This window comes from Nostoc sp. FACHB-152, from assembly GCF_014697475.1.
GTDB lineage: Bacteria > Cyanobacteriota > Cyanobacteriia > Cyanobacteriales > Nostocaceae > Nostoc_B.
The window spans coordinates 1-57671 of record NZ_JACJRV010000021.1; the positions used below are offsets into that span (position 1 = coordinate 1).

50 protein-coding genes (1 of these 50 running past the window's edge) are annotated in these 57671 nt (G+C 40.0%); 24 read left to right on the forward strand and 26 right to left on the reverse strand.

Translation table 11 applies throughout. From position 1 onward, the window contains the following. Positions 1–66: 66 nt before the first annotated feature. From H6G76_RS16665 to leuB, 4 genes are all read right to left on the reverse strand, one after another. Entirely contained in the window at positions 67–2055 is a 1989-nt protein-coding gene (locus H6G76_RS16665; protein WP_190702650.1) for a hypothetical protein, read from the reverse strand. 75 nt (positions 2056–2130) lie between these two features. Continuing rightward, positions 2131–2952 (reverse strand): A24 family peptidase, encoded by an 822-nt coding sequence (locus H6G76_RS16670; protein WP_190702652.1) that lies wholly within the window; start codon positions 2950–2952, stop codon positions 2131–2133. Positions 2953–3041: 89 nt separating this feature from the next. Continuing rightward, positions 3042–3302 (reverse strand): hypothetical protein, encoded by a 261-nt coding sequence (locus H6G76_RS16675; protein ID WP_190702654.1) that lies wholly within the window; start codon positions 3300–3302, stop codon positions 3042–3044. 93 nt (positions 3303–3395) lie between these two features. Beyond that, positions 3396–4481 (reverse strand): 3-isopropylmalate dehydrogenase, encoded by a 1086-nt coding sequence (gene leuB / locus H6G76_RS16680; protein WP_190702656.1) that lies wholly within the window; start codon positions 4479–4481, stop codon positions 3396–3398. 127 nt (positions 4482–4608) lie between these two features. On the opposite strand from leuB, the gene H6G76_RS16685 reads away from it, so the two are divergent. Together H6G76_RS16685 and H6G76_RS16690 are read left to right on the forward strand one after the other, a co-directional pair. Continuing rightward, positions 4609–4872 carry a hypothetical protein gene (locus H6G76_RS16685; RefSeq protein WP_199337410.1) on the forward strand — a complete coding sequence of 88 codons (264 nt, stop codon included), beginning with the start codon at positions 4609–4611 and terminating at the stop codon, positions 4870–4872. After that, positions 4856–5098 (forward strand): hypothetical protein, encoded by a 243-nt coding sequence (locus H6G76_RS16690; protein ID WP_190702659.1) that lies wholly within the window; start codon positions 4856–4858, stop codon positions 5096–5098. The genes H6G76_RS16685 and H6G76_RS16690 overlap by 17 nt, the downstream gene beginning before the upstream one ends. Before the next feature lie 107 nt (positions 5099–5205). Here the strand turns inward: H6G76_RS16690 and H6G76_RS16695 are convergent, their stop codons facing one another. The 3 genes from H6G76_RS16695 to H6G76_RS16705 are packed head-to-tail and all read right to left on the reverse strand — an operon-like array spanning position 5206 to position 7389. Beyond that, positions 5206–5895, reverse strand: coding sequence for a YdcF family protein (locus H6G76_RS16695; RefSeq protein WP_190702661.1), 690 nt, complete (start codon positions 5893–5895; stop codon positions 5206–5208). Continuing rightward, positions 5895–6548, reverse strand: coding sequence for a DUF2301 domain-containing membrane protein (locus H6G76_RS16700; protein ID WP_190702663.1), 654 nt, complete (start codon positions 6546–6548; stop codon positions 5895–5897). The genes H6G76_RS16695 and H6G76_RS16700 overlap by 1 nt, the downstream gene beginning before the upstream one ends. 37 nt (positions 6549–6585) lie before the next feature. Next, positions 6586–7389 (reverse strand): S-adenosyl-l-methionine hydroxide adenosyltransferase family protein, encoded by an 804-nt coding sequence (locus H6G76_RS16705; protein WP_190702666.1) that lies wholly within the window; start codon positions 7387–7389, stop codon positions 6586–6588. A gap of 111 nt (positions 7390–7500) precedes the next feature. Here H6G76_RS16705 and H6G76_RS16710 point away from each other — a divergent pair, with 111 nt between their 5' ends. After that, positions 7501–7656, forward strand: a complete 156-nt coding sequence (locus H6G76_RS16710; RefSeq protein WP_190702668.1) for a hypothetical protein — start codon at positions 7501–7503, stop codon at positions 7654–7656. Positions 7657–7678: 22 nt separating this feature from the next. Here H6G76_RS16710 and H6G76_RS16715 read toward each other — a convergent pair whose 3' ends face one another. The 4 genes from H6G76_RS16715 to H6G76_RS16730 all read right to left on the reverse strand — a co-directional run bounded on the left by H6G76_RS16715 (position 7679) and on the right by H6G76_RS16730 (position 11763). Continuing rightward, entirely contained in the window at positions 7679–7900 is a 222-nt protein-coding gene (locus H6G76_RS16715; protein ID WP_190702671.1) for a hypothetical protein, read from the reverse strand. A gap of 64 nt (positions 7901–7964) precedes the next feature. Continuing rightward, a complete protein-coding gene (aspS, locus tag H6G76_RS16720) occupies positions 7965–9752 on the reverse strand; it encodes an aspartate--tRNA ligase (protein ID WP_190702674.1) in 1788 nt (595 codons plus the stop codon). A gap of 142 nt (positions 9753–9894) precedes the next feature. Beyond that, positions 9895–10935, reverse strand: a complete 1041-nt coding sequence (gene cobW / locus H6G76_RS16725) for a cobalamin biosynthesis protein CobW (protein WP_190702677.1) — start codon at positions 10933–10935, stop codon at positions 9895–9897. Between the two features lie 111 nt (positions 10936–11046). Next, a complete protein-coding gene (locus tag H6G76_RS16730; protein WP_190702680.1) occupies positions 11047–11763 on the reverse strand; it encodes a heme oxygenase (biliverdin-producing) in 717 nt (238 codons plus the stop codon). 415 nt (positions 11764–12178) lie between these two features. Here H6G76_RS16730 and glmM point away from each other — a divergent pair, with 415 nt between their 5' ends. The 9 genes from glmM (at position 12179) to H6G76_RS16775 (ending at position 22897) form a co-directional block, all read left to right on the forward strand. Further along, positions 12179–13648: a phosphoglucosamine mutase gene (gene glmM / locus H6G76_RS16735; RefSeq protein ID WP_190702682.1), complete on the forward strand. Its 1470-nt coding sequence runs from the start codon at positions 12179–12181 to the stop codon at positions 13646–13648. A 192-nt stretch (positions 13649–13840) separates the two neighbouring features. Next, on the forward strand, positions 13841–14488 hold the full coding sequence (locus H6G76_RS16740; protein WP_190702685.1) for a hypothetical protein: 648 nt from the start codon (positions 13841–13843) through the stop codon (positions 14486–14488). A 111-nt stretch (positions 14489–14599) separates the two neighbouring features. Beyond that, complete coding sequence (locus H6G76_RS16745; protein ID WP_190702688.1) at positions 14600–15031, forward strand: hypothetical protein; 432 nt, start codon at positions 14600–14602, stop codon at positions 15029–15031. Between the two features lie 77 nt (positions 15032–15108). Beyond that, on the forward strand, positions 15109–15267 hold the full coding sequence (locus tag H6G76_RS16750) for a hypothetical protein (RefSeq protein ID WP_190702693.1): 159 nt from the start codon (positions 15109–15111) through the stop codon (positions 15265–15267). A gap of 240 nt (positions 15268–15507) precedes the next feature. Continuing rightward, positions 15508–16833 (forward strand): FADH(2)-oxidizing methylenetetrahydrofolate--tRNA-(uracil(54)-C(5))-methyltransferase TrmFO, encoded by a 1326-nt coding sequence (gene trmFO, locus H6G76_RS16755; protein WP_190702695.1) that lies wholly within the window; start codon positions 15508–15510, stop codon positions 16831–16833. A gap of 312 nt (positions 16834–17145) precedes the next feature. Further along, positions 17146–18603 (forward strand): asparagine synthase-related protein, encoded by a 1458-nt coding sequence (locus H6G76_RS16760; protein ID WP_190702698.1) that lies wholly within the window; start codon positions 17146–17148, stop codon positions 18601–18603. A gap of 239 nt (positions 18604–18842) precedes the next feature. Beyond that, positions 18843–20306 (forward strand): MOP flippase family protein, encoded by a 1464-nt coding sequence (locus tag H6G76_RS16765; protein WP_190702701.1) that lies wholly within the window; start codon positions 18843–18845, stop codon positions 20304–20306. A 59-nt stretch (positions 20307–20365) separates the two neighbouring features. Then, complete coding sequence (locus tag H6G76_RS16770; RefSeq protein WP_190702704.1) at positions 20366–21520, forward strand: polysaccharide pyruvyl transferase family protein; 1155 nt, start codon at positions 20366–20368, stop codon at positions 21518–21520. Between the two features lie 246 nt (positions 21521–21766). Continuing rightward, complete coding sequence (locus H6G76_RS16775) at positions 21767–22897, forward strand: glycosyltransferase (protein WP_199337411.1); 1131 nt, start codon at positions 21767–21769, stop codon at positions 22895–22897. Positions 22898–22919: 22 nt separating this feature from the next. Here H6G76_RS16775 and H6G76_RS16780 read toward each other — a convergent pair whose 3' ends face one another. Both H6G76_RS16780 and H6G76_RS16785 read right to left on the reverse strand, forming a co-directional pair. After that, a complete protein-coding gene (locus H6G76_RS16780; RefSeq protein WP_190702709.1) occupies positions 22920–23459 on the reverse strand; it encodes a GAF domain-containing protein in 540 nt (179 codons plus the stop codon). 787 nt (positions 23460–24246) lie between these two features. Beyond that, positions 24247–25431 carry an NAD(P)H-quinone oxidoreductase subunit H gene (locus tag H6G76_RS16785; protein ID WP_190702712.1) on the reverse strand — a complete coding sequence of 395 codons (1185 nt, stop codon included), beginning with the start codon at positions 25429–25431 and terminating at the stop codon, positions 24247–24249. A 446-nt stretch (positions 25432–25877) separates the two neighbouring features. On the opposite strand from H6G76_RS16785, the gene H6G76_RS16790 reads away from it, so the two are divergent. The 4 genes from H6G76_RS16790 (at position 25878) to H6G76_RS16805 (ending at position 30008) form a co-directional block, all read left to right on the forward strand. Further along, a complete protein-coding gene (locus tag H6G76_RS16790) occupies positions 25878–27782 on the forward strand; it encodes a M48 family metallopeptidase (protein ID WP_190702716.1) in 1905 nt (634 codons plus the stop codon). 71 nt (positions 27783–27853) lie between these two features. Beyond that, positions 27854–28753, forward strand: a complete 900-nt coding sequence (rsmH, locus tag H6G76_RS16795) for a 16S rRNA (cytosine(1402)-N(4))-methyltransferase RsmH (protein WP_190702719.1) — start codon at positions 27854–27856, stop codon at positions 28751–28753. Positions 28754–28833: 80 nt separating this feature from the next. Continuing rightward, entirely contained in the window at positions 28834–29472 is a 639-nt protein-coding gene (locus H6G76_RS16800; protein ID WP_190702721.1) for a glutathione S-transferase family protein, read from the forward strand. Between the two features lie 146 nt (positions 29473–29618). Beyond that, entirely contained in the window at positions 29619–30008 is a 390-nt protein-coding gene (locus H6G76_RS16805; RefSeq protein WP_190702724.1) for a hypothetical protein, read from the forward strand. A 71-nt stretch (positions 30009–30079) separates the two neighbouring features. Here H6G76_RS16805 and H6G76_RS16810 read toward each other — a convergent pair whose 3' ends face one another. Beyond that, the gene (locus tag H6G76_RS16810) at positions 30080–31690 is read right to left on the reverse strand and encodes a GAF domain-containing hybrid sensor histidine kinase/response regulator (RefSeq protein WP_190702727.1); all 1611 of its coding nucleotides are present in this window, start codon (positions 31688–31690) and stop codon (positions 30080–30082) included. Between the two features lie 544 nt (positions 31691–32234). Beyond that, positions 32235–34574 carry a PAS domain S-box protein gene (locus H6G76_RS16815; protein ID WP_190702730.1) on the reverse strand — a complete coding sequence of 780 codons (2340 nt, stop codon included), beginning with the start codon at positions 34572–34574 and terminating at the stop codon, positions 32235–32237. A 1041-nt stretch (positions 34575–35615) separates the two neighbouring features. Between H6G76_RS16815 and H6G76_RS16820 the strand changes: the two genes are divergently transcribed. From H6G76_RS16820 to H6G76_RS16830, 3 genes are all read left to right on the forward strand, one after another. Beyond that, entirely contained in the window at positions 35616–35987 is a 372-nt protein-coding gene (locus H6G76_RS16820; RefSeq protein WP_190702732.1) for a hypothetical protein, read from the forward strand. 260 nt (positions 35988–36247) lie between these two features. Further along, a complete protein-coding gene (locus H6G76_RS16825; RefSeq protein ID WP_190702735.1) occupies positions 36248–37405 on the forward strand; it encodes an FIST signal transduction protein in 1158 nt (385 codons plus the stop codon). 3 nt (positions 37406–37408) lie between these two features. Then, entirely contained in the window at positions 37409–38479 is a 1071-nt protein-coding gene (locus H6G76_RS16830; RefSeq protein WP_190702738.1) for an ATP-binding protein, read from the forward strand. Between the two features lie 134 nt (positions 38480–38613). On the opposite strand, the gene H6G76_RS16835 is transcribed toward H6G76_RS16830, so the two are convergent. Both H6G76_RS16835 and H6G76_RS16840 read right to left on the reverse strand, forming a co-directional pair. Continuing rightward, positions 38614–39375, reverse strand: a complete 762-nt coding sequence (locus H6G76_RS16835) for a DNA polymerase beta superfamily protein (protein ID WP_190702741.1) — start codon at positions 39373–39375, stop codon at positions 38614–38616. Between the two features lie 81 nt (positions 39376–39456). Continuing rightward, positions 39457–40050, reverse strand: a complete 594-nt coding sequence (locus tag H6G76_RS16840) for a MarC family protein (RefSeq protein WP_190702744.1) — start codon at positions 40048–40050, stop codon at positions 39457–39459. 214 nt (positions 40051–40264) lie between these two features. Between H6G76_RS16840 and H6G76_RS16845 the strand changes: the two genes are divergently transcribed. Further along, a complete protein-coding gene (locus tag H6G76_RS16845) occupies positions 40265–41080 on the forward strand; it encodes a carbon-nitrogen hydrolase family protein (protein WP_190702747.1) in 816 nt (271 codons plus the stop codon). A 198-nt stretch (positions 41081–41278) separates the two neighbouring features. Here the strand turns inward: H6G76_RS16845 and dhaL are convergent, their stop codons facing one another. After that, on the reverse strand, positions 41279–41914 hold the full coding sequence (dhaL, locus tag H6G76_RS16850; protein ID WP_190702750.1) for a dihydroxyacetone kinase subunit DhaL: 636 nt from the start codon (positions 41912–41914) through the stop codon (positions 41279–41281). Position 41915: 1 nt separating this feature from the next. Next, positions 41916–42989: a dihydroxyacetone kinase subunit DhaK gene (dhaK, locus tag H6G76_RS16855; protein WP_190702754.1), complete on the reverse strand. Its 1074-nt coding sequence runs from the start codon at positions 42987–42989 to the stop codon at positions 41916–41918. 618 nt (positions 42990–43607) lie between these two features. Here dhaK and bchE point away from each other — a divergent pair. After that, positions 43608–45203, forward strand: coding sequence for a magnesium-protoporphyrin IX monomethyl ester anaerobic oxidative cyclase (gene bchE, locus H6G76_RS16860; protein WP_190702757.1), 1596 nt, complete (start codon positions 43608–43610; stop codon positions 45201–45203). Positions 45204–45425: 222 nt separating this feature from the next. On the opposite strand, the gene H6G76_RS16865 is transcribed toward bchE, so the two are convergent. From H6G76_RS16865 to H6G76_RS16895, 7 genes are all read right to left on the reverse strand, one after another. After that, the gene (locus H6G76_RS16865; protein WP_190702760.1) at positions 45426–46019 is read right to left on the reverse strand and encodes an HMA2 domain-containing protein; all 594 of its coding nucleotides are present in this window, start codon (positions 46017–46019) and stop codon (positions 45426–45428) included. 254 nt (positions 46020–46273) lie between these two features. After that, positions 46274–46576: a DUF5132 domain-containing protein gene (locus tag H6G76_RS16870; protein WP_190702763.1), complete on the reverse strand. Its 303-nt coding sequence runs from the start codon at positions 46574–46576 to the stop codon at positions 46274–46276. A gap of 75 nt (positions 46577–46651) precedes the next feature. Continuing rightward, positions 46652–48973, reverse strand: coding sequence for a heavy metal translocating P-type ATPase (locus H6G76_RS16875; protein ID WP_190702766.1), 2322 nt, complete (start codon positions 48971–48973; stop codon positions 46652–46654). Between the two features lie 130 nt (positions 48974–49103). Further along, positions 49104–49409 carry a hypothetical protein gene (locus tag H6G76_RS16880; protein ID WP_190702769.1) on the reverse strand — a complete coding sequence of 102 codons (306 nt, stop codon included), beginning with the start codon at positions 49407–49409 and terminating at the stop codon, positions 49104–49106. Positions 49410–49441: 32 nt separating this feature from the next. After that, positions 49442–50611: an HMA2 domain-containing protein gene (locus H6G76_RS16885; protein ID WP_190702771.1), complete on the reverse strand. Its 1170-nt coding sequence runs from the start codon at positions 50609–50611 to the stop codon at positions 49442–49444. A 96-nt stretch (positions 50612–50707) separates the two neighbouring features. Beyond that, the gene (gene def / locus H6G76_RS16890) at positions 50708–51241 is read right to left on the reverse strand and encodes a peptide deformylase (RefSeq protein ID WP_190702772.1); all 534 of its coding nucleotides are present in this window, start codon (positions 51239–51241) and stop codon (positions 50708–50710) included. A 272-nt stretch (positions 51242–51513) separates the two neighbouring features. Further along, positions 51514–52773 (reverse strand): HhoA/HhoB/HtrA family serine endopeptidase, encoded by a 1260-nt coding sequence (locus H6G76_RS16895; protein ID WP_190702774.1) that lies wholly within the window; start codon positions 52771–52773, stop codon positions 51514–51516. Positions 52774–52939: 166 nt separating this feature from the next. On the opposite strand from H6G76_RS16895, the gene dnaA reads away from it, so the two are divergent. The 3 genes from dnaA to H6G76_RS16910 form a co-directional block, all read left to right on the forward strand. Next, positions 52940–54328, forward strand: a complete 1389-nt coding sequence (dnaA, locus tag H6G76_RS16900; protein ID WP_190702777.1) for a chromosomal replication initiator protein DnaA — start codon at positions 52940–52942, stop codon at positions 54326–54328. Positions 54329–54800: 472 nt separating this feature from the next. Continuing rightward, entirely contained in the window at positions 54801–55064 is a 264-nt protein-coding gene (locus tag H6G76_RS16905; protein ID WP_190702779.1) for a DNA-binding transcriptional regulator, read from the forward strand. 19 nt (positions 55065–55083) lie between these two features. Then, a protein-coding gene (locus H6G76_RS16910; protein ID WP_190702781.1) for a PAS domain S-box protein crosses the window boundary here: on the forward strand, positions 55084–57671 show its 5' portion. It continues 1645 nt past the right edge of the window; 2588 of the gene's 4233 nt are visible here — the first part of the coding sequence; its start codon is at positions 55084–55086; the stop codon falls past the right edge of the window.

The following is a 57671-nucleotide window of genomic DNA, read 5'->3' on the forward strand; positions in this document are numbered from 1 at the left end:
ATTCGGTTTATAGCTTGGGTTTTCTCTATTAACCAATCTAAATTATCTAAGTTTTATTTAATTTTCTTATATTATTTTACCATAGTTACTCTGGGAGAGCCTTGTTGTTTTTCCTGAACCTGTAGGAGTACAAAGTGCAAATGATTCTGCTGTTGCTAGTTTTTCAATTCCACAGATTTGAGAACGCCATGCTAAAGCTTTACGGTTTTGATAACTTTGGCGTAAATACCGCTCCAGAAAATTTCTGCCATTTTGAGTGATCATCTGAGAAAGCCCTTCTAGATGATGTCGTAGAGAAGTTTCTACATATACAGAAGTAACTTCAGCACACAATTTACCTAAAAGCCAAGAATAAGTGTCGTGTCCGTGAAGAAGTACTTTAGCAATATCAGAGAGTTTTTCAATAGCTCTATCTAATCTAGATTCACTGCCCCAGCGCATTTTTGCACATAAAATGCCTAGAGAACTAGCAGTTTCCCTAACAATCCACTCATTAAATCTATTAGACGCTTTATCAGGATCATCCCAAAGTAAGCTTGTTTCTGCTTGGGAAGTGGATGATGCTGTTGCCCAATATTCTGTCAATCGTTGCAACAGGCTAGGAAAATCAGCTTTCAGTAAAGAACGAAGAATTTCAGACTCAATTCCCTCATTTGTCTCTTCATTGAGTAAACCTGTAGACCTAGCAGGATAACCAGCAAGTTCATAGACAGCAGCCGCAAGTAAACGAATTGGTAACAGATCCGGGTTAAGTTGGGGATGAGATAGCCATTCAAGTAACTCACCAGCCCGTAGCATACCATTACGCCAATTATCATCTCCAACTTCTCGCTGTATAAATGCAGCTTCAATAAGACGGACAGCATCATTTAATCTTTCACCAGCTTCATCTTCTCTCCACCCAATTAATCCCTCTTGACCTGCACGAAGTCTGGTATGTTGGCTGTAGAGTTTTGCAATAGCAGGTGTCAGTTTTCTACCCGCCAGACTATTTTGTAGTTCTGCCGCTAGAGCAATAACCTCTTCACTTGGTTGAGACATCTCATTTTGGAGACTTTCTCCCTTTACTATGACATCAGACTTTGCCTGTGCTACCTCTGAACCATTTGCTTGTTTAACTATCTGGGGAGTAATATTTGTGGAAAGATGAGAACTTTTCTGTTGGCTATAGACAGTTTTAACAAGATTTTCTACTTCATTGAGATGAATTTCAACTGCTTCCAGCTTTCTTCCCACTATATATTTTTCGTGTACTTTGTCAGGAGATAACCAAGTATTTTTTCTAACAGGATGTTGACCACATATATAACTAACTAAATCATAACGTTCATAATTTTGCTCAACTTTATTTAACTTGATATTTAACTGAAAAAGCTGTAGTTCATTTCTCCATTTAGAAGCCAAGTCATCGTTGTAGTCTTGTAATATTTCGATAATTTGTGGAAGGTCAACTGGATATTTATTTGGTGCATTTGCTTTTATGTGTGCTTCAGCTAACATCGTGCTATCATGACTAGCTGTACATTTAGCTTCACAAATTAAAGAGGCAAGAATTTCTCCTTGACTGTTACGCCTAAAAGCAAGACAGTCATCACCTGTACGTCCAGGTCGTTTTTTTGCAATTTCTCCAGTTTGATTTAGAAATTCTAACTGTTGAAACTCAACTAGATGGAATCGAAAAAGGAAAACAGGAACTTCCCAGTCATCAAGTCCAAAAGGAGCCAAATTTTCAGCAATAATTCCTGCAAATATCTCTCCAAAGTAACCTTTAAGTGTCTGAATATGAAGAAGCTCTGGATAACCGTCTGATGGGTCTATAGTAGGGACACTTTCAAATGGATCAAGAGAATTTCCTGATAATTTACGAAGCCGATATCGAGCATCATCATGAGCTTTTTGAACAATTAAAATTAACTCATGGATAATTAGCTCTCTTTGGTCTATATTTTCCTTAAGTAATCGATGTATGTATCGTTTATCTCCAGATTCACTAATTGAGTCACATAACCAACATGATATACTTTGAAAATAAGTAATTTTTTGTCTTTTGTTCACTTTCAATATTCTCTTTGATCACATAGTAGTGCGTAGGGTAGGAAAACTTTGCCCACCCTACTTTACAGATATTATTTAGCTGGAAGGAAATGCAAATTTCAAATAAGCCGATAAGATAGCTGGGCCGGTAAATAAAGTGATGATTGCGCCTAGAGCTAAAAAAGGTCCGAAGGGAATTTTAACTGAGGTTTTTTGCTGCGATCGCACAATTACTAATCCACCTATTAATACTCCCACAGCACAGGCAATTAAACTAGCCAAAAGTAAATACCGCCAACCTAGCCAAGCACCCATCATGGCTGCTAGTTTGGCATCTCCTGCGCCCATTGCAGTTTTACCTAAAGCTATTGAACCACCAAGAGCGATCGCTTCAAATAGCCATAAACCGATGACAGCACCGACTATCCCCATCATCAGCTGTCTGATTAATCCCACACCGTTGGCTTCAGTGACAAAACCGCTAACCATTTGAAACCCTAAGCCTATCACTAACCCCGATTGAGTTAAGGCATTAGGGAGAGTCATCGTATCTAAATCAATTAGTGCTAATGCCAATAACCAACTACAAAAAGCCCAATATCCTAAGGTGGCGATCGAAACTTGAAATACTAAAAAAATCGTAACAAAAAGTAAACCTGTTATCGCTTCTACAATTGGATAACGAACAGCAATTTTATTTTTACAATAACGGCATTTTCCTCGTAACCACAACCATCCCAGCACGGGTACATTGTCATAAGCTTTTAGCTGGTTTAAGCAATGGGGGCAACGAGAAGGCGGCCAAAGAATCGATAACCCCGCAGGGATTCGATAAACGACAACGTTGATAAAGCTACCTATAGATGCACCCAAGGCGAAAACAACAATAATCGCCGGAAAGTTTATTAAAAAATCCATATAGTTATTTGTCAATTGTCCTGTGTCATTTGTCTTTTGTTATTTGTTGTTTGTCAAATAACTAATGACCAATGACTAATGACCATTGACTAATACATATGTGATTCAATTTGATTTAAAGGTACAAAACATTCTTGAGGTAAAAGGACGGGTTGGTGAGTGAAAATCACTTTACCCCGATGGGTAACACGATTAATTGCTACCCCTGAAGGCTGCCCAGCGATTTCAGGATGTACTTCACAATAAGTGTAGTAAATCTTGCCAGCCGCTCTAATGATAGCGGGATCAATTAGAGGTGGCTGAATTCTAGACGCGCTGAAATTAGCTGTTTCTTGTCGTAAAGCGTACACTATGTTACTGCTATCTACTTACTAGATTTTGTCTATAGTGTACCCGAAACTTTCTGTAAAGATTGCCAATTTGGCGAGTTTTTACTCAAACAATTATTTATTTAAAGCTTGAATGAGTGAATTTCCCATTGCCTGACAACCTAAAAGATTCATTCCAGGTGACATGATATCGCCTGTGCGATCGCCTTGTTCTAAAACTTGCAACACAGCTTTTTCTATACTATCTGCGGCTTGCGGCTGATTTAAGCCATAGCGTAGCATCATTGCTGCACTCAAAACCTGCGCCAGAGGGTTGGCTTTATCTTGTCCGGCAATATCTGGTGCAGAACCGTGAACGGGTTCATATACGCCAGGGCCAGAAGCACCCAAACTAGCAGAGGGTAGCATCCCAATACTGCCAGTCAACATGGCGGCAGCATCGGAAAGAATATCACCAAATAAGTTACCTGTCACAATCGTATCGAATTGCTTGGGAGCGCGGACTAATTGCATTGCTGCATTATCGACGTACAGGTGAGAGAGTTCCACATCGGGATATTCGGCGGCAAGTTTGGTAATGCGATCGCGCCACAACTGCGATACTTCTAATACGTTAGATTTATCCACAGAACAGAGTTTACCGCGTCGTTTTCGGGCTGTTTCAAACGCGACTCTACCAATGCGGTCAATTTCTGACTCGCTGTAAACCATTGTATTGACACCGCGTTTCTCGCCTGTTTCTGTTTCAAAAATGCCTCTAGGTTTACCAAAGTAAATTCCACCTGTGAGTTCTCGCACCACCATAATATCTACGCCTTCTACAACTTCTCGTTTCAAAGTCGAAGCCTCAATTAACTGGGGCAGAATTTGGGCTGGGCGTAAATTAGCAAATAACCCCAAACCTGCACGTAGCCCTAACAAACCAGCTTCTGGGCGTTGGTTGGAAGGCAGAGTATCCCATTTATAACCACCAATAGCGGCAAGTAAAACAGCATCACTGTTGCGACAAGTGTCTAAGGTAGCGGCTGGCAAAGGTTCACCTGTAGCATCAATAGCTGCGCCACCAATTAAAGCCTCTTGGAATTCAAACCCAAGATCAAATTTTTTCCCTACAACTTTCAGCACATCTACCGCCACTGCCATAATTTCAGGGCCAATGCCATCGCCGGGAAGTAAGGTAATGCGGTAGTTCTGAGTCATAGTTGGTTTCTTTGAGGTAAGTGCTTGCAGATTAAATATCATACCGAGCAAGATGTACCTATGGAAGCTTTAATTTATTTAGATGTGTGTTGTCTGCGACCCTTTGAATTCCTATAGAAAACAGCAAATGATGGCTTGGGTTGCCATAGCCAGCACTACAATTCTTGGCAATCAACAGGTTAAAGCTCGTGCTAAAGAACTTGTTAATCTTGGATTTAAGGCTTTTGATGCCTCCTACATAGCTTGTGCAGAAACTAGGAATGCTGATGTTTTGCTCACAACTGATGACAGGATGCTACGTTTAGCAGCTAGACACAGCACCATGCTAAAAGTGAGAATAGAAAACCCTTTGCGGTGGGTATTGGAGGTAATAAATGCTAGACGTGACTAAGCTTACTCAAGCTGAGATTAGAAGGTTGGGAATAGAAGCTTTGACAAAAGCTCTTGGCCATGCGGGAATGGCAAGATTTATGCAGCAATTTGAAAGAGGTAGCGGAGATTACACACGAGATAGGGAGCAAATTTTAGGAAATCCAACTATCGATGAAATCTTTGAGCGAATTGAGGAACATCGCCAACAGCAAGAGAAGGGCGAACAAGAAACAAATATTGACTAAATTTTGTTCCTACAAACTTTATTGGTATCTACCCGCAGCAGGTGTAGCAAAATGATTATTACTGGCAAGTTTATTTGCAAGTTTATTTTGTTGTAACGAATGCTATATTACATCTTCCAACTTATAAACAGTGCATAAATATATGCGATCGCCTCACTCATAACTGTACGCACTCCTTCGCTAGAATTCCACCATTTGTGAGAGTTATAAGTCCCTGGATTGATAGCAATAATTCCTACTTCAATGGTAGGAGCCAAGGTATTTTTAAATATTAGCCAGCTTCTTCGGGCGTGAGCATCACTTGTCAATAAATTGATTGAGTCTATTTGTAAATTTTTGTCTTTAACATACTGTTTTAATGCTCTCGCCGAGGCAATAGTTCGATTTATTGTTACCTCAGGAACAGGAATCGCTCGCAGTTTTTCTTTTGGGATACCCATTTTATGTAATGTAGCTGCGGAAATTTCGGCAAAATTATTATATTCAGCCAAATAAAACCCTTGGTCTACTGGTACTCCTACAGTTAATATTTGGCTATAGGAACCTTGTTTAAATTCATCTACTGCTTTTTTTAGTGCATAGTCGGATATCCATCCTTCAACAACTAATACATCTGCTGATTTTATAGGATCGTTGACTGCCAGAAATGGGTATAACTTAGCAATGATGAAAAATATAGAAATGCCAAATGTAATTAGGAATATTAACCATCCCTGAAGTGTCAACGTCCATATTTCCTGACGCTTGAGAAGCCTAAATTTGAACAACTTGATATCCTGAGATTTTTTTCTTTGCATTACACCTTAGCTGTACGTTGGGCTTTTAAATAAGCAAATACAGATTTATCGCCAATATCTGCGGGAATTGCTTGGAATGTTTTACGCACAGCAAATACTAAGAATAAAGTTGCCCAAATTCCTAAGAGAATCTGTTCTACATGAATTGGTAAAAATCCTAGAAGATGTCCTAACAAAAGTCCGGGAACTGTGAAAGTTAAGGCTTTAGTTTCTAGGCGGTTAAAGCAAAATGCTTCTTTAAAATAAATGCCTGTCAATGCCGCAAAAGTAAAACCTATTCCCAAAATAGTCAGTGGGTTTGTGTAAACAGTCACAGCAAAGGGTTGGCTGTCAACATGGGCAAAGATAAATGCAGAAATACTCCCAATTAGCCAAAAAACTTGTAAAAGTCGGTGCAGAGGAGCCATGTATATATGGATAGTCAGCAAGCTGACACCCAGGGCTAAACTAAAACAGGTGTAGAAAGGGGTAATTGCTTGGATGGTAGTCGGGTTATAGTTGAATGCTAAGGCAGTACCTATCGCAAAGCTAAGTGCAGCTACCATTAATGCAGTGCGATAGATGATTACGCCAGTGCGATCGCTCTGATCAATGGTGAATTCGCCAAACTGTCCTTGATAAACTTGTGATGGAGATACGGTTTGCGTGGTCATAAAACAAGAGTGATGAGTCAGCAGTCCAATTAATAGTCTAATAATTAATGACTTTTAACGCATCTTGCCAGTTGATATGCAACTTTGAATGGGCATCACCTCCATTGATGGCAATTTCTACCCAGCCATGACTACCAACTAAGGCTACAACCTCGCCAACTTCGACATCACTGTAAGTTTCACACCCTGGGATTGTCAACCCAGCAATTTGCACGTGCCACGTTTTACCTTCCACGTAACTTTGAGGAATATTGCTGATTAAGTTGCCAAAGTGATCTATATATTGAATACGACCTAAAACACCATCTCTGGTTTCTTGGCATTGACCTATATCTAGCTGTACCAAACTTGCTGGATTTATTTCTTGTCCTAGCTGTCTCAGGGGAACGCCATTAGCAAGGTTTGCTCCCACGGGTGCAAAGATATCTCTACCGTGAAAAGTGCGGCTAGGTTCGGGAGTTCGCCAATATTTGGGGTTTGTCAGTTCAACGGCTGCAACGGCAGGACTTTGACTTAATACGCCACTGAATATGCCATTATCGGGGCCGACTAAAAACCCACCAGAAAATTCTACTGCGATCGCTCGGCGTTTACTACCTACACCCGGATCTACCACTGCTATATGCACAGTTCCATCGGGAAAGTAGGGATAAGCATTCATGAGGCAAAATCTAGCAGCCGCAATATCTTGTGGTGGAATTTGGTGCGTTAAGTCTACCACTGTGAGTAACGGGTTGATTTGGGCAATTATACCTTTCATTACCCCAACATAAACATCGCGATCGCCAAAGTCGCTGAGTAAAGTTAAAAGCGATCGTTGATTTATTTGACTCTCTAGCATGAATTAATTGTCCTAAGATATATTAAGGCATAACTTTCTGTAGCAACAGCTACAAAATTTATGCTATGTTAGGATTACGAGACATATAAAAAAATAAACAGGAAAGTCATTATGAGTCAAAATAGATTACAGGCTATGAGACAAGCCAAAGAAGTACACAGACAAAACCTCAGAAAGAATTTAGAGCATCGCTTAGAAGTAGCAAAGGCTCAAGGTAATGAGAAGTTGGTTCATCAGCTAGAAGCAGAAATGCGCTATCTCGGCTAAACTTACTAGATCAGTTGATTGTTTACAGTTTTGTTGTGTGGAAACCCCGCTTAGGCGGGTTTTTTGTTGGGGGAGAGTTGAATAGGCAATAGACAACAGGCAATAGGCAATAGTTATTTACCGCCTCTGCTCCTCTGCCTCTTAAACCTCCGGTGCTACAAGCTCGTAATTGCTCTGCCAAGCGTTCAGCACGTCGTATGGCATCTGGTAACAAATCTTTTATCAAGGTGATAGGCTCATTCATAAACAAGTTAGGGGATAGGAGCTTGATTCTATTTTGACAGCATCACTCATCCCCTTGAGCTTTGTTATGCCTTTGGTTTGTATGTCGAAGCAACGTGTAATTCTTTCAATTGCTTGACATCTACCCCAGAAGGTGCATCTGTTAACAAGCAACGGGCTTGTTGTGTCTTCGGAAAAGCAATGACATCACGGATAGATTCTTCGCCAGCCAGTAGCATAACTAAACGATCTAAACCGTAGGCGATACCACCATGCGGAGGCGTACCATATTCAAAGGCTTCTAAGAGGAAACCGAATTTACTTTGGGCTTCTTCTGGCGATAAGCCGATGGTTTCAAACACCTGTTCTTGAATTTCGCGCTGATAAATTCGCAAACTTCCGCCGCCAACTTCAAAGCCGTTAAATACCAAGTCGTAAGCTTGGGCGCGGGCTGTTTTTAAGTCGTGTATGTCGTCGGGATGAGGCGCGGTGAAGGGGTGGTGTAATGCTTCTAGGCGTTTTTCGTCAGCATTCCACTCAAACATGGGGAAATCAACAATCCATAACAAGTTGAGTTTTTCAGGATTGATTAACCCAAATTCTCTAGCAGTAAATTGCCGCAATCTATCTAAAGTTTTGTTAACGGTAGGCGCATCACCAGCACCAAACAATAACAAATGTCCAGCTTTTGCACCTGTGCGGCGGAGAAGTTCGGCTTTTTGTTCTGCTGTGAGGTTGTCTTTAATTGCACCGATGGTGTCGATTTCACCATCTTCTCTAACGCGAATGTAGGCTAAACCTTTCGCCCCGGCTTCACTGGCTTCTTTGAAGATGTCGCCGCCTGGTTTAATTCGGACGTTAGAAATTTTGTCGTTACCGTCGGGGATAGGGAGAATTTTGACAATCCCACCGTGGGCTACAGCATCCCGGAAGACTTTGAAACCAGAGTCTTTGAGGATATCGGAAACATCAACTAATTCTAAATCATAGCGAGTATCTGGTTTATCGCTGCCGTAACGCGCGATCGCATCAGCGTAGGTTAAGCGCGGGAAAGGATGGGGTAAGTCAATTCCTTTAACGGTTTTGAAGATATGGCAAACTAGTTTTTCGTTGAGTTCAATAATTTCTTCTTGAGACATGAAACTCATTTCCATGTCTAATTGAGTAAACTCTGGTTGTCTGTCGGCGCGTAAATCTTCATCCCGGAAGCAACGGGCTATCTGATAGTATCTATCCATCCCGGATACCATCAAGATTTGTTTAAATAGTTGCGGTGATTGCGGTAAAGCAAACCATTCGCCAGGGTTGACGCGACTGGGTAGAACATAGTCCCGCGCACCTTCGGGGGTGGAACGAGTAAGGACTGGTGTTTCAACTTCGATGAAAGCTTCTGTGTCTTCCAAATAGCGACGCATAGCTTTAACAACTTGATGACGCAGTTGCATATTTTGCGCCATGCGATCGCGCCGTAAATCCAAATAACGGTATTTTAGTCTTAAGTCTTCTCTTACCGATTCAGTGTCAGCAATGGAAACCTGAAATGGTAGCTGCTTACGCACAGCATTCAGCAATGTAATTTTATCCGCGTAAATTTCCACTTTACCTGTGGGAATACGCGTATTCAGAGATTCTTCGGGACGTTGTGTTACTCTACCGGTGATTTCGACGACGTATTCATTCCGCAAAGCATTGGCTTGCTCATAAGAATCAGGGGTGCGTTGCGGATCGCTGACAATTTGGACTGTACCAGAGCGATCGCGTAAATCTAAGAATATCACGCCCCCATGATCGCGGCGACGGTCTACCCATCCGTACAAGGTAACAGTTTCTCCAATATGTTCTTTTCGGAGTTCGCCGCAATAGTGAGTTCGCATAGTAGTTAATCTGTTCTTCCGGGCTAGATGGGTCAATAAAAGTCAAAGCTTTCCCATTATCTAGCATCAATAGTATCTAATTAAAGAACAGATAGCATATTTTAGCAGAAGGCAGAGGGCGGGGGAGCAGAGGAGCAGGCGGTTATAAAGTGACGAGTTGGGATTCGATTTCTTGGGAGTTCAAATCACGACCAATAAAAACTAAGCGGGTTTGCCTTGGTTCTGCTGCTTGCCAAGGGCGGTCATAAAATTTTTCAAATCTGTTACCTACGCCTTGCATTACTAAACGCATGGGTTTGTTGGGAACTGCTACAAATCCTTTAATCCGGTAAATTTCTTGTTGATTAACTATGTTTTGCAACTGTTGTTGGAGTTTTTCCGGGTCAAAGGCGCGGTCTAAAATTACGTGGGTTGAGATAATTTCGTCGTCGTGGTCGTGGTCTTCTTCTGTGTCGTGATGACTGGGACGGCTATCTAAGTTATCTTCGACGGCGGCTTGCCATCCTAATAATACCGATGGGTCGAGTTGACCGCGATCGCTCTCTACCATTTTTACCACTCTGGGTAATTCTTGTTTCACTAATTCCTCAACTTGGGTTTTAGTGGCGGCATCTACCAAGTCAGTTTTACTTAAAACTACCAAGTCTGCACAAGCGAGTTGGTCTTCAAATAATTCTTGTAAGGGTGTTTCATGTTCTAGGCTATCATCTGCTTGGCGTTGGGCGGCGATCGCTTCTAAATCACTGGCGAATGTCCCGGCGGCTACGGCTGCACAGTCTACGACGGTAATCACTGCGTCTACTGTTGCGGCGTTGCGAATTTCTTGCCAACGAAAGGCCTTTACCAGTGGTTTAGGCAATGCTAAACCTGATGTTTCAATCACAATACAGTCGATGCTGTCGCGCCGTTTAATTAACTCTTGCATTGTGGGAAAAAACTCTTCCTGCACAGTACAGCAGAGACAGCCGTTGGTTAACTCAAAGATATTACTTCCGCCATCTTCATCTTCGGGGCAAACTTGGCAAGATTTTAGTAATTCGCCATCAATACCCAATTCGCCAAATTCGTTGACTAAAACGGCGATGCGACGACCTTGGTTATTTTGTAGTAGGTGGCGAATTAGGCTGGTTTTACCACTACCTAAGAAGCCTGTAATCACAGTCACGGGAATTTTTGTAGCCATTTTAATTTTTAAAGACAGCAGTAGGGGCAACTTCCTTGCGATCGCCTTACCTTGATAAGATGACCCCAGGGAAACTGCCCCTAGAATTCACAAATATTAGTTTACAAAAATTTACTCAGCAGTAGCTAGTTCGGTGCTGCCACGTGTGCGGCGACGGGTGAGGCTGTTGTATAACATCATACCAATGGCTTTGATGAGGTTGCCTTCTAATTCTTGGAACATTTTCATGTTCATCCCGAAGGCAGCGTTAGCTTCATCAACGATGCGATCGCCTGTAGCATCATCAATAGGCATCTCATCTAAAGCTTGGCGATATTTAGCCTTAAATGCCTTCTCGTCAGTAATTTCATCAAACTCATAAAAGGCAGTTCCTTGCCCATCGTTCAAATTCATCGCTGTTACAGCAATGTTTTTGAGAATTTGTCCCCCAGATAAGTCACCCAAGTAACGGGTGTAAGAATGAGCAATTAACAATTCTGGTTGGGTTGCCGAAACTTCGCGGATGCGTTGAACGTAAGCTTCACCTGCTGCCGATAGTTTGATTTGATCGCGCCAGTTATTACCGTAATAATAGAGCAAGTCTTGCTCTAGGCTATGCTTGCGGTTGAGTTGGGGAAAATTAATTTTAGAAACAATTGGGTGCTGACGGTGCTTTTCCATCTCCTCTTCCATTGCCGAGTAGATGAAATAAAAGTTAGCCACTAGCTTTCGGTAAGAGCTTTTCTCTACCACTCCTTTTAAAAAGCACTTGACAAAACCTACATTTTCTGCCATTGTGTGGGCTTTTTTCGTACCTACACGCAACTTACTGGCTAAATTACTGCTCATACTAAATTTCTCACCTTTAACAGGGTATACCGGGTTTCTAATTTACGAACGGCTAAAAAAGGTCATTAAAAAGTAACATTAGAACTATTTGATGAGAATTTATATTAAAATTTTTTAAGCAAAGGCAGTATGTAGCTTTGTTAAGCTGTCCCAGTTGCAAAGATATAACCACCCTACCCATCGCTGAGAAAAAAACTCAACTGCAATCAGGTAAAAAATAGAAATTTCTGTACAAAAAATTTACAAACTTCAGAAAAATTTTCAACAGTTTCACGGAACTCAGTCTATCGGTAATAGATTTCTGAAAAAAAAAACGAGTATAAAGTACAGATAAACAGGCAACTATTCACTTGGATTTGGTGAATAGAGAGTAAAGTAATATTTTCCAGAATTATGGTGTGGGGTATTTAACATTATGGTTTCATCAATAACTCGAACTCAAGGCGAGATTAAAGGTCTTTCGGTAACAGCAGATAGTTGCGACAAAAATCGGGCAGATAGTCTAGCATTTAGCTTGATATCACTACCAACAACTCCCTTATTCGGTACAGATGGGATTCGGGGGAAGGTAGGAGAAATACTGAATGCACCCTTAGCTTTAGAAATTGGTTTTTGGGCAGGGGTGGTCTTACAGAATCATACTGCTAATGTAGGGCCAGTAATTCTGGGGCAAGATTCGCGCAACTCTAGCGATATGTTAGCAATGGCTTTGAGTGCAGGGTTAACAGCCGCCGGAGTTGAAGTTTGGTATTTAGGTTTATGTCCGACTCCTTGTGTAGCTTACCTGACTAGTGTAAGTGACGCGATCGGCGGCGTGATGATTTCTGCTAGCCACAACCCCCCAGAAGATAACGGCATTAAAGTTTTTGGTGCGAATGGTGCGAAGTTACCGCAAGCATTACAAGCCGAAATTGAAGCCGGATTGCGCGGTAAATTAGCAAATGTGGGTAGTGTAAGTAATCACGGCAGACATTATGCACGTCCGCAGTTAGTAGGAGATTACAGTCTAGCGTTGCAACAGCCTTTGCAGAATGGCGGAAGTCTGCAAGGGATGAAGATTGTTTTAGATTTGGCTTGGGGTGCAGCTGTTGGGTTAGCACCACAAGTATTTATGGAAATGGGTGCAGAAGTTGTCTGCTTACATAATGCCGCAGATGGCGATCGCATTAACGTTGAGTGCGGTTCTACTCATTTAGATATATTGCAAGCCGCAGTTAAAGAACACCATGCCGATATGGGCTTTGCCTTTGATGGTGATGCCGATCGCGTGTTAGCAGTAGATAATACTGGCAGACAAGTAAATGGTGACTATATCCTTTACCTCTGGGGTCGCCACCTGCAACAACAGCAACAACTACCAGACAATTTAATAGTTTCCACCGTCATGGCTAACTTAGGATTTGAAAGGGCATGGCAACAACAAGGTGGTAAATTAATTCGCACTGCTGTTGGTGATCAATACGTGCAGGCAGAAATGCTACGAACTGGCGGAATGCTAGGCGGCGAACAATCTGGTCATATTCTATGTAAACACTATGGCATTACCGGAGATGGCTTGTTAACAGCCTTACACATAGCCAGCTTAGTTAAACAAGCGGGTGTGACTCTCGGCGAATTAGTAGACCAAAGTTTCCAAACCTATCCTCAATTATTAAAGAACGTGCGCGTAGTAGACCGCGATCGCCGTTTAGGTTGGAAAGATTGTCTCCCAGTTCAACAAGCAATCAGCCTTGCTGAAGCCGCAATGGGTGACGCTGGTAGAATCTTAGTTCGCGCCTCCGGTACAGAACCAGTTATCAGAGTCATGGTAGAAGCTGCTGATGCCGAACTCACCCAGCATTGGACTAATGAGTTAGTAACCAAAGTCCAGCAGCATTTAGCGTAAGAGTAATTGATTACCTTGTAGAGACGTAGCATTGCTACGTCTCTAATTATGGAATGTAGAAAAATCTTATTATTCAGACATCTGACTCAAAAAACTTTCCGAGAGACTGCATAAAAAAATCAAGGTCAATCTATTGAGTAAGTGAAGGGGTTAAACCTCAACATCCAAACACTGAAACTTAGGAAACTGACCATGAAATTCCGTAACATCACAAGTTCTTTACTTACCGCCACCGCACTTTTAACCAGCACACTTCCAGCTTTTGCCGGCCCCTTTGATGTTAAACCTGCTGGTATCTTCAAGCCTGTTGATATCGTTCCTGGTGGGGTTGTAGGTAATGCTACTCCAAAAAATCCTACATCTGGCAATTCAGTTGGTAATAGCGAAATTCAAGGCTTAGGCGACCATCAATCTTGGGTTGATCCCAATACCTTAGCCAAAGATCCTCGCGCCTTGTGTAGCGATGTCGGCTTAGGTAACAACACTCGCAATAGTTCCACCAAACTTGCTTTAGCAACTTCTGACAGCACTCGTTCTAGTTCATCTCGCAGCCATAATGATGGCGGTGGCGGTGGTGTCAGCTTCTTGGGTATTGGTGTCAGTGGTAATGGTTCTAGCCAAGGTAGCCAAAATAATAGTCAATCTCGTGATCTTCGCAACAACCGCACAGAAGAAAATAGCAGCAGTTCTTCAACTGTGGTTCAAGGTAAAAATTGCGATGCTTTTGTAAATGCTGCCGCAGCCAGAGATATGAACTACCAAGACAATCTCAGCCGTCGTTATGAAATTAAAACTCGTCGTCAAGGAGAACAGGTTAACCAACTACTTGACAATAAATAATTCTAAATACTTGGGCGGGCTTGCCGTTCCTCCCTACGCATATAAGTTGATTTTTAATTGAAAAACGCCGGGGTTAACACCCTGGCAATTGCTTTTATTGAGGACGAAATTATGAATAGCAGTCTGAGAGGGATTTTTATGAGTGCAAGTATGTTGCTCTTATTACCATCTTTGGCTAGTGCCGACACCCCAAGGCGTAGCAATCATGACTCACAAGTCTTACCTTATTTATTAGATAATCCCAATACAAATCCAGGGGTAAGGGTGCGTTGCTTGCCCAGGTATAGGCAAAAGTTAGAGAGGGAAAGGGGGGAAATCAGAAATTATCTTTTACAGTCAGATTCAGGCAGTCTTAATACCGATACTGTTACCATTGAAATTGCTGGCAGTTGTCGCCATATCAAAATTCGCGTACAAAATGACGCAAGTTTTGATGATTACCCAGTTTACAATCCCTATTTAGACGAGCATCATACTAACTTTGATAATTCCTGGCTGACTCGTAAAGGTTCAGGATGGTACTGGTTGCTGCGTCATCCATAAGGATAGTATTTTTGTTAACTTTAAGAGTTTTCATTAGTCGTGATAGGTTGGTCACTAGTTATATTTGAGGTTGGTAAATGTCGCCACGCACTTACATTGACCCAGAGGATAATGGCTGGGTAACAGAGGAGGACTCAGGAGAAATCAGAGAAGCTACACCAGAAGAAATTGATGAAACTATCCAGCAGTGGGAAAAGTACGAAAAAGATGGCAATGAAGCAAGCAAGCAAGAATGACTTAACCAGTGGAAAGCAAGTCTACTTTAGAGGTTACATTTACAATGTTTGGTGGGTGTCTGAAAGTAGAGTCAAAATTGTAATGCCAGGACATCACCCTAACTCGTGGGTGTCCCCTTATCCGGCTGGCGTGTACACTGTACCAGCATCTTGGGAGTTGCCAATAACGCACCCTGAACTATACATAATGAACTAAAAGATTCACAATTTCTTTATAACTCAGGACTTATAAATTTGATTATGGAACAACAACCGATACAAGTAATTGGAGGTGGACTAGCTGGGACAGAAGCAGCATGGCAAATAGCCCAAGCCGGAGTACCTGTAATTTTTCATGAAATGCGTCCCAAACGCTTCAGCCCTGCCCATCATACAGAACATTTGGCGGAGTTAGTCTGTAGTAATTCCTTTGGGGCAATGGCAAGCGATCGCGCGGCTGGATTACTGCACGAAGAACTGCGACAATTAGGGTCGGTTGTTATATCTAAAGCTGATGAACACGCGGTTCCGGCTGGCGGGGCGTTGGCGGTAGATAGAGGCCAATTTAGCCAAGATTTAACCCAAGCTGTATCTAACCATCCTTTAGTAGAATTTCGGCGTGGTGAAGTAAATGCCATCCCGGAAGGAATTGTAGTGTTGGCAACTGGGCCGTTAACTAGCCCCGACTTAGCCGAAGACTTGCGCCGCTTCACGGGAATGGAATATATGAGCTTTTTCGATGCGGCTAGCCCAATAATTGTTGGCGAGTCAATTAACCGTGATATCGCTTTTATGGCATCCCGCTATGACAAAGGTGAAGCCGCCTATCTTAACTGTCCAATGAATAAAGAGCAGTATTTGCGGTTTTGGCAAGCACTTTGCGAAGCAGAACAAACAGAACTGAAAGACTTTGAACGGGAAACCGCGAAGTTTTTTGAGGCTTGTTTGCCTATTGAAGAACTGGCACAACGGGGAGAAGATACGATGCGTTACGGCCCGTTAAAGCCAGTCGGTTTATCTGATAGTCGTACGGGGGAGCGTCCCTATGCTGTGGTGCAGTTGCGACAAGAAGACAAAGCTGGGCAACTGTGGAATATGGTTGGTTTTCAAACTAACCTGCGTTGGGGTGAACAAAAGCGAGTTTTTCAACTCATCCCCGGTTTAGAAAAGGCAGAATTTGTGCGGCTGGGAGTCATGCACCGCAATACTTTTATCAATGCGCCCCAACTAATGCAGCCGACTTTGCAATTTAAACAGCGTCCCACTTTATTAGCTGCTGGACAGTTGATTGGTACTGAAGGCTATACCGCCGCCGCAGCTGGTGGTTGGCTGGCAGGAACCAATGCAGCCCGGTTAGCCTTGGGTAAAGAACCGTTGATTTTACCGCCAACTACAATGTTAGGGGCGTTATTAGAGTTTATTAGTTCTGCGTCACCTAAGCATTTTCAACCAATGCCTCCCAATTTCGGGATTTTGCCAGATTTAGGTGTAAAAATCAAAAGTAAACAAGAGCGTTACGGACGTTACCGCGATCGCTCTTTGGCAGATTTATCTAACTGGAAATCCCAAATTAGCGTCAACCAGTAACTTTTGTGCCAGCAATTTAAAGGGGCGATCGCTTGCCATGATATTCTGCGATCGCCGCATAAATTGCTCAAATAATTATCATACAGTAAGTAACTGTGTAATCTAATTTCTTTTTACAAGCCTCATGTGCAGCAATTATTGCGTTTTCTTTTTGCCAATAAATATTGTTAGTTAACTACTAGTCAATCCTCTATTAATTCCTCTATTTACATCTGAATACTATTCAAAAATTCAGCAACATCTTCATATAAGTATACCTGTGTCCACTCATGCTATAGGATAGTTTTTAGTGCCTTAATTTTAGGAATACCTATGATTACTAATGGCAAAAGTTTAGTCGGACAGTTTATTTTATGTCAATCAGAAAATTATATACCAGAAAATTGGAATCTCCGACGTAGCGGCTCTTGGCTGTTAGGCTTTCATTCAGATTTGCCAGTAATTGAAATTCTTGCATCTGACTCCTCTTTGATAGGATGGCTACTTGGATATGCAATTGATACAAACGGTTTATTGCTGAATAAAAGCTTACAAATTCCGGTATTTCCAAACGATAACAACGATGCTTCTCAACTGGAATCATCGCTTTATGACTTCGGTGGGCGTTTCCTGGCTATATTCCTGACCAAGAATATCTCGCGTGTCTATTTAGATCCCCTAGCTTCTCTTTCAGCAGTTTTCTGCGCTCATGAGCAGATTGTTGCCTCATCCACAGCTTTAATTCCATATTCAGAGGATTGTCAGGATAATTATGAGTTAATTAAGATACTAGATATTCCTAACAAAAATAACTGGTATCCATTTGGTTTAACCCCAAGACATTCAGTTGAACGACTATTACCTAATCATTTTTTAAATTTGAATAATTGGCAATCAACAAGGCATTGGCATATTAACCAAATAACTACAGTTCAAAATAAAGATATTAAACATTCTATAAGTGAAATTGCATCTATTGCCCAAAATAATATCAAAGCACTTGTACAAAATTCCCCAGTTTATCTAGCATTAACTGCTGGAAGAGATTCAAGAATGCTTTTGGCTTGTGCGCGAGAACATCTCCAAAATATTGAACTGTTTACAGTAAAAATCCCTGATCAAAAAGGAATACAAGATTGCGAACTTGCCTCTCAAATAGCTAAAACATATAAATTAAATCATCGAATTCTAGAATTGGAAGAAGCAACAGAAGCCGAACTAAACGAATGGTTGTATAGAACCGGAAATTGTGTTGCAGGAAGGACATGGAGAAATGTTCGGACACTTAAACAGTTAGATCCGCAACGTGGATTATTACTTGGAATGGCTGGCGAAATTGGACGTGCTATTTATTGGTCTGCTTCTGATACAGAATCTACCCAAATTGCGCCAGATAGACTGTTAAATATCCTTGAACTTCCAGTTCATCCTTACCTCGAAGAAAGAGGTTATCAATGGCTTAACAGTTTAGGAACCAATAATGCTTTTTCAATACTAGACCTTTTATTCATAGAGCAGAGATTAGGGTGTTGGGCTGGGCCACAACAATATGGCCACATCACAAGTGCCTTCCGGATATTTCCCTTATGTCATCGTAAAATTATTGAATTAATGTTAAGTTTACCGCCTAATTATAAGCGTTCTACAATGATGGTTAATGACCTGATTAATAATCTTTATCCTGAACTACTTAGGTTTCCATTTAATAACTACACAGGACTAAAAAGATATTTTAATAAATTGAAAAATATAGCTGAATCTTATTCTTCTACATTCAAATGGAAACGGTAAAAGTAGAATCGTAATCCTCTAATACAAAAATTTAATAACTTAGTTTCTGGGTTTTAATCTGAGGTTTTATCCAAACTTCATTAAAATTTAGAATATATAAATATTTTGTAAATTTTAATACTTTTATAGATAAGTAAAAAACAATCTTACATTAAATGTATATGGATGATTTAACTGAAGAAAATCCTAAAGTTACATCCTAAGTTATTCTAAAGTTATTATAAGGCTAAACTTTAGTAATGCAATCAAGCAAAGAGCCATCAAATTTACGGCAAAAAGCTGTTAGAGGAGTATTGTGGTCTGCTCTAGAAAGTTGGGGACGGCAACTGATCTCTGTCGGTATTTTCGTAGTCATGGCACGCTTGCTAGATCCACAAACTTTTGGTTTAGTCGCTCTCGCAACCATATTTTTAAACTTTTTGCAAATTTTTCTTGACCAAGGTCTTTCGCAAGCAATTGTACAACGTCAAGATTTAGAAAAAGAACATTTAGATACTGCCTTTTGGGCTAATCTAGGAGTTAGTGCGCTAGCAACTATTTTAAGTATTGCTGGTGCTGGATTGATTGCTGATTTATTCAAAGAGCCTCAGATCACGCCAATAATTCGTTGTTTATCTCTTAGCTTTATAATTAGTGGTTTTAGTAGCGTTCAAGAAGCAATTTTTCAACGCAAACTAGCTTTCAAACCCCTTGCTATACGCTCATTAATCGCAGTAATTATTGGCGGGATAGTAGGTGTAACTATGGCCTTTATGGGGTTTGGAGTATGGAGTCTTGTAGGTCAGCAATTAACCAGTAGTGTTGCACAAGTTTTAGTGCTTTGGTGGGTAAGTGACTGGCATCCAGGATTCAGATTTTCGCAAAAACACTTCAAAGAATTATTTGCCTTTGGAGTGAATGTCATGGGTATAAGTTTATGTAACTTCTTTAACCGCCGCTCAGACGATTTTTTAATTGGTTATTTTCTGGGTTCTACTGCATTAGGATACTATAGTGTTGCATATCGTTTACTGCAAACTTTAACGCAATTACTCACTAGCATTATTGTAAAAGTTTCTCTTCCAACATTTTCCAGATTACAAGCAGAACCTGAAAGACTACGTAATGCACTTTATAAAGCAATCCAATTTACAACTTTAATAACTTTTCCAGGTTTTTTGGCCACAGTAATATTAGCACCTGAAATAGTGATTGTAGTGTTTGGCGAAAAGTGGTCACCAAGTATTCCAGTTATGCAAGTTTTAAATATTATAGGTATTCTTTATGCTTACTTTTTTTTCAACAGTTCTTTGATGATGGCTGTAGGAAAGCCTTCTTGGAAATTGGCTTTAGATTTTGTACAATCCGTCAGCAATGTTGTAGCCTTTGCTATAGCTGTTCAATGGGGAATTGTTGCTGTGGCAGCAGCTTATGTCATTAGAGGTTATTTGATGACACCCCTAACCATTTGGGTAGTTTGGAAGCTAATTCGCATTGATGTCAAAACTTATCTAAGCCAAGGTGCTGTTGCTCTAGCAGGAACAGCGATTATGCTGATTGCTATCGCTATTGTTAAATATTTTTTGAGTAATTTAATCAGTACTTCTGCGATATTAGCAATCTCTATATTGATTGGAACACTAGTATACGTTTTGTCAATTTTATTAATTAGACCAAAATTATTTTGGCAAGTAGTAAATATTGCCCGGTTACCTAATAAATAAAAAATTATCTTACCAAGCATCAACGAAATAAATAATTATTGGACTTTTAAGGAGGAATTTTGGCTAGAAAAAAAGAAGTGGTTATATGCGGGTTTTACGGTAATCACAACCTTGGCGATGAAGCTATGCTTGTAGGGATGATTAACCTACTGCAAAAGCAGCAAAATGATTTATCATTTACAGTCTTTTCTAATGATCCGCAAGACACTAAATCTCGTTACTCTGTGCAGTCAATTCATCGCTACCAAGAAGATTCAAAAATTAAAAGACTTTTGAAAATACTTCAAAGTAGCTATTTTGTTCTTGGAGGTGGTGACTTGCTACGTGATAGTGTGCAATACCCTATCGTGCCAAATTGGTTAGGTTTTCTACAGCAAGCTCTCAAATTTCGTCGCCGTACACTTGTAATTGGTATTAGTGTTGGAGACATTTGGAAACCAGAAAGTAAAGTTCTGATTCCTCAGGTTCTCAACAAAGTCGATTTTTTGGCTGTTCGTGATATCCAGTCTAAAAAGAAGCTTGAAGAATTAGGGGTGAGTAATTCTATTTATGTTATGAGTGATTTAGCTTTACAGGCTATACCAGAAACATTATCTCAATCTACACGTTCAACTAACCAACCTCTTCAAGTAGGTATTTCAGTGCGGCATTTGACTGGACGTGGTAAGTCTGTAGATGTCGATATATATAATTCATTGCAAAAAGAAATAGCAGCACTAGCAGATTTTTTAGTAGAAAAGTATGGAGCGATAGTTCACTTCTTACCTTTCCGAACACACCAAGATAGTTATCATCCTACCGATGATGACTATGTAAGTATATTAAGCTTGCTACGCTACAGTCATCATTCAGCGAAATTTGTTGTGCATCGGAATTTTGAATCGCTTCACAAGCTGAACACCTTAATTAGTACTTTAGATTTAATGATTGGTATGCGGCTACATTCGCTGATTCTTTCAGCTGGTTTGGGTGTGCCTATTATAGCTGCGGAATACGATCCTAAAGTTCATGGTTTTATGGAGGAAATTGGTCATTCTCCGCTTTCAATTCCCTTAGAGTATTTTGATCAAGCACGTTTAATTCCGCTAATTGATAAAATTTTGCAAGATCCGTTAACAGCCCGCCTGAACATAGCAGCAGGAGTTAAAAATTACCGCCAACGAATGGAAGAAGTAGAGATAGCTCTAAAACAGTTATTCTCTTCTAACAGTTGACTTTCTCAACATGGTTTGGAACTTTTTAAAATTATAGAAAAACTTCTTAATATTCAAAATAGCACTCATAGTTTTGATAGTAAATAAAATATTAATGGTAATACCTAAAGTATAAGGTTTGATTTTTACTATCAAACTAACGGAAAACAACAAAATACAAAACTATTACATTCAAATCGAAAAAACAGCATTTTTCTGGTGCTGTATGACAGCATAAAGATGTTTTTAAACAACCTCTAATTAACTATGAAGTCAGAATACTCTATTGAAAATGCTTCTAACGAAAAAAAAATAAAAGCCGTTTTTTTACCTAAATTCGTTTATGAAAATCCTTATATATCACAGTTAATTAATAATTTAAAAGAATTAGATATTAAATTAGTGCTTCCAAGCAGTTCATCTTCCACCACTTTCTTTTTACCCCTAGTAATTTTCCATGAAAAAGCAAATTTTGTACATTTTCATTGGCTACATCCATTCTTTTTAGACAAAAATAAATTTGTTAATATAGCCAAGCTAATCATAATAATAATACAGTTAGTTATTCTAAAAATAATTAATATAAAAATTATTTGGACTATACATAACCTGAAGAACCATGAAAACAAAAACTTAATTTTTGAGCGTATTTGTAGTATTGTTGTAGCTGAATTGTCTGATGCTATTATTACTCATTGCCGAGTAGCTAAAGAAGAAGCCATAAAAGAATTTTTTATTAGAAACAAAAATAAAGTTTTTGTTATTCCACATGGTAATTATATAGATTCTTATGAAAATAAGATTGAAAAATCACTAGCCAGAAAACGTTTAGGTTTAAAAGATTCTAATCTTGTTTTTCTCTTCTTTGGTGCGATCCGTCCTTATAAAGGAGTCTTTGAACTTATAGATACGTTCAACCAAATACATGGTGAAAAAATTGAATTAGTCATTGCTGGCAGGGTGCATAATGATAGCAAAGAAATGACAGAGTTACTTAAGGAAAAGATTGCTAATGATCAAAGAATTAAGTTTTTTCCAGGCTTCATTCCTACTGATGAAGTTGAAATTTATATGAATGCTTGTGATGCAGCTATATTTCCATACCGAGATATTTTGACATCAGGTGCAGTACTTTTAGCAATGTCTTTTGGTAGAGCCTGTATAGCACCATGTAAAGGTTGTATTGGAGAAGTACTTGACAATGTTGGGGCATTTTTATATGAGGTAGATGATGACAATGGCTTAATGAAAGCTATACAGTCTGCTGTAGAAAGACAGCATGAGTTACCTTTGATGGGACGGCATAACCTTCAGTTAGCCCAAAAGTATAATTGGAAATATATTGCTGAGATGACAGCTGATGTATATCGTTATTGTCTAAAGAGTTCCCAGGAATGAAATTACTTGATTTATTTGTAATTTAACTGCCTAAAATATTGGAGTCGGTCGCTAGAGTTTTGGCGGCTGTTTGTATTAAGTTGATATCTGCCTGTGACCAATTACGAGAGCTTTGGCAGTGATGTGCTACTAACAATCCCCATAAACCTTTGGGTACTACAATGGGTACAACTAAGTTAGCACGTACTTGGATGCTGTGGAGAAAATCTCGATGACAAGGTTCAAGGGGTTCATGGTGAATATCAGCGATCGCTCTCACTCTTCCTGCTAAATATAAAGCTGCATACTCGTCGGTAAAGCAGCGATCTTGACCTGTAGAACCTAAAATTGAATATTTCTCTGAGCTTAAAGCCTCAAAAGTTACCTGTCCATGCCACTGCCAATAAAAGTAATATAAAACCACGCGATCGACTTGAAGTGATTCTCTTAGTTCTTGGGTCGTTTGCCTAATTAATGCATCACGTTGCATTGTTCTGACAAGGCGATTCAAGACTCTTCGCAACCCCTGTTCAACAGGTTGGTGTGATCTGGGGTCAAATTCCGGGTGGGAGTGAATTTGCACAGTTCTAATAGTGATGAGTTAAGGCAGTCTCTAAGATTTATATAGTAATTTATCAAACCTTTTCTTGAAAATCATCTGGATAAATTCTGAGCAATGAATTTGATAATTATCAAATCAGATGCAGATACTATATTATTTATTTCTTATATTTCGAGAGTACATAATTTTTAGCTGCAAGTTCACACCATTAGCATAATTTATCAGATAAAACAAAAAAGTTAATATTGATTTAAACTTTGTAATTTTAAGCTAATAAATTAGGATTTTATGAAATAAGAAATTTGACTGAACGAGAAAGAAAATTTTTAGAGCGATCGCCAATGAATGTTTATTTTAAATCTTTTTAACAAGAAGTTACAAATTTATCTATTTTTTTATATTTAATTATATTTTTATTTTCAATAATCCTATACCCCCACAAATGAACGTGCCTAGATTTGCATAAATTTATAAAAATTGTCTGAAAATACTATTAATTCAAATGCAATCTCAACAGGCTCAAGGAGAATAATCAAAATGACAGCCAACTTGACAAGCTTGTTCGTTCCACAAGGTAGCCATTGTCTTAGCATCAAAATATTCTCGATTCGTGACAAGTTAATAAATAAATTAAATTTTGAATGTTATTAAACTCTGATTAATCAAGCTCAAAGAATTATTCACGAGTATCAGAGATTCATGTACAAAACAATTTTTTAGGGGCGCAAGTGTTTGCGCCCCTACAGAATCTAAAAATTTGATAATTGATTTTTGCAAGTAATGGGTGGACATTGCCCACCCATTGAAGTTATCTGTCTACAGATCCCATGATTACGTCAATACTGCCGAGAATCACGACAACATCTGCAACTTTCATACCCCGCAATAAATGAGGCAGAATTTGTAGGTTGTTGAAATCTGCTGGGCGAATCTTCCACCGCCAAGGGAAGACGTTATCATCACCAATCAGATAAATTCCGAGTTCCCCTTTACCACTTTCTACACGGGCGTAAACTTCGCCTTTGGGCATTTTGAAAGTGGGGGAAACCTTTTTACCAATATACTGGTAATCAAAAGCATCCCACTCAGATTTTTTGCCAGCTGCTAGGCGTTTAGCTTCTAGGTTCTCGTAGGGGCCGCCAGGTAGTCCTTTGATGGCTTGCTTGATAATCTTTACAGACTCGCGCATTTCCCGCATCCGCACCATGTAACGGGCTAAACAATCACCGGTAGTTTCCCACTGAACGTCCCAGTCAAAATCGTCATAGCACTCGTAATGGTCAACTTTGCGTAAATCCCACTTTACGCCAGAAGCGCGTAACATTGGGCCAGAAAGCCCCCAGTTAATTGCTTCTTCGCGGGTAATTGTACCAATTCCTTCAATACGACGGCGGAAGATGGGGTTATTGGTAACTAACTTTTCGTATTCATCAACTACTGGTAAGAAGTAGTCGCAGAATTCTAGACATTTATCTACCCAACCATAGGGTAAGTCAGCAGCAACACCACCAACGCGGAAGTAGTTGTTGTTTACCATCCGGTAGCCTGTAGCGGCTTCCCACAAGTCGTAAATCATCTCCCGTTCTCGGAACTGGTAGAAGAAGGGAGTTTGCGCGCCCACGTCAGCGAGGAACGGGCCAAACCACAGCAAGTGGTTGGCGATGCGGTTTAATTCCAGCATGATGACGCGGATGTAACTGGCGCGTTTAGGAACAGCTACACCAGCTAACTTTTCTGGGGCGTTAACAGTCACAGCTTCGTTAAACATCCCTGCTGCGTAGTCCCATCGGCTAACGTAGGGGACATACATGACAGTGGTGCGGTTCTCGGCAATTTTTTCCATTCCTCGGTGCAGGTAGCCGATAACCGGTTCACAATCAATGACATCTTCGCCATCCAATGTGACAATTAGCCGCAGAACCCCGTGCATTGAGGGGTGGTGTGGCCCCATGTTCAACACCATTGGTTCAGTGCGGGTTTCGAGTCTTGCCATAAATTCCGTGTTCTCCCGTGATCAAAAATTGAATGGAACCGCGTAGATGCCAACCAGACCGATAAATCGTGTCTGCCAAAATCAAGTTTGTAGGGGCAATATCTTGAGGGTAAACCCTGCATCTATTGCCAATACTGGAGTCTGTTGGAGAAGGGGTGGCAGCAGAAGGATTTTACTTGATGTTTCTTTTTGTTTCACTTCTTCAACTATTATATGGAGCTTGAGATGCCGGAATTTCAGGCATAGGAATTTTTTAATTGGGGAGTTAGGTGACGAAAGAGGAAAGGTTAAAGGGAAAAGGTTAAAGGGAAAGGATTTTTTCTAAGATGCTTTCCCCTTTAACCCTTACCCTTTTCCCCTCTTCTGTCTTGAGTTCTGAGTTTTTACGTAGGTCAAGCAGATAATGTGTCAGCTATATTGCAATTTGAACAAGCTAATGCACATTTATGGCTTTTGATCAAGAGCGTTTTGATAAGCTAATTCAGAAATTAGAAGTTTTTGCTGCTAAACAACCGCCGATTTATAGATTGCACGTTGCACTTTTGGCTGTGTTGGGCTATGCGTATATATTTTTGATTTTAGCTGTGACGGTGGCACTACTGTTAGGTACAGTCTGGATAATGCTGAATGCGCGGTCATTCCATACTTCAGCTTTAAAGCTAGTGGTGTTTTTACTAGCGATCGCTTTCATGTTAGTGCGATCGCTATGGGTGACATTTCCTCCACCCACAGGGTTAGCATTACGGCGCAAAGATGTACCTAGCTTATTTTGCTTAGTTGATGACATTTCATCAAAGCTACAGGCTCCACGCTTTCACCACATTCTACTCACTGAAGATTTTAACGCCTGCGTTGTTCAAAGACCACGTTTAGGTTTATTTGGCTGGTACCAAAACTATCTAGAAGTGGGTTTACCTTTGATGTTAGCACTACCACCTGAACAATTTCGGGCTGTGCTTGCCCATGAGTTAGGGCATATATCAGGAAATCACAGTCGTTTTAACCAATGGATTTATCGCCAACGTCTAGCTTGGGATCGCATTGATAAAGAACTAGTACAAGGTGGTAATGAATCATCAGGGTTCATTTTTAAGCGATTTTTACAGTGGTATATTCCATTTTTTGATGCGTATTCTTTTGTCTTGGCACGGTTAAATGAATACGAAGCTGACAGATGTGCTGCCGAAATAGCAGGAGTTGAAAACTCTGCCAAAACTTTGATGAATTTTAAAGTAAAAGCTAGATTTATTCACAATAATTTTTGGAATAGTATTTATCAACAAGTACATACAGAAATTGAGCCACCAACAACAAGTTACACAGCAATGCAAACAGCTTTGGCTCAGGGAATACCTCTAAAAGAAGCAAGTACGTATTTAGCTCAAGCTTTGGCTGAAAAAACTAATAATGCTGATACTCATCCTTGCCTTACAGATAGATTAAAAACCTTGGGATTTACCGCTAATATTCAAGAAGAATTCTCTTTATCTGCTCCTGTTAAACTCAGTGCTGCTCAAGAATATTTAGGTAATTCATTAGAAAAATATAGAGATTATTTTAGTCAAGTTTGGCAAGAGCAAATAGCAACTCCTTGGCGGCAAAAATATGCTGAAGAACAAAATTCATTAGCTACATTAGAAAAGTTGAATCATAAATCTCAAAAACAGCAACTAACTCTAGAAGAAGCTAGTGCAAGAGCGTTGTTAACATTTGAGTTACAAGGTGAAGAAGCTGCCATACCATTATTAAGAGAAGTAATCAAGATAGATCAACACCACGCCTCAGCTAACTATTTATTAGGTCAAATATTATTAAGACAAGAAGATGCCAGTGGCATAGAGTATATTGAGAGAGCGATCGCTCAAGATCCAAACATGGTAATTGAAGGATGCCAAATCATTAGCTACTTTCTTCAACAACAAGGAAAACAGGATAGTGCCAAATCCTATCAAAAACGTGCCGAGAAATATCATGATTTACTTTTAAAGGCAGATCAGGAGCGTTCTAGTTTGCGAGCTAGTGATGAATTTCAATCGCACAATTTATCTGAGGTAGAAGTACAAAATATTTGTCAACAATTATCTGTTTATCCACAAGTTACAACTGCTTATTTAGTAGAAAAAGTTCTGCAATATTTTCCAGACAAACCTTTGTATGTTCTTGGTGTGGTGCGAAAAACTAGTTTTTGGGAAACCGACAAGGACGCGAAGAATTCAGAATTGCTGAATTTGCTATTACAGCAGCTTAAATTTAACTGTGACGCATTCATTATTGTTTTAAACAACAATCCCAACATTGAGAAAAAATTCCATCAATTGCCGAAATCATTGATTTACCAGAATAAAAAATAAATAATCAGACTACAAATGCCTACATGGTGCGCTACACTTCGTTAACGCACCCCTACTGTGTCACAAGTATAATGAATCCCGATTCTGAGCAATTACTGGCTATTGATGAACCGAATTTTTCTCATTTACCTGTATTACCCCAAGAAGTAATTGCAGGTTTAGCGGTGTGTTCGGGAGGTCATTATCTGGATACGACGGTAGGTGGTGGTGGTCACAGTCGATTGATTTTGCAAGCTGCGCCGGATGTGCAGTTAACTGCTATTGACCAAGATGAGGATGCTTTAGCCGCAGCCAAGAAAGAATTAGCCGAGTTCGGAGAACGTGTCAAGTTTATTCAAAGTAACTTTGCTGCTTATGAGTTTCCCGCCGCAAGTTTTAACGGTATTCTGGCAGACTTAGGCGTGAGTTCTTATCAGTTAGATACGCCAGAACGAGGTTTTAGCTTTCGCCACACTGCAAGTTTAGATATGCGGATGGATAAGCAGGGTTCACTGACGGCGGCTGATGTAATTAATGAGTGGGATGAAAGGGAAATCGCAGATATCTTTTTTAAATATGGGGAAGAAAGATTATCTAGGCGTATTGCTAGGCGAATTGTTGAACAACGGCCATTTTCTACAACTACCCAATTAGCCGAAGCGATCGCATCTGCTGTTCCACGTAAATATCGTTATGGTAGAATTCACCCGGCGACTCGTGCTTTTCAAGCTTTGCGAATTGTCGTCAACGATGAGTTAAAGTCTTTAGAAACTTTTTTAGCCAAAGCACCAAACGCGCTTGTTCCCGGTGGAAGAATTGCTGTTATCAGTTTTCATTCTTTAGAAGACCGCTTGGTTAAGCATAGTTTACGCAACTCTCCTTCATTGCAAGTGTTAACAAAAAAGCCCATCACTGCCCAAGAATCAGAAACTGCCAATAATCCGCGATCGCGTTCTGCCAAACTGAGAATAGCCGAGAGAGTCAACAGTTAAAGCTAAGACAACCGCCAGATAGATAAATATTGAAAGGATTAATGATAATTTGAGATGCTGAACAGCCAATAAAAATTCTTATGATCGTTGTCCATCATCTTAACAATTCGCGATCGCAGCGAGTGCTGTGGCTACTAGAAGAATTAGGTATCGAATACGAAATCAAATTCTACGAACGCGACCAAAAGACGATGTTAGCACCAACATCGTTGCGAGAAGTTCATCCTCTGGGTAAGTCACCAGTAATTACAGATGCAGGGGAAACTATTGCTGAGTCAGGAGCTATTATCGAATACATAGTAGAGCGATATGGCAACGGTCGGCTCATTCCGCCATTGGGTACTCAAGAGCGTTTGCGTTATAGGTATTGGCTGCATTATGCCGAAGGCTCGGCAATGTTACCTCTAGTCATGAACACAGTTCTTAACCTTTTTGGTATTGGAGACAACAGCGTCAACGATGCATTTATCGCTCCTCAGATTAAACTTCATTTTGACTATATAGAAAATGAACTTGGTAAAAGTACATGGTTTGTTGGGGAAGAATTTACGGCTGCCGATATTCAAATGAGTTTTCCTCTAGAAATAGTCGCTATGCAACCTGAACTAATTAACAGCCGACCAAAGATTAAGCAATTTATCGAACGCATCCATGCACGGCCTGCTTATAAACGCGCCCTTGAACGTGGAGGTAAGTATGATTTCGCCAAGAGCCTTTAGTAATTTTCCTACCTCTGACAATTGCTTTGAATGTATCTCTAGATAGAAGGAAAAAATATATTTTACCCTTTACGATGCCTGTGAGTCTTAAACATGATATCGGTTTTACAAATAAAAAGATTCAGACAAAATAATAGGAGTATTAAATGCAAAGAATTCTCTTATCTTTAAAACAGGTATTAAGTACAACTGTTTTAATTATTTGTACTATAGTTTTCATCGCTATCTCAGGGGTATTTATCGGCGTTCAGCAGCCTAGTTATGCAACTACATTAGAAGAATTAAAGCTAGTACCTCCAGAGTTTAAACCTAATGCCGACGAAAAAGTTAACCGTGCTTATGAATTTGACCCAGGGGTGGGTACTCTAGAAGAGGATCGGCAACAAGATTATGAGAAAGCAGTAAAAGAATCAGAAAACCTGAACACTTTAGAAAAGGCTTATGAAAAGAATTTAAAAGAGGAGCAAGGACAAAACTCTCAAGGAAGCATTGTTGACAAAGCATCAAACTTGATTGACAAGGTAACAGGCAAATAAAATTTATTTGTAGAGACGCGAAATTTCGCGTCTCTACTTTTCTGAACATTTAAGGATAAAAGCAGGTTGCATTAAAATTCTGCAACGCTAACCGAAACTTGTCTGGGCAATTCAATATAAAAGGTAGAACCTTCGCCAATTTTGCTGGTAAGGCTAATTGTGCCTTGCATCAATTCGACCAATGATTTAGTAATTGCTAATCCCAATCCAGTACCGTCATATTTGCGTGTGATGCTTTGATCGACTTGATACAATGGCTCAAAAATATCTTCTATTTCAGACTCTGCAATCCCAATCCCACTATCTTGGACTGCGATCGCAGTTCTATCAGGAGAAATTTCCCACAGTTTTACTATTATGCCACCAGTTTCCGTAAATTTAATCGCATTGGACAATAACTTCTCTAAAATTTGTTGAAGAAACTTGCTATCGTTCACCACAAAGGGATGATTGATATTGATGTCTGTTTGCAGATTTAAATTTTTTTCTATTGCTAGTGCGTGATATTCTTGTACCGTTGTTAATACTAAAGTGTGTAAGTTAACTTCCTCTAGTTTTAGCGATAAATTACCAGCTTCGACTTTAGCAAAATCGAGCATATCTTCAATAATGTCTCTTAGATGATTGCCATTATTGAGGATACGTTCTACCATATCAGCTTGTTGTACAGTTAAAGTTGAATTGCGTTTTCTTAGCAGCACTTGCGATAAGCCTAATATGACATTCAGAGGAGTCCTGAGTTCGTGGGATGTTGTGGCTAAAAATTGCGACTTATGATTTGTCGCATTGATTAGTCGTAACTTTTGTTGTTCAATTGTGTTTTGTTTTTTTTCTAGTTCCCGTTGTTGCTCTAACAGAATTGCTGTTTGTGTAGATAAAATCTCTTCATGCTGTTCTAATGTTTGTCTGATTTTGGCATGATGAATAGCGATCGCTAATAAGTCTATAATCCCATCTAAAATTTTCTGCGATGTTGCATCAAAGGTATGAGGATTATTCCAGTTACCAATTGCTAATACTCCTAACCGACCTAGCTGTGGTGAATATATGGGTACACCATACATAGAACTAGGTGAAAATCCAGAGATATCTGGAACATCAAAATCTAAATAATCTGAGAATTTTTCACCGATATTTTCATCGTTAACCGGACTAACTTGAAATAATTTTGCTACTCCTGTAGCAAAAACTTCATTTAATAAATTTAAATAATTATAACTTTTATTTTTAACATCTTCTTTGCCAATATCATTCAGCTTTATCAAGATCAGCCTATCAATATCTGTTCCTATCTTAGCTGCTAATTCTAACTCTTTAGTTTGAGAATTATATAATGCTATGATACAAAACTCTGCGCCATCAATAGCATCACAAATTTCTTGCGTTATCTCTTTTAAAAGTTCTGGTAAATGTATTTTTTGATTAGTAATATGCAGAAGCTGCTGTAGTATTGCTAACTGTTTAGAAGTTGAATAATGATTGTTGGTTTGGAAATCTAAGTATAGTTTTTGACTTAGATTCATAGGTGATTGACGATGATTTTTTTCTATATAAACTGCTTCTTGTTCTGTATTTTTATTGCACAAAAATCTTTTACCAAACTCATGCTCCTCAGACAAAAAAGCTTCATTTATTTTGCTAAATTCATTTGGTTTAAAGTAAGGCAGATCATCTTTAGTCATCTTGGGTTCACACTTTTTGGCTTGTGAGCTTTATAGTTGTTCACCAGCCTTTGTGAATGCCTGATGTCTTTGCATTGTCAATTACTGCATCAGTTCTAAACTCACAGGTTGTTGAACTCCTATAACTAGAATAATTTTATCAATTTATTTCAGTATGTCATCTTATTTATTAACAGTAATTATACTGAATATTTAGTTTATAAATCTTTATGATGATTATATTGATACTTTAATATTATTTCACTAATTGTTAATAAATAAATAAATTTATTACAGTTTTAGTTAATTGGTAAAAATCCTGAGGCTCACATCCCAGCTTTTTTAAAAGTCGGGTATATTGTTGTTTACAAATATCTAAGACTGCTAGAACACCAATTCATTACTGCTGGAAGAACCGCTCCCCTACAAGCTACCGTGTACACACAAGTCTGATAAAGTTGCCTAATAGCATTTTGATCCTCCCCTTGAGCCTCCCCTTTTTAAGGGGGATCGAAACCTTAACTGAACTGTACTGGACAAAATAAAAAGCTTTCAAAACTATTGCCTATTGCCCACTTCCCTTCTTTCCCATTAACAGATAAGTTGTAATTTTGCGTTGATTGCTAATTTCTATTTCATCGTATTTTTGAAACAAAAATTCATGTCGTATTTGTTCGTAAGCAGTGGCGGTGACTTGGATAGTGTCAGCTAAACTTTGGGCTTCGATGCATCTGGCAATATCGATGGTATCCATTAAACCCGTTGCTGCTGCTGTGACAATGCCAGTATGGATACCAATGCAAATTTTAAGGTTTTGCTGATTTTCTATATTAAATGTAGCGATCGCTGTTTGCATATCCAAAGCCATTTGAGCGATCGCATGGGCATGATCTTTGCGTTTTGTTGGTAATCCACAGATTACCACATAAGCATCATTGATAGTTTTGATTTTTTCTAAACCGTAGCGAGTGCTGAGGCGATCGAAAGTGGCAAAAATGGGACTGAGTAAATTGACTAGTTGCATTGCACTTCCCACAGCAGCAACTTCGCCTAAACCTACAATATCTGCACACAAAACAGTCATATTAATTACATCTGCGTCCGCGTCGTATACGTGCGGGCGTAGGGCGTTAGATGTTAATGGTGATATTCTAACTTGCCATAGTTGTTCTGTTTGTGCTTGCTGGTTTTGCAATGCTTCTTCTAGCAGCACTCTTTGGGTAATGTTGCGAAAAATACCACGCATTGCTACTGGCCTACCATTCGCAAATTTACAGTTAACATTACCTTCTAAAAATACTGTTTGACCATTTTTAGCAATAAAAGCCACCTTAACTTGTTCTAACTCTTCTCCTGACATTAATTGATAAAACATTTGCCGATAATATTCTTTAAAATCAGGATGGATGATATCAAATATACTTATTTGCTCAACTGCGTCCTCACTGTAACCTAAAGTTCTGCACCATGCCTGATTTACATATAAAAAACGACCGTAGGGATTAACCGAGACAATTAAATCATTAGCATTTTCACAGATATCTCGATATTGAGATTCGCTTTCTAATAAATTATCTTCTGCTTGTTTTCGTTTCATAAATTGAGCAATTTGGCTACCAACTGAAACCATCATTTGCAATAAATCTGCATCATTTGGTTGCACATCCCGGCTAAAAAAAGTCATCACACCTAAAACTTTATTGTCATCTAGAATCGGAAAACCAAAGGCTGAATGCAATCCTGCGGCTATAGCAGTTTGTTTGCGCTGGGAATCTCTATAGTCTGAAATATCTTTAATCCATAAAGGAGAACGCCTAGCCCAAATTTGACCAGGTAATCCCATGCTAGGATGATATGTAGTTTGCCATGTAACTGCTTTAAATTCGCGCACAGAAACAAGCCGGCTTGACCATATTTCTACACATCGCAAGACAGCATGATCATTATCTTCTGGCACATCAGTACTAATATATTGGCTAATTGTCCATAATTCGCCTACATCCCACTCTAAACTTTGGCAGATAGCCTGCAATATTTGTGGCATTGCCTGTTTAATATTTTGTGATTCTGATAGAATGCGGGTAATACTATATTGGGCATTATTCCGTTGTTCTCGACGTTTACGACTAGTAATATCCCGACCAATATAAATAATATCTTCTAACACTTCATTTTTTTTCTGCATTACAGCACAAGAAAAAGCTATTAAAACTTTTTCGCCGGTTTTCTTGCGGCATACTACTTCAAAATGCTGTAAATCTCGATTAATTTTACTATAGTGATTAATAATTCTGAGCAATAAAAAATTATCATCAAAGATTAGGGATATAGGCTGGTTAATTAATTCTTCTTCCTGAAAATCAAATAATTTTAAAGCTGCTAAATTTACCTTTTTGATTTTGCCAGAATTACTAGTTACCAATAAGGCATCTGCCATTGAACTGATAACTGTATCCATGTAATTTTTATATGCCACCAATGTCATTGAAAGAATACTAGCAGCATTAGTAAGTTTCAATAAATTTTGCTTATCTTGGATGATATTGGTTACATCTTTAATCAAGATAAGTAATTTAGATATAGTTAAATTTTCACTTGGTTCAGCAATAATATAAATATTAATATAAACGTCAGCCTGAGTATCAAAGCTGCGTTTAACGCCTGATAGTTCAAATATTTCTTGTTCACCTTGCAAGATAGATTGCAAAATATGTTCGATGCCGTTAAATTCAGGAAAGCTTAGTCGAATATCTTTGCCTAATTCTACTTCTTCAGGCTGAGATGCAAAGCAGTGTGCTTGTTCAGATTTATCTAAAATCTGAAAATGAGCATCCAATTTTAAGTGTTCAAATCTGCGTAAAATTGAATATTTATTAAAGATCTGCTCTACTACCTCGTATTTCATTCTAGCTTTCAATAAATAATGTAATTATTTTGACAATAATACTTAAGCTTACGGCGATATTTTACGTAAAAAGCTTGAACCCACTTTCAACGCTGGCCGGATAAAATTATCGTTGTACACAGAACTAAAGATTCCAGCCTTTAGTTTTATAATTCACACTTCAACACCATTTTTAATTTTATCTGGTATTTTTTAAAATATCTGCTTAATCTACAAAGCAATTCATAATAAGTTGGTTATATAGGAATCTGGTTTGATGACTAAACATATTTGTGTAATCAGGCAATAGGCAATAGTAAAGAAGGTCGCTAAAAATATACTGACTTTTTTCAAAAATCAAATATGAATCCTATAAAATAAAATTTTATATAAGTAAATTAACTTGAGTGTTGATTTCAGCCTAAGCCAAATAAATTAGCGATCGCCATATTGATTGATAAAGCTACCAAAACTGAAGACATAGTAAAAATTTAGGTAAGGATTACAAACATATAGATCTGTGTATTCATAAATTTCACACCTTCTCAAAGGACAAGTATGATTGTGTCGGTGATTACTTTTAGATTTAAAGTATTAAGTAGTTTTGCTTAAACTATTATTACCTATGACTTAATAATCATCTTCACACTTTAAACACTAGTCGTTAATGTTTAAACGTTTGTTCCTCATGTACCTTGATTTATAAGTAATGCTTAATCGCTAGGAACTAAACTATAAGCAGTTACAGCAAATGCTTTAACCTTTGCAGTAAACTTTAATCAATAGATAAGTAATGCTTAAGTAATAGTAATAAATTTATAAGCTATTGTTGCAAACCTAAAAGCTTTTGTAATTAATCTTACGCCATTGATAAGTAATGCTTAAATAATTACAGCAATTTTTCAAGCAAGCTTATAAATATGATTCCTCTCTTAAAGTTTTCATTTACCTCAGCAATATTAACTAAATCCGACACATTAAACATTTGCTAGATTTTCCTCAAGACAATCAATTAGTTATTGGTATAAAACAGAACTATAAACTTAGCAATAGGGATGCATCATGGCACGTCGTAAAAGAAATTCTAGTATTTTAGAACGAGCCGAACGGCGTATTGAGAGTTTGCAGTCTATCAACCAGCAACTTGACTTTGGTGGAGGAGTCACTATGGAAGCCTACACCACTCAAATTAGTAATTTACGCTCTAAGCTTGCTGCTTACAACACAGCTTTATCTTCCATAGACCAACTCATAGATGAAGTAAAAAATGCCGAAAAAGCCGTCAGCGAAATGTCAGAAAAAATGTTGTTAGGAGTGGGAAGCCGATACGGTAAAGCCAGCCAAGAATACGAGATGGCGGGTGGTGTACGACGCAAAGCCAACCGACGCTCAAAAAGCAATCTTAGCAGATTAGTCCTAGTAGCTGACAATTAAAATCGCCGCCATATAAACAGCAGGAAGCAGCATTCTTTCTAAAATTTGCACCACTTGCTACCTCTACGGCAACCCTGTTCTCCGGCAAAGACTCTAACGCATAGCTTGCTTTCCCGTAGGAAAGCTTACTCTTGTCCTGACGCGAACGAGAACGGTTTCGCCAAACAGCGAACAAGTTGGGTTTCCCGGCTTGAAGCAAGTGGACTGCGAATTCCATTGTGGGAATAATAAGCACACAGTTCAAAAAAGATGAGATCAATATGTTGAATGTAGTAGTTGGCCATAGCAACGACCCAGATTCTTTATCAGCAATCTCTGAAGTAATCGAGCAATGTCACAACAGCTTAGGAGATAAACAGCCCCAAGCTGGGATTCTGTTTGCAGCAATTGATTTTGATTATGCACTCATCTTGCAAGAAATTGTGCAAGCATTTCCAGGCATAGAATTAATTGGTGGTACAACTGATGCGGAAATTTCTTCAGTATTAAATTTTCAGCAAGACTCAATCGCTTTAATGCTGTTTTCTTCTGAAGAAATAGAAATTTATGCTGGCTTAGGTCGAGAACTATCCAAAGATCCACTTTTAGCAACTAAACAAGCTGTTGAACAAGCAAAATCAAAAATTAAACATCAAGCTCCTTCTCAATTATGCTTGACTGTACCTGAAAGTTTAACAGTTGATGGCGTATTAATTGTAGAAGGATTAAAACTAGCACTAGGTAATGATGTGCCTATTTTCGGTGGGTTGACAGCTGATCAATGGAAATTCCAAAAAACGTATCAATTCTTTCAAACTGAAATTCTGAATGATGCTGTACCTGTTTTAATTTTTTCCGGAAAATTTTTATTTTCTCAAGGTATAGCTAGTGGTTGGCATCCTCTGGGAAGAAAAAGCCGAGTTACTAAAGTTGATAAAAATATTCTTTATGAGATAGATGGTAAACCAGCATTAGATTTTTACCATCACTATTTAGGTGGTTTACCTCCTTCTGGTGAGTATCCTTTGGCAGTGTTTGAATCAGAAGCAGAAGAATTTTATATGCGTGCGCCTAGTGTTTATGATGCTCAAACTGGCAGTATCACTTTTTTAGGAGAAATACCTAAAAATGCTTTTGTTCAAATAGCTCAAGCTAGCCGAGATGAAATTTTAGGTGCTGCTAAAACTTCTATTACAAATGCTTTAAAAAATTATCCAGGTACAAAACCAGACGCGGCTTTATTTTTTTCATGTGCAGCCCGTCGGCAATTATTAGGCACCCGTACTGTAGAAGAATATCAGCTTGCACAAGAATGTTTAACAGCATCTATTCCAGGTTGTGGATTTTACACTCATGGTGAAATTTCACCATTGAATTATGGAGGTGAAACTAGATTACATCATGAAACATTCGTGACCCTTTTAATAGGGATGCATTAAACAATGATGCAAGCAGACTATGAACAAAAAATTAAAGAACTAGAAAAAACTAATCGCATCCTGCAAAAAAAATTAGAGCGTTCAGAAAGTTTAAGGGTGTCATTAGAAGAAACAAACGAAAAAAAAGAAGCATTATTTCTGAAAGTGATTCACGAACTCCGTGAATCACAAAAAATTTTGGAAGACCAAAGTCGAGATTTAGAGCAAACATTAAAAAAGCTGCAAGCTATGCAAAGCAAATTAGTAGAATCAGAAAAAATGTCGGCATTGGGCATTTTAGTAGCTGGTATTGCTCATGAAATTAATAATCCTGTCAATTTTATTTATGGCAATATCACTTATGCTGCACAATACGCTCGTGATATTTTAGCTCTACTAGATTGTTATCAAAATGTATATCCCAATCCGCCACTTTCCCTAACAAAAAAACTTAATTCTATAGATGTAGAATTTATTAAAAAAGATTTTATTGAACTTTTAAATTCTATGAGCAATGGGGCTGAACGTATTAGCGATATTGTTCTTTCATTGCGGACATTTTCTCGCTTAGATGAAGCAGCCGTTAAAAAAGTTGATATCCATCAAGGTATCGATAGTACTTTAATGATTCTCAAAAATCGGCTGAAATCTCAAATAAATTTGTCAGAAATTAAAGTTATTAAAGAGTATGGCAATATTCCCTTGGTTGAGTGTTATGCAGGTAAACTCAACCAAGTATTGATGAATATTATTTCCAATGGAATTGATGCTTTAGAGCAAAAAATAGATATCATTTCTCTAGAATCTAGTCTTACTGCTGCCAGTTTTATTCCTACTATCAAAATTAGTACAGATTTGATAGATAACTGGGTGATAATCAGGATTTCTGATAACGGAACTGGAATTGAAAAAGAAGTTACACAACAAATATTTAATCCATTCTTTACTACCAAACCAGTTGGCAAAGGAACAGGTTTAGGGTTGTCAATTAGCTATCAAATTATTGTCGAAAACCATAAAGGTCAACTCAAATGTAATTCTATCCCTGGGGTGGGTACAGAATTTGTAATTATGATACCTAAACAACGAAATTAGGTAAGCGATCGCTAACTAATTTATCACGCCCTGGCACTTTTGCTAGTTGTTCTCTTCATTAGACTTTAATTACTAGTAAATACTTGCTGGGAATTAGAAATTTTAAAAGAAATAAGACTATTGAAAGATAAAATTTATCCTTCAACAGTCTTCATTCTCAAACGTAGTAGCAAGTCATTTAACGCAGCTTTTGCTGTCGGTGATTCAGGTAATGTACTGGCTTCGTATGCTGCTTGTAACTGAGTACGTAACCTTTCATATTCTTTGTAATGAAAAGCTAAATCAACATCTGATAAAGTAGATTTTTCTGCTTCCGCTAACTTTTTGGCAATTAAATCAGGGATATAGGATAAATTAAACACCTCATTCAGAGTAATTAAATTTGCTTCTACTACTCCTGTTTGCATTAAATAAATTCCAGTAAGCAGCACACGATAAACGTAAAGTAATGGCTTAACTCTGGGTGGCTGTTCTTTGACAAAAAGCTTCCATTGTGTGGCAGCAAAGCCAAAATAATGGTGACTGTGATGACGAGTTATACAGTCTTTGGCTATAGATTTTAACTCTTGATGTTCTGGGCTAGTTTTTAAGATTAATGGGGAGTAAAGCTGCTCTAAAACATAACCATTTTTTTTGACTAACAATAAAAAGAACTTTTTAATGTCGTGAGTTACTAAATCAATTTCTAAAGAGTCAAATACTGTTGATATTTCAATAGTCTCATTACCCTTATCTAAACCTACAACTTCTATCGCTGGTAAAATATGCACACCCCGCAAATCATAATCTGAATCAGGCGAGGGAAAGCCATATAAATGCGAACCACTAATAGTAGCAAATAAAAACGGGTAAGGCTGTTGCTGAATAATCGTGTTAACAGAATTTGGGATATTCATAGCTTTTAAGAGAAGTGCGATCGCTACTTTATTTATTGGCGAAGCAGTGAACTCTATCTTGCCAGCAAACTCAAGATATTTTTAGTGCAGAAACAACTCTTTAATTCCTGTACTGCCAATTTCCACCGCCAATGCAGCTAATAAAAACCCTAACAACTGGGTTACAATCACTGCACCTTCCACACCAATTAATTTATCAATCTGGTTTGCCAACCGCAAAATCAGCCAAGTGACAAGCATCGCCACGATAATACCCAGTGTTACACCCAGATGGGGAGTATGAGATTTTGACATAAATAACATCACAGTTGTCAACGTACCCGGCCCGGCTAATAAAGGCAAAGCTAGTGGGGTAATGGAGACATCGCGCCCTTCTTCGTGTATGGGTGTATCTAGTTCTCCCCGCAGCATTTGTAAGGCGATTAACAGCAGCAATAAGCCGCCAGCCACGCGCAAAGATGCCATGCTGATTTCGAGATAGCTTAAAATGTATTCACCAGAGAAAGCAAATAACAACAGAACTGCGATCGCTACGATACTCCCTTTATCAATTACTTTGTTTCTGTCTTCTGGTGACATACCCTTGGTTAAAGCTAAAACTATTGGTATATTGCCTACAGCATCTGCCAGGACAAACACTGCAATAAAGGTTTGCACAAAAATGGAGGTATCCACAGTAGCGATCGTTTATCAAAGTTTGATAACAACTTACCCTGAATCTTGGTCAGTTTCCTAGAACCAGTAGGAAGATTGAAATAAAACCCTGGGGACACCAAGCTTCTTAAAGAAAAGCAATATTTACTCATTGCTACGGAAGCTCCAAAGTTCTTTATGTAACGATATATTTGAGTATCTGTCCCGCACACATCTACTTTTTGTTGTTGAATTTATGAAGTCTTATCTAGCCGCCGCTATTCAAATGACAAGTGTGCCTGATTTGTCTAAAAATTTGGCACAGGCAGAAGAATTAATTGATCTTGCTGTGCGTCAAGGTGCTGAATTAATTGGCCTACCAGAAAACTTTTCTTATATGGGAGAAGAAAAAGACAAACTGGCGCAAGCAGAAACTATCACTCGCGAATCAGAGCAATTTCTCAAAAAAATGGCTCAACGCTTCCAAGTGACGATTTTAGGCGGCAGCTTTCCAGTTTTGGTAGAGGGTACAGGCAAAGTTTATAATACTTCCACACTGATTGAACCTAGTGGTATAGAAGTTGCCCGTTACCAAAAGGTACATTTATTTGATGTGAATGTTCCTGACGGCAATACCTATCGTGAATCTAGCACTGTGGTGGCTGGTACACAACTCCCATCAGTGTATTTTTCTCAAGAACTGGGCGGTATTGGTCTTTCTGTTTGCTATGATGTGCGCTTTCCAGAATTGTACCGCCATCTGTCTAGCAAGGGAGCCGATGTGATGTTTATTCCGGCGGCTTTTACAGCTTTCACTGGCAAAGACCATTGGCAAGTGTTACTACAAGCCAGGGCAATTGAAAATACTTGCTATGTAATTGCACCCGCCCAAACTGGAACGAATTACGCCCGTCGCCAAACTCACGGCCACGCCGTAATTATCGACCCTTGGGGAGCCATTTTAGCTGATGCTGGCGAAAAACCTGGAATCGCGATCGCAGAAATTAACCCCTCGCGTTTAGACCAAGTGCGTCGTCAAATGCCTTCTTTGCAACACCGCGTGTTTGGCTGAAATGAAGTCTGAAGGATGAAGTATGAAGTATGAAATTTTAGCTTCATACTTCATCTTTAATAAAATTGAGCAAATCTCCGCGCCCCTCTGCGACTCTCTGCGTTTCAAAACATTGGTTCTGTACCTCACTTAACTGGGAATCGGTAGATAACAAAACTTAGGCACTAAAAGGCTTTCACCTCTGTTACCTGTAACCTGTTACCTGTCACCTGCTATAGTTTCCAATAAACTCCTCAACATTAAATAACAAGAAGTTGCACCTGGGTCTTGATGTCCAATGCTGCGTTCTCCTAGATAACTAGCGCGTCCTTTTTTAGCAAGCATCGGTTTGGTGTTTTCTAACGCCTGTTCTGCTACTGCTACAGCTTGTTGCATTGCAGTTAAAGTATCTTTACCTTCTTCGACTGCTTGCTTAAAAGCCGCCACAGCCGGAGACAGTACATCAACCATTGTTTTATCTTCTAGTTGGGCTTTGCCACGTTGCAATACTCCGTCTAACCCAGCTTGCAGTAATTGAAATAACTCTTGTGTGGTTAGTTCTTGTTTACCAGTTGTTACGGTACTGGCTTTTAAAAATAGTGTGCCGTATAAAGGCCCGCTCGCACCGCCAATACTAGAAATTAAGGTCATACTAACTGTTTTCAAAATGCTGCCAATATCTTGATTAGCTAAAGTTGGTAACTGACTCATGACCTTTTTAAAACCACGATCCATATTAATGCCGTGGTCAGCATCACCAATAGCTGCGTCTAATTGGGTTAAATATTCTTTATTCTGTTCTATTTCAGATGCAAAAATTTGCACCCATTGTAAAATCTGCGCTTGACTGACCATATTACATACCCCATCGCAGATTTGGCGTGTGTACTGGTGCATCCCACAAGCGGAGAAGTTCATCATCCAACTTGAGTAATGTAATTGAGCAACCTTGCATTTCTAAAGATGTAATATAAGGGCCAACTAAATTACGGACAATTAGCATTCCTCGTTGTTCGCAGATTTCTGCCAGCTGACGATAAATCAAATAAAGTTCCGAGAGCGGTGTACCACCCATACTATTAACAAAGACTAACAAGCGATCGCCTGTTTGCAAAGGTGGATCAACTAATTCTACATCTACCCATTCGCCGCTATTTTCATCCCACTCCCGCACAACCCGGTTGTAGTCAACATCATCCAGGATTGTTTGGGTTAATATCTCTGCAATCTCATCTGCTGATTTTAAATCAATCCTTTCTCGGCCCGGTTCACCATGAATCCCGATGCCGATTTCCATTTCGCGATCGCTTAGGGTAAATGTTGGTGTACCGCTAGCTGGTACAGTACAAGATGTCAAAGCAATGCCCATACTCCGACCATTCAAATTTACCCGCCGACACAAGTCTGCTATCTGTGGCAAATCATAACCTTGTTCAGCCGCCGCACCGCAAATTTTTTCTGCTAATACGGTTGTGCCGACACCGCGACGACCTTGGGTGTATAAACTATCCTTGACAGCCACATCGTCATCTATCAAAATATTCAGCACACGGATACCTTCACTTCGGGCTAACTCGGTTGCCATCTCAAAGTTCATCACATCGCCACTATAATTTTTGACGATATAAAGGATACCAGCCCCACCGTCTACCTGTTGGGCAGCCGCCAGCATTTGGTCAGGGGTAGGTGAAGTGAAAACCTCGCCAGGACAAGCTGCGTCTAACATTCCCTGACCTACAAACCCGGCGTGCATCGGTTCGTGACCACTGCCACCACCAGAAATAATTGCTACTTTACCGGGTATAGGTGCAGTAGCTCGATAGACAAAGGTAGGGTCATAGTTGACTTTGATTAAATCTGAATGGGCGATCGCCATACCTGCTAGACTTTCTTTTACAAAGTCTTCTGGTTGATTGATCAGCTTTTTCATGATCTGTGTTTGAGTAGGTGCTACAGATCAGGATAATAGACTTTGGGTTAAACTACTTACTCAACCTGTGATGGTAGGTGATAGGTTACAGGTTACAGAGTTAATATAGTTTTTCCTTTTTATTTCCGGCTTCAGAATTACGTCTTTTTGTATTAACATTATTTTTAACATAGATGCTGCAATGTTACGTGTTACTTTTAACTCAATAATTACAAGTTAAATTATCAATAAAATCTGGGTATTGGTTGCTACAGCAATCAATATGCTGTGTGCGGTTGGAAAAATAGCTAAATTTACTATTACTTTTTCATAAGTTTTGAAATGAGCTATTTACGTTATGAATAGGCTCTAAGATACAGATCATACTTAATTTTATTATCTAATATTAAGTTTTGAAAAATGGTATTTATTTTCAATTTTGATAACTATATAGTTATTGAAAGCCGTACATACTAGGAAATAAAAAATAGAGATAATAAATCTTTTATATTTCATCTTAATTGGCAGGAAATTATCCACAAATCTTTCTAAAAATTTTGCATTTGCCAGAAGCAAAGTTCATGCAAAGTGGAAGATTTTGAATCGTTGAGTCCTCTGGTAAGAATTAGGAGGTAGTATATGCGGATTATGATGATTCAACCCAATTATCATTCTGGTGGTGCAGAAATTGCGGGAAATTGGCCACCAAGTTGGGTTCCTTATGTTGGTGGGGCGTTAAAGGCATCTGGGTTTACTGACATTTGCTTTATTGATGCCATGACGGATCATATTGCGGATGATGTTTTAGGAAAGATGATTGCCAAGCATCAGCCGGATATAGTACTGGCAACAGCAATCACGCCGATGATTTATCAATCGCAAATAACGCTGAAGATAGTTAAAGAAGTTTGTCCCGAAGCGAAAACAATTATGGGTGGGGTTCATCCTACCTATATGTACAATGAAGTTCTCCATGAAGCCCCTTGGGTAGATTATATTATTCGGGGCGAAGGCGAGGAGATTACAGTCAATTTAGTGACAGCGATCGCTAATGGTACAGTAGAGAGCGATCGCCGGAATATTTTAGGTATTGCCTTCATGGAAAATGGGCAAGTCATCGCTACACCAGCCCATCCCCCCATTGCTGATTTAGATACTCTTACCCCAGATTGGAGCCTATTAGATTGGAGTAAATATATTTATACGCCACTCAATGTGCGAGTTGCAGTTCCCAACTATGCCAGAGGATGTCCCTTTACCTGTCGTTTTTGTTCCCAGTGGAAATTCTGGCGCAAGTACCGTTCTGGCACTCCTAAGAAATTTGTTGATCAAATTGAACTTTTGGTGAAAGAACACAAAGTTGGGTTTTTCATTCTGGCTGATGAAGAACCAACCATCAATAAACCCAAATTTATTGCCTTATGTAACGAGTTGATCGAACGAAATTTAGGCGTTTATTGGGGAATCAATACCAGAGTGACAGATATCTTGCGGGATGAGCAAGAATTGCCGCTATATCGCAAAGCGGGACTAGTTCATGTTTCTCTAGGTACAGAAGCAGCCGCCCAGCTAAAGTTAAATTTGTTCCGCAAAGAAACAACTATCGAGCAAAACAAACGGGCGATTCAATTGCTTAGGCAAAATGGTATGCTTGCGGAAGCGCAATTTATTATGGGGTTAGAAAACGAAACCCCAGAAACAATTGAGCAAACTTATCAGATGGCTTTGGATTGGAAAGCAGACATGGTGAACTGGAATATGTTCACACCTTGGCCATTTTCAGAGTTATTTGAAGAGTTAGGCGATCGCGTCGAAGTTCGAGATTATTCTCAGTATAACTTTGTCACGCCAATCATGAAGCCCGATGCAATGGAACGAGAGGATGTTCTCAAAGGTGTATTACGCAACTATGCGCGATTTTATCTCCGCAAATCTTTTGAATACTGGTTTGAAAAAGATCCATTTAAGCGCAAATATCTTTTAGGTTGCTTGAAAGCGTTTATCAAAACCACTCTCAACAAGAGTTTCTACAACCTCAAACGAGTTAAATACAAAGGCTTACATACCGAAATTGAACTAGGCTTTGATGAAAGCAAAATTCTTACCCGCGAACAAATTAGTCAACGCAAGCAAGAACATCCAGAATTAATGGCTGATGTAAATTTTGCGGGTAATATCTCTGCTTGCGGTGCGCCTAATGAACTGCCAGAATTTGTTGAGCAAGAACAAGTTTAAAACTTACAGCTTGCTTAAAATCTAGTGCTAGCACCTGATTATTTTAACGTAGACGAGCAAGCGGCTTGCCGCAGGCTACCGCAAAGGAAAAAATAAGTTTAGCGTTTCTAAAGACAGACACTTTGCTCAAGTCAAGCCAGTGCCTTGCGGAGGTTACCTCCGTTGTAGCGACTGGCGCTTCCGCCCACGCAAGTGTCCTCCTCTGGGTGAGGCAAAATTCACCTATGATTTTTCTCCTGCACCGCTAGGTTGTGGTTTCTGGACTCCATGCAGTTTGATGAAACTATCAAAGGCGTACCATGCTAAGACATACCAAGGAATGATTTCTAGCCGCAGACCTTGTTTAAGTAACTGTCTGATAGAGAGCATAGCCAGTGATAACGGGAAAATAATGCGTAAATCTACGGAACCGCTTGTTGCTTTTTCGACTCTGCTGTTTAAATCATACACGGCATTAGCGACAGTAGCTGCTGTTTCAGAGTGGCTTTCTGTGGCAATTTCAGCAAAAATTATGCCGATATCTTTGAGTGTAGCTAATACATTTTGCAAACTCTCGTCATTGCGATCGTGGTGAATCACAATACTGCCATTATGCATATTAGTCTTCACCTGACTAATGTTAGGTTGGGCATTCAACATCTTCGCAATGCGTTGCATTTCCCCAGCTTCACGATGAGATGGTGCGATTCTTAAGCGTAGCCTTCCTGGGGTATCGCTAATAATTTTTGTAGAGATTGGCAGAGATGGCGTGTTCAAGGCTTCTGCCTCCACAACTTTAGGCATCATAGTGACATTACCATGATTATTTGTAAACACGTCCATCCTCCTGAATAATACTTTGAATGTTTTTGAGTTTTGTTCACCTACCAGTCTGCTAATCTTGTTTTTAACCGTCGATAAATGCAGATAAATTTTTGCTGGTATTTTTTAGTAATTAAGAGAGACAGGTAAAGTACCCATCTCTTCGTTTACTGTCTTAACTACAAGTTTCATATTGGGGTAATCGGAAAGTTTGAAGTGTTAGGTATAAAACTTGATCCTTCATTCTTTCCAATCAACAGTCTGCAAGCTTACACACCATTATCAGATGTGTTGTCAACCGGAGTACCAGCTTCAAACAAAGGGGTTTCTCTGTTTTCAGCGAGTTCCGCTTTGGCTTCAGCTACGATGTCTTCCCAGGTTTCACCTAGTTCTGCAAAGGCTCCTTTACTTTTTTCGTAAGCTACAATTCCACCTTTGATGATGGACTTAGCAATGGGTTTACCAATTCCAGCCACCACAGGAATCAGGACGGGTGCGAGTAGAACTGCACCGATACCAGCGATAATTCCAGGTGCGCCAGCATCTTCAACTAAATCAGTAATTTTCGGCATAGTTAAAGTATCTCCAGTTAGATTGAAAGATTGTCAGAAAGCTATCTACCTTAATCTACCCAAACTCTTATCTCATCATGCTGATGGTAGAGCTTTTTTTGGGGAAGATTTAAGCATTGGACGTAAGCCGTTAACTCCTGCAACGATTGTTGAACCATTGTTAACTACCGTTGCACCTAAGGGGTTCAGCCCAAATAGCACGGCGATCGCCATTGCTGCAATATTAGGAATAGCAACAATACTAGTATTTTGACGAATCAATTTTTGGGCGTTGCGTGCCAGGGCGATCGCTTCTAAAATTCCATGTAAGTCATTTTCCATCAGTACTACATCTGCTGTCTCACGCGCAATTTCGGAACCGTGAGCAAAAGATATAGAAACATCGGCGTAGGCTAATGCGGGGGAGTCGTTAATTCCATCTCCCACAAATGCAACTGTCTTGCCTTGTTCATGCAGTTCGCGGACAACGGCGGCTTTTTGTTCGGGGAATGCTTCGGCGTGGGTATTGGCTGGGGCAATTCCGAGTTCTGCTGCTACAGCTTTAGCTGTACGTTGGTTGTCGCCGGTGAGCATATGAACTTCTACACCTTCGACCGTCAACAGGTGGTTAATCACTTCCCTTGTTTCAGGACGAAGAATATCACTATACCTTATTCTACCGAGAAGTTTACCGTTGCTGGCAACATAAATCACCGAATTGACCCGGTTGCTATCTTTGAGAGCTTCCATATCTACGCCTTGTTGACGCAAGAAGCGTTCGCTACCTACATAAACAGGTTCGCCATCAATTTCAGCTTCGACACCTAAACCGAGTTTATAGTTCCACTTGCTGCGGCTAGGAATCACAGTTTTTTGTGCTTCGGCGTAGCGGATGACGGCTTCGGCAACTGGGTGGGTAAGACGCTGTTCGGCGGCGGCGGCTATAGCTAAAACGCGCCCCTCGGAAACTTCAGGATTAAAACTATCAATACCAATTACCGCAACTTCACCCTTAGTCAAAGTGCCAGTCTTATCAAATACGATGGTATCGACAGATGCGAGTTGTTCTAAGGCGCGACCACTGCGGATGAGAATCCCGTGTTTGGCGGCGTAAGTTAAGGCTGCTAATACTGTTGTTGGGACTGATACTCTAATTCCTGTGGCAAAGTCGAGGGTAAGAACACTGGCGGCTCTGGAGGCGTTGCGGGTGACAGCAAACACGCCTGCACCCAGTAATAAGGTGGGGATAACTGCTTTTTCGGCAATTTTGATGGCGTAGTTTTCCATCCGGGTGTCATGGACTGGTGCTTCTTCCATCAGCTTGATGCTTTGTCCGGCGCGGGTGTCGTTACCTATCCGTTCTGCCAATATATAGATGCTGCCTTCTCGTACCAGTGTAGAAGCGAAGACGTGTTGTTCTTTGCTCTTCAAGACTGGTACTGATTCACCCGTCAGTTTTTGCTCATCTAGTAAAGCTTTACCCCGCAGGATAACGCCGTCTACTGGTACTTGTTCGCCAGGATAGACGATTACTGTGTCACCACTCTTAACTTCTTTGATGGAGATTTGGACTTTCTCACCATCACGCTCTACCCAGACAAATTGCCCTAGGGAATTGAGCAGATCTAATGTCTGCATTTTGGAAGAACGAGCGGTGCGATCGCGGATATTTTCCCCAATTTCAATTAAACTCAGCATCAATGCTGGTGTGAGAAATTGACCTTGGGCTGTGGTAATCACAATTGCCAACAAATCCAACACATCAATCGTCAGTTTCCGCTCCATCACGATTCCAACTACTGCTCGTTGGAATACGGGCAATGTTGCCAGTGCAATGGTTCCAGCCACCATAATTGGTGGTACAGATAATCCTAACGGCCCACCTAGCACAGCCAACCCAGTTGCTACAGCCGAAAGTTGCAATCCTGGCCAATTTGCTTCTTGTGCATCATCTTTGGCTTTTGATGACTTTTTCTGATCCAACAGCACAACGTTGGCATCATTGGCTGTCATAATCAGACAGCTAAGACGCGATCGCATTTTGGCATCGCTAACTGCACTAGGTTTATAGTTAACAACTAACGATGCAGCCGCAGGTTTAATTTTGACGCTCGTGACGAGGGGATCACCTTCTAATAAAGATTGCAGACGTTGCACATATGCTGCGTTACTACGCAACTGCGGTATCCGCAACCGCATTCTTCCGGGAACTGCATGGATAACGCTATAGACAACTTTGGGGATATTGCGGTTGGCTAGAGAAGCTTTGCCATTAGGCTGCGCCAAAATAACCTTGCCATTCTGTTCTACCGCCGATGGATAAACCTTCCTCGCACCTAGAGGAACCTCTTCTTGGGGTTCAATTTCCGAAGATTTTTGGACTACGGGCGATGCTAGTTGAGCTGTCAATGGTGTCATGCTTGATCTCGCTAAAAGTGATGGAAAACTTGGTTAATCATGCAGCAGGCTCTAATTTTCGAGCGTAAGCTGTCTCGCCAATCAATTAAGACTGGTAAGCTACTGCAAAAAAGATTTGCTGATGATGTTGTTAAATTCTGCTGGCTGGGATGGCGGCGATACCTGCCGTTGCTTCGTTGGCAGATTGAATCAGACTCTTGAAATGCGTTATTGCTGCTTCTACAACACTGGGCGTTCGCCCTTGAGAGTCTCGCAGTATCCTATTTGTATAGGTGATATTGATTCGTTTTATCACCAATGGATCTGCGTTGAGCAAGTTCTCTAAGCGTTGCACATATTGATAGCAATTACGAATTATCTTGTTTGGTTGGGCTGCTATTTTCCAGGGGCTTTCCCCAGGAGGCTGCGATGCCGATGAGGATACTGAACCCTCCATTTTCATCCTCCTGTGTTCCTTAACGGAACGCTCTACAACGGAAAGTTCGCCATATAGGCTAAAGAAAAAGACATAGCTGCGGGCTTCATGTCAGCCCATAAGCTGGATATGTTTAAATTATTACTTTTTGTTGATGTGTTTGTTGTATCTGGCGATACAACAGGCTGGGTAATTTGCTCTAGAGGCTGTTGTGGCTCTACAGTTTGCACAGGAGGTTTGGGCGGATTTGTCTGTAAAGCCAATTCCATAAGTTTTACCCAATGGTTAAGGGCTACATGACTCGGTTGATATGCGATCGCAATTGATCCTGCATCGCAATTTATCCGCAGGTTAGTTACTTGAGCATCGGTTTTTAACAACCTTTCTAACCGCCGTGCGTAGGCTTGATCCTGGGCAATACGTGGTACATGGAACCTAATCCTGCCAGGAATAGTATGAACTACAGTGTAGGCAATATTTGCTGACGGTTTTACGTCTTGCCTAACTGGTTCAACAACAGGTTTAGTTACTAGTTGTGTCAATTTAGGTTTTGCAGTTATTTTATTTGGTTTTACAGATTGGCGATCGCTAGTTTTAGCATCAGCTTGTGACTGCTGGTTGCCTTCTAATTTAGCGATTTGCGATTCTAAATAGTCAATCACCCAACGGGTGGTATCTGCGGTAATCATATAGACCGGGATGGATTTTAATCCACTAATTCCTAGTCCTCCTGTCACCGCTAACCCTGTCATTAAGGGGATGAGAGAGATAGTCTGCTCTATCCAAAAATTAGGGGATTTCCACGCAGCAAAGGGATCTCTGCGACTCTCTGACTCAGGCGAAGTTGGGTCAGGATGAATATTCAATTTTCCTAGTATAGTCAACATTTGCGGTAATGCTAGCTGGTTTTCATCAAATGTGACTACCAAACTGCTTGTTTGCTGATTGGTAGAAACTTCTTTGACACCTTTGCATTGCTGTAAATGTTGAGATACTGCTTCTAGTCTTGAGTTCAAACTATCATCAGTAGCGCGGATGCGAATGCGACCGTGTGTGGTATGTACAATCTGTATACCACCAGTTGGCAAATCCATTGCTTGCTGTGCATTTGCTATGGTGTGTTTAGTCACTTTTACTTCGTCGCTGTGACGCTGACTAGAGATTAAGTCAGGAGACAGAGCCTCTTTCGGACTTAACCCGCGACTACTGAGAGTTTTGGTCATTTACTCGATAGTTGCACCAAGGCTAAAAGGTTAACGTTAGGTTAAATATAACCTATAACTTCGGTATATGATCTACTTTTCAAGATTTATTTTAGTTTAAGTAATGTTAATAACACGTTTTTGATACTCTTGCTCGGTGATTATATGGTGGGTACTTTCGATGCGATCTATAAATACAATCCCATCCAGATGATCGTATTCATGCTGAAAAATCCGCGCTACAAAGTCATGGAATTTTTGCTTTTGTAAATTACCGTAGCGGTCATAATATTCAACTTCAATAGTCTGATATCTAGGTACTAATCCTCTAATACCAGGAATACACAAACAACCTTCCCATCCCTTAACAATTTCTGAAGAATGCGACACTATCCTAGGGTTGATCATGGCAGTGGGTTCCATTGTAGGAGCATTGGGATACCTGGGATTTGGGCGAGAAGCCACAATAAATAAACGCTTTTGTTCGGCAACTTGTGGTGCTGCTATACCGACACCATTTGCTTGAGCGACTGTGGCAATTAAATCATCAATTAATTTTTGAATTTTTTCGTCATGAATATCATCAACCCAAGCAGCTTTTTGGCGAACTATTGGGTCGCCTAATTGGGAAATTGGTAGTAAGTCAGCCATATTATAAACTCCCGTAAATTAGTGGGAAATAATGAATGTTATATATACATATTTAAATAAAAATCGACAATTAACAATTGTCAATTTTTACTAACATAAAATTTTCTAATGATTTACATCCAATCTTCTTAACCTCAAGCCCAAAAAACAGTAACCAGGCTTGTAAACCTCATCTGGTCTGGGTTTTATGAGATATTTATGGCTAAGTCTATATTTCAGACTACCCTAGCCTGCGGCAAGCCCCTGCGCGTCTACACACTTCATATCTTTAGTTAGCTTTCGCGTTGTACTGGTAGAGGTGCAGGATTCACAGGGATTTGAGTAATTTGTCCGTTACGCTCGACTTGTACTTGTAAAGGATTACCGATTTGGCTGTTTTCTACCAGCCTTTGTACTTCTTCAACTGTAGTTACAGACTGACCGTTAATTTGTCGAATCACATCCCCAGGTCTAAGTCCCGCCACAGCAGCTGGAGAGCGAGAGACAATACTGACTAACAATACACCTTTATCTGCTGCAATATTCAGGCGATCGCCAAATTTATCATTAATCCTTTGTTTAACTTCTGGTGTCAGCGTCACCATTTGCACACCCAAATAAGGATGGTCAACTCGGCCTTTACTAATTAATTGTTGAGCAATTTTCTGTACTGTGTTGATGGGAATGGCAAATCCCAAACCTTGCGCGCCGCGAAGAATGGCTGTATTCATTCCAATTACTTGACCCCGCGCGTTCAGTAATGGCCCACCAGAGTTACCAGGGTTAATCGCTGCGTCTGTTTGAATATAGTCAACACGTTTGTCACTCGCACCAATGTCGCTACTAGAACGACCTGTAGCACTAATAATCCCCGATGTTACAGTATTGTTTAAACCTAAAGGATTGCCGATCGCAATTACCGCCTCTCCTGGTTGTAATGCCTCAGAATTGCCTAATGATATAGTTGGCAGGTTATTAGCATCTATTTTAATTACCGCTACGTCTGTTACTGGGTCTTCGCCCAACACTTTGCCATCAAAAGTTCTACCATCTTTGAGGGTAACGGTCACAGCGTCCGCCCCATCAACCACGTGGGAGTTCGTCAAAATCTGACCAGAGGAACTAATAATAAATCCTGAACCACTACCCCGTTCAACTCTTTGTCTAGGTTGGACATCGCCAAAAAATCGCCTAAAAAACGGATCGTTAAATTCTTCTGGTATACGAGATGTCACAGTTCTAGCAGAGTCAATACGCACAACTGCACCGCCAACATTACGTACTACTCCAACTACATAATTAGGATCTCCAGATGTAGAGATAATTGGTGGAATTGCGATCGCAGTTTCAGGGTTAGCAGTTTTAGAATCGGGAACCAATGGCTGATTTGGAGAATTTTCCAAGCTTTTACCTGATAAAAGACCACAACCTCCAACAGACACCACTGCTAACCCACTAAGTAGCATTAACTTTACACTGGTTGATGCGCTTGAGAGAAACCAACCCTTGCTATCCATTTTTTGTCGTTGACAATCATACACTTGTGTCTTCATGTGTCTTTGCTTCTCCGTGTTAGTCTGTGGGTGCTAGGATAATGCCTACTGGGTGGCCCCAACATGATTACAACTCAAACTTTGCTCTAGGTCTAGAGCAACCGAGTTTTAAATTGTGCTTGCTTATATCTTCTATTGTGGCGATTAGCAGCAAAGGTAATAGGTAATGGAAATTTCTCTTGACAGTCTATGGTCTCAGGTGCTAGAACGCCTACAACTAGAATTATCCCGTCCTACCTTTGAAACTTGGATTAAAACTGCTAATGCGGAGCGATTAGAAAATAATTGCTTAGTAATCATTACTCCAAACCCTTTTGCCCGTAATTGGCTACAGAAGTATTACATCAATACTATTGCTAATGTCGTGCAGAGTATTTTGGGGCATCCAGTCGAAATTTATATTACAGTTGCCAAAGGTGAGGAAGTTCCACAATCAGATGAACGAGAAAGTACATGGGAATTTTCTAATCCCAAGATTGCGCCTGAAAGTGTGCCGCCAAAAAACCAGACAAACACAGAATTAAACTCGAAATATGTATTCTCTCGATTTGTTGTTGGGGCTAATAACCGGATGGCACACGCCGCATCCTTAGCCGTTGCAGAATACCCAGGTAGAGAGTTTAATCCCCTATTTTTATGTGGTGGTGTGGGCTTAGGTAAAACTCACCTCATGCAAGCCATTGGTCATTATCGTTGGGAAATTTGCCCAGATTCTAAAATATTTTACGTTTCTTGTGAGCAGTTTACTAACGATTTAATTACAGCTATCCGCAAAGATAGTATGCAAAGCTTTCGAGAACACTATCGGGCGGCTAATGTACTGTTAGTAGATGATATTCAGTTTATTGAAGGTAAGGAATATACTCAAGAAGAATTTTTCCATACTTTTAATACATTACATGAAGCTGGCAAACAAGTTGTGATTGCTTCTGACCGTCCGCCAAACCAAATTCCCCAACTGCAAGAGAGGTTGTCTTCGCGGTTTTCTATGGGCTTAATTGCTGATATTCAGCCGCCTGATTTAGAAACGAGAATGGCGATTTTACAGAAAAAAGCTGAGTATGAAAATATTCGCTTGCCCAAGGATGTGATTGAGTATATAGCAACTAACTACACTTCTAATATTCGAGAATTAGAAGGAGCATTAATCAGGGCTTTGGCATATATTTCGATTTGGGGTTTGCCCATGACAGTCGAAAATATTACCCCAGTTTTAGAAACGCCGAGTGAGAAAGTAGCCGCTACCCCAGAGGCAATTTTAACGGCTATTGCTGATACTTTTGATGTCTCAATTGAAGACCTCAAAAGTAACTCACGACGGCGGGAAATTAGCTGGGCGCGACAAATCGGGATGTATTTAATGCGCCAATACACTGGTTTAAGTTTTCCGAGAATTGGTGAGGAGTTTGGTGGTAAGGATCATACAACAGTGTTATATAGTTGTGAGAAAATTACTCAACTTAGAGAAAGCGATCGCAATTTAGTACAAACTCTCCGACAACTTAGCGATCGCATTAACATGACTAGCCGTTCTCAAAAATCATCAAGAAATTAATCTTGAGTTTTCCACAGGCTACACTCTGATCATCTATCTCAATAGTTAAAAAACAAATTAAAAATATTAAGTTAAGTATAAAAAACGTTTAAATCTAAATTTTTCTGGGGAAAAATAATTATTTTTTGTGGAAAAACCTCAACGATTCTGTGGAAAACCTCATCAAGTATAATTACCTTGTGGAAAATCCTTAATAGTTTTCCACAAGTTTTCCACAGATATTAACAGGTCAGGAAGAAGGGTGTGGGGTGTAGAAGAATGGGTGTAGGGTGTAGGGTTTAGGGGAAGAAGGACTGTGACTCGTCTTCTAGTTTTGCGTTGCTCACGATTAATCAATCCCCACACCCTGTTTTGGTCAACCGTATTGGGATCACCCCTAGGATAGATAAGTTTATGAATTTATCCGCCGAAAATAGAATGTATAGCAGACGCTATACCCAATAGCTGCATCTGCTTGATCTATTGAGTTCTTATGGTTAAAAAAACACTGGCTCTTGGGCAACCAGAAGTTAGCCATCTCATTCGCAAACTTCGGCACTTAACCGGACTAAGCCAAGAACAGTTTGCAGAAAAACTAGGAGTTGCGTTCAGTACCATTAATCGATGGGAAAATGGGCATATGCAGCCCTCACCTCTGGCTCTCAAGCAAATCAAAACGATGCTCAGTGAGTTAAGTCGTTCACCGGTTGTTGAGCTTCAGGATCAGAGCCAAACTCTGTTAGATAAATACTTTTAGAGGCGGAGTTAAGTATTCAATGACTGAGGTGAAAGCTGGGATTGTTAGTCAACCCTCGGCTATAGAGAATCGAGAAATTGCAACGTTATCAGAGAGTGAGGAGCGATTTCGGTTGCTGCTAGAAGCATCGCCTGACGGATTCATCATTTTGCGTAGCGTCTGGGATGCAGCAGGGGAAATTGCTGACTTTATCATCGAATACACTAATCCTGTTGCAGCAAGAGGTGTAAACCGTAAACCAGAAGAGTTGCTTGGGCAATACTTACTGCATCTGTTTCCCGATTGTCAAACCAGTGGAATTTTTGCTCGTTACGTGGCAGTTGCCGAAACGGGGATTTCGACAACATTTGAGACGTTTTATGACAGTAAAGAATCAGCAGGCTGGTTTCGTAACGTTGTTGTGAAATTAAATGACGGGATAGCGGTTTCTTTTAGCAATATTACTGACCGTAAACAAGCAGAATTAGCATTGCAACAACAACAGCAGCATTTTAGAATCGCCTTGCAAACGGCCAAGCTCGGTTCTTGGGAACATGACCTGACTACAGGAATTCTCACCTGTTCGGCGCAATGTAAGGCGAACTTTGGCTTGCCGCCTGATGCAGAGTTCACCCATGAAACTTTATTTGCCGCATTGCACCCAGACGATCGCCCCCTTGTTCAGGCTGCAATTGAGCGTGCGATTCAAGAAAGAATTGATTATGAGGTGGAGGAACGCTGTTACCATCCTGATGGCAGTCTGCACTGGTTGATTGTCCGAGGTCAACTGGTATATGGCTCTAATGGCACACCACTGCGGATGGTGGGTGTAACGCTTGACATCACAGAACAGAAATTATCCGAAGCATCACTGAGGTTAGCTAATCAACGCATTTCTAACATACTAGAAAGTATCACTGATGCGTTTGTTGCCTTTGATCGAGACTGGCGTTATACCTATGTCAATCAGGAAGCGGCAAAGATGCTAGGGCGATCGCCACAAGAACTCCTGGGTAAACTTTGGCAAGAGGTGTTCTCCGACAGTCAAAAAGATGCGCTCATTACCGCACAGTTTGAGCGAGCAATGGCAGCGCAAACCACAGTCAGGTTTGAAGCATTTTCACTCATCCTGAATCGCTGGCTAGATATTTCGCTGTTTCCTTCACCAGATGGATTAGCGATGTATTTTCGAGACATCAGCGATCGCGTCCAGTTTGAAGAAGAGTTACGACAACGGGAAACTGAACTGAGGTTGATCACAAATGCTGTTCCGGTGCTGATTTCATTTGTTGATAGCCAACAGCGTTACCGTTTCAATAACCAAAAATATGAGGAGTGGTTTGGTAAGCCAACTACCCAGGTGTATGGTAGGCATTTGCGGGAAGTGCTTGGCGAAGCAGTGTATGCCAAGATTCGTCCTTACGTTGAACAAGTTTTGGCAGGGCAAGAAGTTAGCTTTGAGAGCAAACTTCCTTTCAAAGTGGCAGGCACACGTTTTGTCAGTGTTAGTTACATCCCTCGCTTTGATCAACAGGGAAAGGTTGAGGGGTTTGTTGCATTAGTGCGCGACATTACCCAACGCAAGCAAGCCGAAGAAAGCCTCAGCCAAAGTGAAGAACGATTGCGAATTGCTCAACAAGCTGCCAATGCAGGTGTGTGGGACTGGGATATAGTCAATAACCAAGTCACTTGGTCAGAAGAATACTACCGCCTGTATGGTCTAGAGAGGGCAACTATTCAACCTTCATATAAAAATTGGCTGCGGTCAATTGTTGAGATAGACCGCGATCGCGTTGATCAATCAGCACGCAAAGCTTTAATAGAACGTAGCGACCTGAATGTTGAATTCCGCATTCTGCACCCAAGTCGGGGAGAGCGATGGCTGACGGCGATCGGGCAGACATTTTATGATGACAACGGACAGCCCCAGCGCATGACCGGGATTGCCCTAGATATTACAGAGCGTAAACAAGTAGAACTAGCTTTAGCCAAGAGCAATCAAACCTTACAGGCAATTATTCAAGCTTGTCCTCTTGCCATTATGGGATTACAGGCAGATGGCACGGTCAAAATTTGGAACCCAGCCGCAGAGAAAATTTTTGGCTGGAGTCAGGAAGAAGTATTAGGAAAATTTCTACCTGCTATTCCCAAAGACAAGCGCAATGAATTTCTGAATAATATTGCTGCCACTATCCAAGGAAACGTTTTAGCAGGGCTGGAAACGCAACGCCAGACAAAAGGTAATTTATTTATTGATGTGGCACTCTGGTCAGCCCCGGTAGAGGAGGCGCAAGTTGGCATTAGCTGTGTATCAATTGTGGCTGATATCACTGAGCGCAAAACAGCCGAAGCAGCATTGCGACAAAGTGAAGCGTTTAACCGGCAAATCCTAGAAAGTAGCGAGGATTGTATTAAGGTATTGGATTTAAATGGTTCACTTTTATACATGAGTCCGGGTGGTCAAAAATTGCTCAAAGCTGATGACATCACTCCATTTCTTGGTCACTCATGGGTCAAATTCTGGCAAGAAGCTGACCAGCCAGCAGCGCAGGAAACACTAAACCAAGCCAAAACAAATGGAGTTGGAACATTTCAAGGTTATTGTCCAACCTTGGCAGGTGAGCCGAA

Coding starts and splice junctions, on each gene's coding strand:
- H6G76_RS16670 (WP_190702652.1), bottom strand. CDS start 2,952: ATGGATTTTTTAATAAACTTTCCGGCGATTATTGTTGTTTTCGCCTTG.
- leuB (WP_190702656.1), bottom strand. CDS start 4,481: ATGACTCAGAACTACCGCATTACCTTACTTCCCGGCGATGGCATTGGC.
- H6G76_RS16685 (WP_199337410.1), top strand. CDS start 4,609: ATGATGGCTTGGGTTGCCATAGCCAGCACTACAATTCTTGGCAATCAA.
- H6G76_RS16690 (WP_190702659.1), top strand. CDS start 4,856: ATGCTAGACGTGACTAAGCTTACTCAAGCTGAGATTAGAAGGTTGGGA.
- H6G76_RS16695 (WP_190702661.1), bottom strand. CDS start 5,895: ATGCAAAGAAAAAAATCTCAGGATATCAAGTTGTTCAAATTTAGGCTT.
- H6G76_RS16700 (WP_190702663.1), bottom strand. CDS start 6,548: ATGACCACGCAAACCGTATCTCCATCACAAGTTTATCAAGGACAGTTT.
- H6G76_RS16705 (WP_190702666.1), bottom strand. CDS start 7,389: ATGCTAGAGAGTCAAATAAATCAACGATCGCTTTTAACTTTACTCAGC.
- H6G76_RS16710 (WP_190702668.1), top strand. CDS start 7,501: ATGAGTCAAAATAGATTACAGGCTATGAGACAAGCCAAAGAAGTACAC.
- H6G76_RS16715 (WP_190702671.1), bottom strand. CDS start 7,900: ATGAATGAGCCTATCACCTTGATAAAAGATTTGTTACCAGATGCCATA.
- aspS (WP_190702674.1), bottom strand. CDS start 9,752: ATGCGAACTCACTATTGCGGCGAACTCCGAAAAGAACATATTGGAGAA.
- cobW (WP_190702677.1), bottom strand. CDS start 10,935: ATGGCTACAAAAATTCCCGTGACTGTGATTACAGGCTTCTTAGGTAGT.
- H6G76_RS16730 (WP_190702680.1), bottom strand. CDS start 11,763: ATGAGCAGTAATTTAGCCAGTAAGTTGCGTGTAGGTACGAAAAAAGCC.
- glmM (WP_190702682.1), top strand. CDS start 12,179: ATGGTTTCATCAATAACTCGAACTCAAGGCGAGATTAAAGGTCTTTCG.
- H6G76_RS16740 (WP_190702685.1), top strand. CDS start 13,841: ATGAAATTCCGTAACATCACAAGTTCTTTACTTACCGCCACCGCACTT.
- H6G76_RS16745 (WP_190702688.1), top strand. CDS start 14,600: ATGAATAGCAGTCTGAGAGGGATTTTTATGAGTGCAAGTATGTTGCTC.
- H6G76_RS16750 (WP_190702693.1), top strand. CDS start 15,109: ATGTCGCCACGCACTTACATTGACCCAGAGGATAATGGCTGGGTAACA.
- trmFO (WP_190702695.1), top strand. CDS start 15,508: ATGGAACAACAACCGATACAAGTAATTGGAGGTGGACTAGCTGGGACA.
- H6G76_RS16760 (WP_190702698.1), top strand. CDS start 17,146: ATGATTACTAATGGCAAAAGTTTAGTCGGACAGTTTATTTTATGTCAA.
- H6G76_RS16765 (WP_190702701.1), top strand. CDS start 18,843: ATGCAATCAAGCAAAGAGCCATCAAATTTACGGCAAAAAGCTGTTAGA.
- H6G76_RS16775 (WP_199337411.1), top strand. CDS start 21,767: ATGAAGTCAGAATACTCTATTGAAAATGCTTCTAACGAAAAAAAAATA.
- H6G76_RS16785 (WP_190702712.1), bottom strand. CDS start 25,431: ATGGCAAGACTCGAAACCCGCACTGAACCAATGGTGTTGAACATGGGG.
- H6G76_RS16790 (WP_190702716.1), top strand. CDS start 25,878: ATGGCTTTTGATCAAGAGCGTTTTGATAAGCTAATTCAGAAATTAGAA.
- rsmH (WP_190702719.1), top strand. CDS start 27,854: ATGAATCCCGATTCTGAGCAATTACTGGCTATTGATGAACCGAATTTT.
- H6G76_RS16800 (WP_190702721.1), top strand. CDS start 28,834: ATGATCGTTGTCCATCATCTTAACAATTCGCGATCGCAGCGAGTGCTG.
- H6G76_RS16805 (WP_190702724.1), top strand. CDS start 29,619: ATGCAAAGAATTCTCTTATCTTTAAAACAGGTATTAAGTACAACTGTT.
- H6G76_RS16810 (WP_190702727.1), bottom strand. CDS start 31,690: ATGACTAAAGATGATCTGCCTTACTTTAAACCAAATGAATTTAGCAAA.
- H6G76_RS16815 (WP_190702730.1), bottom strand. CDS start 34,574: ATGAAATACGAGGTAGTAGAGCAGATCTTTAATAAATATTCAATTTTA.
- H6G76_RS16820 (WP_190702732.1), top strand. CDS start 35,616: ATGGCACGTCGTAAAAGAAATTCTAGTATTTTAGAACGAGCCGAACGG.
- H6G76_RS16825 (WP_190702735.1), top strand. CDS start 36,248: ATGTTGAATGTAGTAGTTGGCCATAGCAACGACCCAGATTCTTTATCA.
- H6G76_RS16830 (WP_190702738.1), top strand. CDS start 37,409: ATGATGCAAGCAGACTATGAACAAAAAATTAAAGAACTAGAAAAAACT.
- H6G76_RS16835 (WP_190702741.1), bottom strand. CDS start 39,375: ATGAATATCCCAAATTCTGTTAACACGATTATTCAGCAACAGCCTTAC.
- H6G76_RS16845 (WP_190702747.1), top strand. CDS start 40,265: ATGAAGTCTTATCTAGCCGCCGCTATTCAAATGACAAGTGTGCCTGAT.
- dhaL (WP_190702750.1), bottom strand. CDS start 41,914: ATGGTCAGTCAAGCGCAGATTTTACAATGGGTGCAAATTTTTGCATCT.
- dhaK (WP_190702754.1), bottom strand. CDS start 42,989: ATGAAAAAGCTGATCAATCAACCAGAAGACTTTGTAAAAGAAAGTCTA.
- bchE (WP_190702757.1), top strand. CDS start 43,608: ATGCGGATTATGATGATTCAACCCAATTATCATTCTGGTGGTGCAGAA.
- H6G76_RS16870 (WP_190702763.1), bottom strand. CDS start 46,576: ATGCCGAAAATTACTGATTTAGTTGAAGATGCTGGCGCACCTGGAATT.
- H6G76_RS16875 (WP_190702766.1), bottom strand. CDS start 48,973: ATGACACCATTGACAGCTCAACTAGCATCGCCCGTAGTCCAAAAATCT.
- H6G76_RS16880 (WP_190702769.1), bottom strand. CDS start 49,409: ATGGAGGGTTCAGTATCCTCATCGGCATCGCAGCCTCCTGGGGAAAGC.
- H6G76_RS16885 (WP_190702771.1), bottom strand. CDS start 50,611: ATGACCAAAACTCTCAGTAGTCGCGGGTTAAGTCCGAAAGAGGCTCTG.
- def (WP_190702772.1), bottom strand. CDS start 51,241: ATGGCTGACTTACTACCAATTTCCCAATTAGGCGACCCAATAGTTCGC.
- H6G76_RS16895 (WP_190702774.1), bottom strand. CDS start 52,773: ATGAAGACACAAGTGTATGATTGTCAACGACAAAAAATGGATAGCAAG.
- dnaA (WP_190702777.1), top strand. CDS start 52,940: ATGGAAATTTCTCTTGACAGTCTATGGTCTCAGGTGCTAGAACGCCTA.
- H6G76_RS16905 (WP_190702779.1), top strand. CDS start 54,801: ATGGTTAAAAAAACACTGGCTCTTGGGCAACCAGAAGTTAGCCATCTC.